This is a genomic window from Pseudomonas cichorii (assembly GCF_019719005.1).
Classification (GTDB): domain Bacteria; phylum Pseudomonadota; class Gammaproteobacteria; order Pseudomonadales; family Pseudomonadaceae; genus Aquipseudomonas; species Aquipseudomonas cichorii_E.
This window is the reverse complement of record NZ_JAIGPJ010000044.1, coordinates 1-45,479: the sequence shown is the minus strand read 5'-3', so window position 1 is coordinate 45,479 and position 45,479 is coordinate 1. Positions and strand designations below refer to the sequence as shown.

Sequence of the window (45,479 nt, the reverse complement as noted above, 5' to 3'; positions counted from 1 at the left end):
CACTTGGGCTCCAACACTCTGGAACTGGACCATAAAGGCAAACTGATCAGCCAGGAAAGTTACTACCCGTTCGGCGGCACCTTATGGTGGGCTGCGCGCAGTGCCGTAGAGGCCAAATACAAGACGGTGCGTTATTCAGGCAAGGAGCGCGATGCCAGCGGGCTGTATTACTACGGATTCAGGTATTACGTACCGTGGTTGCAGCGGTGGATCAATCCAGATCCGGCGGGCGATGTGGATGGGTTGAATCTCTTTTGCTTCTCAAGAAACTCGCCCATGGTGTGGGTAGATCCGTCGGGCTCAAGCCCTTTTCATTTTACTGATGTAGAGAATGCGCTCAGCAAAGAGGGTGATCCGGTTCAGGCAAAAGGACTTGAAGGTATCGGCCGGTGGAGCCTGACTTTTGGGTCTTCTCTGGCCGTAGGGCTGTCGTCCAGCAGAAAGGGACTGGCCTTTGCACATAAAACCATCAATCAACTGATGCTGCCTTTGGCCTCCCAGACAGATCGCGAGACACTGCTGAGTTACTACCGAACCTCGTTTGAAGCCAGTCCTCAGACCGACATTCAAATCCTCGAGATGGCAAGCCAGAGTATCGGCACCCTTTCTTCGTCCCTTCAAACCTGGGACAGCGCCAGAATGGTCGGCATGCGTGAGAACCAGGCCAGTAAAGAAGTAGCCTGGCAATATATCAATGATCCTGAACACCATTTATTCATGAGGGCCGGCCCTATCAATGAAGCGCCCCATCAGGCAGCCTGGAATATCATTCATGAGGCATCTCATATGTTCCTGGATACAGAAGACCTCTGGTACATAAACATGCCCGGTGCAACGGCTGCACAAGCCATGGGGGATGACTCATACGGCGGAAGAGTCGAGATTCTCGCTCAAGTACAAATGCTTCAAAGACGTTACGCAAACCTGATATGGGATGGACCTGACGCAGCAAGTTTTGACAGCACAGCCTTCAGCGAAGACCCGTTGCAGCGCACCCGGATAATGTTGAAAAACGCCGATTCCCTTTCTCTGGCGGTTTCGGTTATCAATCAACAATTCAATGGTCCGATGGCCAGCCTGACCGTGCTTGATGAACCATCATCCCGCATCCCGGCCTTGAATCTCGCCATCACCAAGCCCCCTGTGCGCGTTGAGCGTCGACGTTTCTCCCTATGAGAAATAGTCGACCTTTTAATGACTTGAGCTTATGGCCTATTCGAGAATGGATTCGCTCCAACATCATCGCTTAGTTACGCCGATCCAGCAGATTGACCACCAACCGGTCGATCCAGCCCCAAAGCCTCTGCTTGACCCGGCGCCACAAAGGTCGGGCTTTCCAGGCGTCCAGAGTAATTTCGGTGCTCTGGGCGAAATCCTTGTCGAAGCTGGCAACCACATCGCGGGTCAGGTCCGGGTCGATGGCTTCGAGGTTGGCCTCAAGGTTGAAGCGCAGGTTCCAGTGATCGAAATTGCAGGAACCAATGCTGACCCAGTCATCGATCAGCACCATTTTCAGGTGCAGGAATCGCGGCCGGTACTCGAAGATTTTCACTCCGGCCCTGAGCAGACGCGGGTAATAGCGATGCCCGGCGTAACGCACCGAGGGATGATCGGTACGCGGGCCGGTAAGCAGCAAGCGAACATCGACGCCCCGCAAAGCCGCCTTGCGCAGCGAGCGGCGAACTTTCCAGGTGGGCAGAAAATATGGCGTCGCCAGCCAGATACGCTTCTGGCCGCTGTTCAGCGCGCGGACCAGAGACTGCACGATATCGCGATGCTGACGCGCATCGGCGTAAGCCACGCGCCCTAGGCCGTGACCGGACTCAGGAATTCTTGGCAGGTGCCTGAGACCGAAGTCTTCTGTGGGTCGCCAGGCCGTGCGGTGCAGGTTGGCGTGGAACTGACGGTCGAACAAAGCCTGCCAGTCGATCACCAACGGGCCGGTGATTTCCACCATCACTTCATGCCATTGGCTGGCTGCACGACTCGGCTCCCAGAACTCATCGGTGACACCCGTACCGCCCACCACCGCCAATGCCTTGTCCACCACCAGAACCTTGCGATGGTCGCGGTAAAAATTGCGGATACCCCGTCGCCAGCGAATGGGATTGTAGAAACGCAGGATCACGCCAGCGTCGGTCAGTTGCTTGCGCAAACCGGTGTTGAAAGCCTGGGAGCCGAAGTCGTCAAACAGGCAACGCACGATCACACCGCGCCGTGCGGCCTCGGCCAATGCCCGAACGATGGCATCGGCGCAGGCACCCGCTTCGACCAGATACAGTTCCAGATCAACCTGCTGCTCGGCGCGGTCGATGGCGGCGATCATGCGCGGGAAAAACGTCGGGCCATCAATCAGCAGTTGAAAGTGATTGTCCGGCCGCCAGGGAAAGATCGCTCCCGCCACGTCAGCGTGCCGTGAAGTTCAAAACAGCGGTAGCGAGGGTGGCGTGGGCCAGCAGCTTGGGCATGAAAACTCCGAATGCACATTCAAGGGCAACCTTATCCGCCTGTCAGACCGCTGGCAAACAACTCGGTTCGTCTCTCAAGGTGCATCCGGCAGCAAACGACAGCCCTGACGTGTACCCTGCCATGCCGCAACACTGCTGCGCCCCAACCCGCTGGCACTGACCGACTTGTTTAGCGAGTCATCCGCCAGGGTAGCGGGAATGTATTGCTTGACGTAACTGCGGCAGTAATCGGCAGGATTGTTCATCACATAACGGCACGAACAGTATTCCTTGGCCGTGTAGGCACTGATGATCGTGGGGAACGCCTGCAAGGCGACACGGTATTGCCAGGCAAGTACGGCGATCATCAAGAGCGCCAGCAGGAACAGACTGCTGAAGGGACGACGCAAGATAAACATTCGACGTGCGCTCATTGCCCGCTCTCCTTGCCGAAAGTCGCCTGTAATAGCTTGAGCATCCGGTTGTGGTCGTAGCTGCCATCGCGGTCATCGGCATAGCGCACGATGACCAGCTTTTCGCTTGGGATCACATACAGCGCCTGCCCCCAATGCCCGAGCGCCGCGAAGGTATCGGGTGGCGCATCCGGCCATGGGCCTTGGCCACCGTCATGGGTGCGATTGAGCCACCAATGTCCGCCCGGCACTTCGGTGTTTGCTTGTACGTTCTGGGCGGCAAAAGGCGTCAGGACAAAATCCACCCAAGCGCCTGGCAGCAACTGTTTCTGCTGCCAGCGCCCGCCGCGCTGCATCAACAGACCAATGCGCGCCAGGTCGCGGGCGGTCATGTAGGTGTAGGAAGAACCGACAAAAGTACCACTGCCATCGACTTCCCATGTGGCACTGCCAATGCCCAGCGGATCGAACAGCGCGGTCCAGGGGTAATCCTTGTAAGCCTGTTCGCCCACCATGTTTTTCAAAGCGGCGGACAAAGCATTGCTATCGCCACTGGAATACCGATACGAGGTTCCGGGCGTGCTGGCGACACCATGCTCAGCCGTGAAACGGGCCATGTCGTCACGGCCTCGGGTGTAGAGCATGGCCACGACCGATGAGTTGAGGGGCGCGTATTCGTAGTCCTCCTGCCAGTCGAGACCCGACGCCCAGTGCAGAAGATCCTTGATGGTGATGTCCGGATGCGCCTTGAACGGGCTGTAAAACTTCGCGACAGGATCATTCAACTGGAAGCGCCCTTCGCCGAATGCGCCCCCCAGCACCGTGGCAAGCACGCTTTTGCTGATCGACCAGGTCAGGTGCGGCGTCTGGGCCGTGGTGACTCCGGCATAGCGTTCATAAACGATGCGACCGTCACGAATCACCAGCAGAGCATCGCTGCGCACGCCCGTGCGGGTTACGTCATCGCGAGGCGGGAAAGCGTAATCCTCAAGCGCCTTGAGAGCGGTTGTCTGCGTCGCAGACTGGACAGCCCATTGCTCACCCGGCCAGTTTTCGGCCATGGCTGAACAGACATTCAGGCTCAGTAATAACAACAGCCATAAGCGGGCAAAACGACAGGCCATAACCAGAGTCTCGGGTTCATAACCGGGCAACATTAGCAGAGGTTCATGACAAAACCGGGTAGCCGCGCCACGTCACACAACCATCACCAAAGCTTCACCTCCATGACACGACGGCTCCCTAGCCTGCACGTACAGCAACGCGCTTGGACAATTCAGTCAACCGGCCGCACTTGCATGGCTGGCTCATGGAGACTTGGTATGACCCAGATAGCCCGCATCCGTGACAACACTTCTGACCGTCGTCTTCAGGCCGAGCGCCTGATCGGAGCACACGCCCTGCAGGAAGCTCAGGCGTTGCGTTTCAGCGTGTTCAGCGAGGAGTTCAACGCCCGCCTCAAAGGCGCTGAACTGGGCCTGGACATGGATGACTACGATGTTCACTGCTCGCATATCGGGGTTCGTGACCTCAATACCGGTCGCCTGGTCGCCACCACTCGTTTGCTCGATCACAAGGCCGCAAACTCTCTGGGCCGTTTCTACAGCGAAGAAGAATTCAGCCTGCATGGCCTGCTGCATCTGCAAGGCCCGATCCTGGAGCTGGGCCGCACCTGCGTTGACCCGGCGTACCGCAACGGCGGCACCATCGCCGTGTTGTGGAGCGAACTGGCGGAAGTCCTCAACGAAGGCGGTTACAGCTACCTGATGGGCTGCGCCAGCATTCCGATGCAGGACGGCGGCATTCAGGCTCATGCGATCATGCAGCGTTTGCGCGAACGCTACCTGTGTACCGAAAACCTGCGCGCCGAACCCAGGAATCCCCTGCCGACCCTCGACATTCCAAACAACGTGATCTGCGAGATGCCGCCACTGCTCAAGGCCTACATGCGCCTGGGTGCAAAGATCTGCGGCGAACCTTGCTGGGATGAAGATTTCCAGGTCGCCGATGTATTCATTCTGCTCAAGCGCGACGAGCTGTGCCCGCGCTATGCACGCCACTTCAAGGCAGCCGTGTGATGAACCGCATGCGCAGTCATGCGCGTGTTGCACGGGTGTTGCTGGTGATTGCGCTGGGGCTGACGATTGCCAGTGCCTTTGCGGTGATGGAGCGTCTGAAAGTCGGCAGCTCTATGGAACGCCGACAACGCTGGACTCGCTGGTTCATGGCCCGCCTGACCAACGCCCTGCCCTTTCGCGTGACCGTCAGCGGCAAGCTGCCGACCCAGCCGATGCTGTGGGTCAGCAACCATGTGTCATGGACGGACATTCCACTGCTGGGCATGCTCGCGCCGCTGTCGTTTCTGTCCAAGGCCGAAGTGCGGACCTGGCCGGTGGCGGGCTGGCTGGCGCTCAAGGCAGGCACCCTGTTCATTCGTCGTGGCTCGGGCGACAGCCGCCTGATCCAGCGCCAGATTGGCAGCCATCTGCAACAAGGCACGCCATTGGTGATTTTCCCGGAAGGCACCACCACCGATGGCCGCGCCCTGCGCACTTTCCATGGTCGCCTGCTGTCCAGCGCCATCGAAACCGGCGTGGCCTTGCAGCCGGTGGCGATTGCCTATTCACGCGACGGCAAGCCGGACCCGATTGCGCCGTTCATTGGTGATGACGATCTGCTGTCGCACTTGCGCCGCCTGTTCGCCAACGATCAGGGCGATGTGCATATCCATCTGCTGGAGCCGATCCCCACTGCCGGCCAGGAACGCGCCGCACTGGCGTATCAGGCGCAACAGGCGGTTCAGGTGGCGCTGTTTGGTGAAGACGCTCAGCCGAGCGAAGCGGTGTCGCGACCTGCCAAGGCCGCTTGAGCGAAATCCTGCAGCAGCGGATAGAACTCGTCGAAATCCGCACTCAAGGGTTGGTACAGCGCCTGCAATTCCTGCATGGCACCGGCCAACCCTTCCGGCCGTGACAGACGTCTGGAAATTCCGCCCAGCACTTGTTCCAGCACCTCGAATTCCCGATACGAACCCAGCCAGTCCTGCGCAGCCATGCGCGGCGCAATCAGTGCCAGGCGCTCAGGCAATTGAGGCTCGGCGGCCAGTGCGCCATAGACCTTGCGGGTAAAGGTTTGCAGCGGGATATCGGCATAGCGATGCCAGTCGCGGGCCAGGCAATGATCGAAAAAGACATCCAGCATGATCCCCGCATAACGTCGCCGCTGGGCCGGGAAACGCGCCATCGCGTCCTTGATCAGCGGATGGTTGTCGGTGAATGAATCAATGCTGCGATGCAGGCGGATCGAGGCTTCCAGTTCCGCAGGAAAACGCCCCGGCAAAGGCCCTTTGACGAAATCGCCATACAGGCTGCCGAGCAATTGAGCGGGCCGCTGGCCGCCGAGATGAAGGTGTGCGAGGTAATTCATGGAGCAAAGCCTACGCCGTTTTCGGGGTGGCGGTCTATGTATCGTTATAACCCGATATACCGATTTGATCCTTGCTTAGCGCAATTGCATATTTGTATATCGCGAAATACAGATATAAGGTTCGCCCTATCGCGATATACCGTTAACTGAGAACGACATGACCATCGACCTCGACGAAATAATAAAAGCCCTGGCGCACCCTTTGCGCCGCGAGATCCTGACCTGGCTCAAGGACCCGCGAGCCAGCTTTCCGACTCAGGAATACTCCATCGAACACGGCGTCTGCGCCGGTCAGATCGACCAGCGTGCGGGCATGTCGCAATCCACGGTTTCAGCCCACCTCGCCACTCTGCAGCGCGCAGGCCTGATCAGCAGCAAAAAGGTCGGGCAATGGCATTTCTTCAGACGCAATGAAGAAACCATCGAAGCCTTCGTCAAAGCCCTGGTGCAAGAACTGGACAACCAGTCTTGACGCCCCAGCCCCAAAGGAAGCGCCACATGCCCTTTCCCTTACTTATTCTGGCCCTGAGCGCCTTTGCCATCGGCACCACCGAATTCGTCATCATGGGCCTGCTGCCCAATGTCGCGGCTGATCTGGGTGTTTCGATCCCCGGTGCCGGCTGGCTGGTGACCGGTTATGCACTGGGGGTCGCCATCGGTGCTCCGTTCATGGCCCTGGCCACCGCCAAGTTGCCGCGCAAGGCCGCACTGGTCACGCTGATGGGTATTTTCATCATCGGTAATCTGCTCTGCGCACTGGCCAGCGACTACGACGTGCTGATGTTCGCCCGTGTGGTCACTGCGCTGTGCCATGGCGCATTCTTCGGGATCGGTTCAGTGGTTGCCGCGGGTCTGGTGCCAGCCAACCGCCGCGCTTCTGCCGTAGCACTGATGTTCACCGGCCTGACCCTGGCCAACGTGCTGGGCGTGCCGCTGGGCACAGCGCTGGGTCAATATGCTGGCTGGCGTTCGACCTTCTGGGCCGTGACCGTTATCGGTGTCATTGCCTTCATCGGTCTGGTGCGCTTCCTGCCGGGTAACCGCGAGGAAGAAAAACTCGACATGCGCGCCGAACTGGCTGCGCTCAAGGGGGCCGGTATCTGGCTGTCGCTGAGCATGACCGCGATGTTCTCCGCATCGGTCTTCACGCTGTTCACTTACGTTGCGCCACTGCTGGGCGAAGTTACTGGCGTGTCGCCGAACGGCGTGACCTGGACCCTGCTGTTGATCGGCCTGGGCCTGACAGCGGGCAATGTCCTGGGCGGCAAGCTGGCTGACCGCAGTATTGCGACCACCCTGATCGGCGTATTCATTGCCATGGCCGTGGTTTCCACCGTCTTGAGCTGGAGCAGCGTGGCGCTGATCCCGGCTGAAATCACCCTGTTCCTCTGGGCGGTTGCTGCGTTTGCCGCAGTGCCGGCCTTGCAGGTCAATGTCGTGACCTTCGGCAAGGCCGCTCCGAATCTGGTTTCAACCTTGAATATCGGTGCCTTCAACGTCGGCAACGCACTGGGTGCCTGGGTCGGTGGCAGTGTCATCGCCCATGGCCTGGGCCTGACCAGCGTGCCACTGGCCGCAGCCGTGCTGGCCGTGCTCGCGCTGTTGATCACCCTGATTACTTTCCGCCAGACCGCCAATCCCGATCTGGCTCCTGCTACCAACTGATCATTTAAGAGGGTTCGACGCATGACAACTATCTTTGACCCGATCACCGTGGGCGATCTGCAACTGCCTAACCGCATCATCATGGCCCCACTGACGCGCTGCCGCGCCGACGAAGGCCGCATACCGAATGCGATGATGGCCGAGTACTACGTACAGCGCGCCTCGGCAGGCCTGATCATCAGCGAAGCCACTTCGGTCACGCCGCTGGGCGTGGGTTACCCGGACACACCCGGCATCTGGTCCAACGATCAGGTTCGTGGCTGGAGCAATATCACCAAGGCGGTACATGGCGCCGGTGGCCGCATTGTCATGCAACTGTGGCACGTAGGGCGTATTTCCCACCCTTCGTACCTGAACGACGAAACACCTGTAGCACCGAGCGCAATCAAGCCGGCTGGCCATGTGAGCCTGCTGCGTCCCAAGTCCGACTTCGTGACACCGCGCGCGCTGGAACTGGCGGAAATCGGTGATGTGATAGAGGCTTACCGGATCGGCGCAGAAAACGCCAAGGCTGCCGGTTTCGATGGCGTGGAGCTGCATGCCGCCAACGGTTACCTGATCGATCAGTTCCTGCAGACCAGCACCAACCAGCGCAACGACCAATACGGCGGCACTCTGGAAAACCGTGCCCGTCTGTTGCTGGAAATCACTGACGCAATCATCGAAATCTGGGGCCCGGGCCGTGTCGGTGTGCATCTGGCACCACGCGCCGACCTGCATGACATGGGCGACGACAACCTGGCCGAAACCTTCGGCTATGTAGCGACTGAACTGGGCAAGCGTGGCATCGCGTTCCTGTGCGCACGTGAAAAGGAAGCAGGCGACAGCCTTGGGCCGCAACTCAAGAAAGCCTTCGGTGGTGTGTACATCGCCAACGAACGCTTCACCAAAGCCAGCAGTAATGCCTGGCTGGCAGAAGGCAAGGCCGATGCCGTGGCCTTCGGCGTGCCTTATATCGCCAACCCGGATCTGGTAGAGCGCCTGGAAAAGGATGCTCCGCTGAATCCGGCCATTCCTGAAACCTTCTACGGCAAAGGCCCGGTTGGCTATATCGATTACCCACGCCTTTAATCGCAGGAAACACCACAAAGCCCTGACTCGAAAGAGCCAGGGCTTTTTTGCATCAGAACACGTTTACTTACTTTGTACTTTCAACAGAGCCCTGCACATTACCGTCTGCATCCGTGATCGTGCCATCGGCCAACTTCCAGCGACCATCCGGATACTTCACCGAACCATCGGCCAGTAACCAGGTGCCGTCTTTATACAGATAGCTGCCATCGGCATATTGCGTGGTGCCATCGGCATGCACGATTGTCCCGTCCACGTTTTGCACAGTACCGTCAGGGCTGGTGACCGATTGCCCCTGGGCATCGGCAACACTTCCATTGGGATAAGTAACGGTCCCGTTGGGGTTGAATACGCTGTTGAGTGGATGGACCAGTTGCAGAACGCCAGTGGCCGTATTGATCACGCTCAATGTTGTTTCCAGACGCGTTGGTCGTACGGGAGCAGGCGGCAGACTTGAAGCATTGATGCTGGGCGCAGAGCCGCTGAAAACCGGCTTGGGCGGGACCGGGCTGTCTGCAGGCTTTTGAGCTGTCGGCTTGACGGGCAGCACAGGCTTGACCGGCGGTCTGGACGGCAGTGTCGGTTTGACCGGAGGCTTGGGAGGTGCCACTGGCTTGACCGGAGGCTGCTTCGGTTTGGTCGGAAACTTCGGTGGTTTGGTGGGAGGCCCGGCTGGCTTGGGTGGTTTTACACCCACACGGGGTTTTTGCTGCAAATCCGCAAGCTTGTCGGGCCCAGCAGGAACCCCCACAACATCACTATAATCGTCAGAACTTTTAGAACTTCCCTCAGCCCTATCCGATACTTTGTTTTCGACGCCTTTCATATTCTTGATTCCATTCATTATTGAAACTCCTGTTTAAAACCGCACCTCCACAGTAATGCGTGCCACCCAACATTTCGTATATTTATTTATTGAGTCAGATATTTTTACTTAACAAACCCAAACAAAAACCCCATTAAAAATAAAAATCAATTACTTATAAAAAACCGGTTAACACCAACTAAAATGCGCACGAAAGAGTGCCTTTGCGCACTCTTCACGCGAATATCACTGTCTCAAGGCGAGAACCTGAAATCGGCCTGACCCGCGACAAAGTTGCCACGGGCCAGGCCTGAACCTTATCGACTGGCGTTGACCTGCTGCGACAACGTCTGGATCTGGCTGGTCAGGGTGTTGATGTTGCGGGTCACCTGAGCGCGGAAGGCATCGAACTCGGCAGTATTGCCAGCACTGGCCGCCGCAGGTGCCGGGCGGTTTTCCTGTTCGCTCTTGAGCACCACAAGGTCCTGTTCAAGGCGCTCGATGGCTGCTGACGGGTTGCCCTGTTTTTTCAGAGTCGCTACGTCGGCACTCAGGCTCTTGAGCTGGGCGTCCAACCTGGCCTGATCGCTCTGGGCGGCTTTGAGGTCCGGCAATGCGGTCTTGAGGGCTGTCAGTTCGATAGCGACGTTCTTGAGCTGCTCCTGTAACTGCGCATTGTCATGCTGTTGCTGCGCAGCTTGTGTGGATATCTGCTCCAGACGCTTGTCCAGGCTGGTTTGCTGCCCTTCGACACCTGCGCGTTGCTTGTCCTGATCTTCCAGTTGCGCTTCAAGCAGCTTGATGCGCTGCTTGAGGGCTTCGCCATCGCTGCTCAGGGATTCGGTAGCGACCACCTTGCCGGAAATATCCTTCAGGCGACCGGCCGCTTCCTCGCTGATGCGGGCAAAACTTTCCTGGGTCGCGACCAGTTGCTGTTCCATCAGGGAAACCTGCTGGAAGCTCCACCAGCCCAGACCACAGAACGCAATGAACAAGGCGCCCACCAAAGCCCAGAGCGGACCGGTGCTCGGCCCTTTGACCTTGACCACCGGCGTGGTGCGCGAGTGTACGGTCGTGCGTTCACGCGCACCCTTGGTCGGGACGAAATCATCGTCATCGTCGTCCTTGGCGCTGAGGTTCGGAACGTCATCGACGTCGTCGTATGGATCGTTACGCATGGGTAACCCTTTAAAAGAAACGGTTGAAACCAAAGTTGCGCAGTATAACCGGGCTCTGTTGCCGTTTCAGCGCGAACCACCCTGCTGGGCCGACCACCAGCCACAGAACTCATCCAGCGCAGTCCAGAGGCTGACTCTGGGCTGGTAATCCAGATAATGCCTGGCCCGGCTGATATCAAGCGTGAAATCCTTGTTCATGACCTGCATGCCCAACCTCGACAGCGTGGGTTCAGGTCGACCCGGCCACAACAGGCATGCACCTTCATTGATTGCCGCGGCGGTATACGCCAACCGGTATGAACGATAGCGCGTGACCTGAGGCAACTGCATCTGGCGCATCACATAGTTGATGGCATCCCACAGCGGGACCGGCGCACCATTGCTGATGTTATAGGCCTTGCCCAACGCCGACCCGGTTGCCAGCAGGCTGCTTAACATGGCCTCGTTAAGATTCTGCATGCTGGTGAAGTCCACAACGTTCAGGCCATTGCCCACAATTGCCAGACGCTTCTTGCGCTGCATGTGCAGCAGGCGCGGGAAAATGCTGGTGTCGCCCGCACCCGTTACAAAACGCGGCCGCAAGGCGATGACTTCAAGCCCGAACTCTTCGGCGCCAAACACCTTTTGCTCAGCCAGGTACTTGGTGCTGGCGTAGTGATTGTGCAAGCGCCTTGGCACTTGCTCTTCCTTGATGTCGCGGTGCGAACGTCCGTCGAAATAGATCGACGGTGACGAGAGATGGACAAGCCGTCGCACTCTTTGTTTCAGACAGGCCTCGACAATGTTTTCGGTGAGCTGCACGTTGCCCTGGACGAAATCCTGGCGAGTCCCCCATAAACCGACCGCACCGGCGCAATGCACCACGGCCTCCACGTCATGACACAAGGCCTTGACCAGTTCCGGGTCCGACAGATCACCCTGGATGAACTCGGCGCCGCGTCGTACCAGATGCTCGACACCTTCGGCCCGACGGCCATTGATGCGCACGCTCATGCCCTGCTCCAGAGCGAAGCGCGCAAAGCGTCCGCCGATGAAGCCGCTTGCGCCGGTGACCAGAATCTTCATTTACCGCTCCCACATTTCATATGTCTGCACTGACGCTCACTTGTCGTTCAGGGGCACCAGCCACTTGCTCGCCTGCTGCACCAGGTTCTCAGTGAGGCGCGTCAGCAATTGCCCGCCATTGCGCCAGTGGTGCCAATACAAGGGCACATCGATGTAGCGTTCAGGCACCAGTTCGCGCAGCGAGCCTTGCTGCAATTGCGTCTGCACCTGCAACTCGGGCACCAGCCCCCAGCCGACACCCGCCTCTATCATCCGCAAAAACCCTTCGGACGAAGGGCACAGATGATGCTCGAAACCGCCCTCGCACCCAAGCAGGGCAAGGTAGCGGTGCTGTAAAAAGTCATCGGGGCCAAACACCAGGGCCGCTGAACGCATCAGCTTTTCAGGGCTGACGCCTTCGGCGAAATACCGTTCGATGAACGCCGGGCTGGCCAGCGCACGATAGCGCATGGCACCCAGCAACTGGCTGCGGGCGCCGGCCACCGGTCGCTCGCTGCCACACAGGCAGGCGGCCACTTCACCGGCGCGCATGCGCTTGAGGCCGACGTCCTGATCCTCGACCACCAGATCCAGCAACAGACGTTGCTCGGCACAGAAGGCACCCACCGTCGGCGCCCACCAGGTTGCCAGACTGTCGGCATTGATCGCGATGCGCAGCCGTTCAGGCAGGCCATTTTCGTCCAGCGCAGGCACCAGGCCTTGCAGGTCACGTTCCAGCAGACGCACCTGCTGCACGTGGTTGAGCAGGCGTCTGCCGATATCGGTAGGCGTGGGTGGCGTGGCCCGTACCAGCACCGGCTGGCCAATGCGCGCTTCAAGCAGCTTGATGCGTTGCGAGACGGCCGACTGGGACAACCCCAATACCTGAGCGGCACGTTCAAAACCGGCTTGCTCAATGACAGCCGCCAGGGCTGACAGTAATTTGTAATCGAACATCAGTTTTCCTAATGAGGAATCAGGAATATTGGTTTTTCTTATACACCCCCAAGTCAGACAATCGCCACCTCTCCTCTGCATTCTGGAATTGATTTCATGTGGCAAAGTTACTTCAACGGCCTGCTGGTCGCGGGCGGCCTGATCATGGCCATCGGTGCACAGAATGCTTTTGTCCTGGCTCAGGGCCTGAGACGCGAACATCACGTACCGGTGGCAATGCTGTGTATTGTCTGCGATGCGCTTCTCGTGGCAGTGGGTGTTTTCGGCCTCGCCAATGTCCTGGTGCAGAACCCGACCTTGCTGGCGATCGCACGCTGGGGCGGCGTGATCTTCCTGACCTGGTACGGCGTGCAGGCCCTGCGTCGCGCCTATTCGCGCCAGAGCCTTGAGCACAGTGCAACCGCTGGCCAAAGATCGCGTCGTGCAGTGCTGCTCAGCGCTCTGGCAGTCACGCTGCTCAATCCGCACGTGTATCTCGATACGGTCCTGCTGATCGGCTCGCTGGGTGCGCAGCAAAGTGCGCCGGGCGCCTATGTCGCCGGTGCCGCCAGCGCTTCGTTTCTGTGGTTCTCGACCCTCGCCATCGGCGCGGCCTGGCTTGCCCCATGGCTGGCACGCCCGGCTACGTGGAGGCTGCTCGATCTGATGGTGGCAGTGATGATGTTCAGTGTGGCGGCACAATTGATCAGGGCTGACTGAAAGGCTTTTACTTTTACGTGATAAATGGATGCAACAGCTCTGGAACCTTTATCCCACACACTTGTTGCGTGGTTAAGCCGAAGGCCCGGTGCTATGATCCGGGGTCTGCGCCGCAAAAGAGTAAAAACTCCCGGTGCATGCTGTATACGGCCGCCCGTGATCGGCCTTGCGATTACCGCAATCGACCTGATAAGGAGATGAACCATGGCTTTTGAATTGCCACCTCTGCCCTACGCAAAAGACGCTCTGGTGCCGCACCTTACTGCTGAGACACTGGAATATCACCACGACAAGCACCACAACACCTATGTCGTGAACCTGAACAACCTGGTGCCAGGCACCGAGTTCGAAGGCAAGACTCTGGAAGAAATCATCAAGACTTCTTCGGGCGGTATCTTCAACAACGCCGCTCAGGTCTGGAACCACACGTTCTACTGGGAATGCCTGTCGCCAAATGGCGGCGGCGAACCAACCGGCGCTCTGGCCGATGCCATCACCGCTGCATTCGGCTCCTTCGAGAAATTCAAGGAAGAGTTCAGCAAAACCGCCATCGGCACTTTCGGTTCCGGCTGGGGCTGGCTGGTGAAGAAAGCTGACGGTTCCCTGGCTCTGGCCAGCACCATCGGTGCAGGCAACCCGCTGACCAGCGGCGACACCCCGCTGCTGACCTGCGACGTCTGGGAACACGCTTACTACATCGACTACCGCAACCTGCGTCCGAAGTACGTCGAAGCGTTCTGGAACCTGGTGAACTGGGACTTCGTGGCCAAGCAATACGCTGCCTGATTCCTGCTGTTTACAAAAAACCCGGCCATGCCGGGTTTTTTATTGTGTGCCATTCAGTCCTTTGATTTAAAAAGAAATCCTGCGCCCTCCAGACCGACCTTCTTCGCCCTTACGAAACCTGCCGGTAAATATCCTTCGCTTGCTATCGTTTCCATCAACGAAGACCCCGCCACTCAAGGCCTGCGTACCATTAATACGCCATTACGAGTGCAGACGTTCGCAACCAACAAGGGACTTACTCCATGTCATCGGTCAGCCGTCGTTCTTTCGTTACCCTCTCTGCCCTGGCCTGCACAAGCCTGGCACTCCCGCGAATCAGCTCAGCCGCTCTCGCAACCAAGCATCCTGCCGGCAATGACAGGATTCATCTCAACTTCAATGAAAGCCATCTAGGCCCTTCTCCCCTGGCACTTGAAAAAATGCAGGCTGGTGCAGCTTCGACAGGACGCTATCACTACGGCGCGCAATTGAAACTGATCGAGCTGTTTGCCAGACAGAATCAGATACCCAGTGATTACGTGCATGCCTACAGCGGCTCGCGTGAACCCTTGCAGTACGCCATTGCGGCCTTTACCGATGAGCACCGCAGCCTTGCTCTCGCTACACCTTCCTATGATGCGCCCATCGAAGCGGCTAACAGCCAGCAAGTCACCTTTCATGAAGTCCCCCTGCTACCTGACGGGGCACATGATCTTGAGGCCATGTTGAAAGTCGACAAGACACCCGGCCTGATTTACATCTGCAACCCCAACAATCCCACCGGGACCGTAACGCCCCAGCAGCAGATAGAAAAAGCCATACTCGCCAAACCCGAAGGTTCAGTGGTGCTGATCGATGAGGCGTACATTCACTTCTCGGATGCCGCCAGCCTTGTTTCGCTGGCAGCCAGGCGCAAGGATGTTCTGGTCCTGCGCACCTTCTCCAAGCTCTATGGCATGGCGGGAGCCAGGCTGGGTCTGGCGGTAGGACATCCCGAACTGCTGGAGAAAATAGAAGTGTGGGGCGGCAACAATTTCGTCCCGCTGCCTGCGGCCATGGGCGGCATGGCCAGTCTTGAAGACCCTGACCTGGTAAGGCAGCGCAAGCAACTCAATACCCGCGTACGCGAAGAAACCCGGGCCTTTCTCGCAAGCCATGGATTCGCCTGCACGCCTTCCCAGGCCAATTGCTTCATGATCGATACCGGCCATGAGGCTGAGCGGGTCATCGAGGGATTGGCCAAACGCAATATTCTGATTGGCAGGAAATGGGATGTCTGGCCGACCTGGGTGCGAGTCAGCATCGGTACCGAGGCCGAAATGCAGGCATTCCGCCAGGCATTCCTCGAAGTCGTACAACAATTGGCCTGAGTTTCTCGATCCAGCGCTCTGGGTCGGCTTTCTTCCCCCGCTTCGTGCCAGCGGGGGCATCCAGCCTCAACCTGACACGACTGGTTTACATGTTGCCAGAAGGCAATAGCATACTAATATTACTTCTTGTATTTACAGAGTCATACTCAAGTTCCATGCATACTCGCCCGACACAGTAGAGTTGCCTGGATCCAACGCTATGCGCAGGCAGGACAAAGGAAGCAGAAATCGGCCTGATGAGTACACGCTCGTCACAGTGCTGACACGGCTGGTTTTTCGATGGGTGCAGGGTTGCACGCTCCCGGCACGAATTAAGGAATGACCATTTGAAGCTGGAACTCAAACACAGCTTGTCGGTTAAGTTGTTGCGCGTAGTACTGCTTTCAGCGCTGCTCGTGGGCGTTGTCTTGAGTTGCGCACAAATTGTCTACGATGCCTACAAGACCCACCAGAACGTGGCCAGTGATGCCGAACGTATTCTGGACATGTTTCGTGACCCGTCGACCCAGGCGGTGTATAGCCTGGACCGGGAAATGGGCATGCAGGTCATCGAAGGTCTGTTCCAGGATGACTCCGTTCGCATGGCCTCCATCGGGCACCCGAACGAAACATTGCTCGCAGAAAAAGCGCGCCCTCTGAAAACGTCTCCCATTCGCTGGCTCACAGACATCATTCTTGGCCAGGAGCGCAGCTTCACGACCCAGCTGGTCGGCCGCAGCCCCTACAGCGAATACTACGGTGATCTGCGCATCACGCTGGATACCGCCAACTATGGCGAGAGCTTTATCATCAATGCTGTGATCATTTTCGTGTCCGGGGTATTGCGTGCCCTGGCCATGGGGCTGGTGTTGTATCTGGTCTATCACTGGCTGCTGACCAAGCCACTGTCCCGAATCATCGAGCACCTGACCAGCATCAACCCGGACCGCCCAAGCGAACACCTGCTGCCGCTGCTCAAGGGCCATGAAAAGAACGAGCTGGGTATCTGGGTCAATACCGCCAACCAGTTGCTGGCCTCCATCGAGCGCAATACCCATCTTCGCCACGAAGCGGAAAACAGCCTGCAGCGCATGGCCCAATACGACTTCCTGACCGGCCTGCCCAATCGCCTGCAATTACAGACGCAACTGGACAAGATTCTGGTGGACGCCGGACGCCTGCAGCGTCGTGTCGCGGTGCTGTGTGTCGGCCTGGATGATTTCAAAGGCATCAACGAGCAGTTCAGTTATCAGACCGGCGACCAGTTGCTTCTGGCCCTGGCAGACCGGCTGCGCGCTCATAGCGGGCGACTGGGTGCTCTGGCACGCCTGGGCGGCGACCAGTTCGCTCTGGTTCAGGCCGATATCGAGCAGCCTTATGAAGCCGCAGAGCTGGCGCAGAATGTTCTGGATGACCTTGAGGCGCCGTTCGCCCTGGATCTTCATGAAATCCGCCTGCGCGCAACTATCGGTATCACCCTGTTCCCGGAAGACGGCGACAGCACCGAGAAGCTGCTGCAAAAGGCCGAACAGACCATGACCCTGGCCAAGGCACGCTCGCGCAACCGCTATCAGTTTTATATCGCCAGTGTCGACAGCGAAATGCGCCGTCGTCGCGAGCTGGAAAAAGACCTGCGCGAAGCCCTGCCCCGAGGCCAGCTGTATCTGGTCTATCAGCCACAGATCAGCTATCGCGACCACCGGGTGATGGGCGTCGAGGCGTTAATCCGCTGGCAACATCCAGAGCACGGTCTGGTGCCGCCCGATGTCTTCATCCCTCTGGCCGAGCAGAACGGCACCATCATCGCCATTGGCGAATGGGTGCTCGATCAGGCCTGCCGCCAATTGCGGGAATGGCACGATCAGGGTTTCACCGAGCTGCGCATGGCGGTCAACCTGTCCACCGTGCAACTGCACCACTCGGAACTGCCGCGAGTGGTCAACAACCTGTTGCAGATCTACCGCCTGCCGCCTCGCAGCCTGGAGCTGGAAGTCACCGAAACCGGCCTGATGGAAGACATCGACACCGCCGCCCAGCACTTGCTCAGCCTGCGCCGCTCAGGTGCGCTGATCGCCATCGACGACTTCGGTACCGGCTATTCGTCCCTGAGTTATCTCAAGAGCCTGCCGCTGGACAAGATCAAGATCGACAAGAGCTTCGTGCAGGACCTGATCGACGACGATGACGACGCGACCATCGTGCGCGCCATTATCCAGTTGGGTAAAAGCCTCGGCATGCAGGTCATTGCCGAAGGCGTGGAGACCAGCGAACAGGAAGCCTACATCATCTCCGAAGGCTGTCATGAAGGTCAGGGCTACCTGTACAGCAAACCCCTGCCCGGCCGTGACATCCTGCCGTACCTGAAACAGGCGCAGCGCAGCCAGGTAGAGGCGTGAGCGAATTCATTCGCGAATGAATTCGCTACAACGATCAGTTTCGGGTTGTCTCGAAACCGACAGTTACAAGTCGTCGAATGCTCGTTCACGACTTTAAGGGCGTTATGCCTTTACACCGAATGCAAATCTTTCGCATTATGTCGCAGTTTTTCTGGGCGCCCGGCGCCATAAATCCCCTAGACGCAGGAATTCGTCATGATTCGTATGCCTCTGGCAACAGCTAGTCTGCTGGCCATAGCTATCTCCCTCGCCGGTTGTGGCGAAGGCAAGGACAAGGCAGCAGCCCCCGCTCCTGCTGCGGCTCCTGTGACTCCGGCAGCAGCGCCTGCCGCACCTGCTTCATCAGCTGCAACCCAGACCGATGACGCCGCTGCCAAGGCCGTGGTCGCCAATTACACCAACATTGTCTTCGCCGTGTTCAGCGATGCCGAAACCGGCGCCAAAAAGCTGCAGACCGCTGTCGATGCTTTCCTTGCCGCACCAAACGACCAGACCCTCAAGGCTGCTCGTGATGCCTGGGTTGCCGCACGCGTGCCTTACATGCAGAGCGAAGTCTTCCGCTTCGGCAACACCATCATCGACGACTGGGAAGGTCAGGTTAACGCCTGGCCCCTGGACGAAGGCCTGATCGACTACGTAGCCAAGGATTACCAGCACGCGCTGGGCAACCCAGGCGCGACTGCCAACATCATTGCCAACACTGAAATCCAGGTCGGCGAAGACAAGGTCGACGTCAAGGACATCACCGCCGAGAAACTCGCCAGCCTCAATGAGCTGGGCGGTTCCGAGGCGAACGTCGCCACCGGCTACCACGCCATCGAATTCCTGCTGTGGGGCCAGGACCTGAACGGCACCGGCCCTGGCGCCGGCGCACGTCCTGCCAGCGACTACCTGGAAGGTGCCGGTGCAACCGGTGGCCACAACGACCGTCGCCGTGCCTACCTCAAGGCCGTGACCGAACTGCTGGTCACCGACCTGGAAGAAATGTCGCTCAACTGGAAACCCGGTGTAGCCGACAACTATCGCGCGTCCCTGGAAGCAGAAACCGGCGAAAGCGGCCTGCGCAAAATGCTGTTCGGCATGGGCAGCCTGTCACTGGGCGAACTGGCCGGCGAGCGCATGAAAGTGGCACTGGAAGCCAACTCCAGCGAAGACGAGCACGACTGCTTCAGCGACAACACGCACAACTCGCACTTCTACAACGGCAAAGGTATCCGCAACGTCTACCTGGGTGAGTACACCCGTACCGACGGCAGCAAGATCACCGGCCCAAGCATCTCCTCCCTGGTCGCCAAGGTTGACCCGGCCACCGACGCCACCCTGCGCGCAGACCTGGACGACACCCAGGCCAAACTGCAAGTGATCGTCGACCACGCCAACAAGGGCGAGCACTTCGACCAGTTGATCGCAGCAGGCAACACTGCTGGCAATCAAGTGGTGCGTGACGCCATTGGAGCACTGGTCAAACAGACCGGCGCCATCGAGCAAGCCGCTGGCAAACTGGGCATCACCGACCTGAACCCGGACAACGCCGATCACGAGTTCTGATCAGCGATGTAACCGAAGCTTCAGGCCTGCAATACCTAATGCCAGTCAGGTTTACTGACTGGTATTTTTTAGGCTTTGTACGAAAAGTCGGCGAGCAAAGGTCAGACAAGGCAAAAACAGGCGAGGAAGCGGAGTTTACGTGTTGTAAATGAGCATTCCGAGCCTGTTTTTAACGCAGCATCACCGAGCGCAGCCACTTTTCGTACAAAGCCTAAAGAGACCTGCCTCTCCAGACGCATCAGCAGACTCAATCAGGAAGGAATCTGATATGGCAAAACCTGCCGCTCGTGTAACTGACCCTACTGCCTGCTCTTCCCCAGGGCACGCTATAAATCCGATCGTTTCCGGTTCCCCCGACGTTTTCTTTGATGGATTAGCCGCCGCGAGAGTAACCGATAAAAGTGCGTGCGGTAGCCAATTGGTGGATGGTGTTTCTAAAACTGTTTTTATTAACGGATTGAATGCAGCAACGGTTGGAAGTACCGGCACTCATGGAAATACCGTAACAGCAGGATCTGGAACAGTAATCATTGGAGACATCCATACTCCTGCACCCTTTACTCCCCCGCTGCCACTGTCGTTTCAAAAGGTATTCGGACAGTCGTTCAACATAAGCGATAGCGAAACAGGCAAGCCACTGGCCCTTAGAGAGTTTATCGCCACGGTTGATGGCGCTCAGGTTTCAGGCGTGACCGATGCCAAGGGTGTTGCGCATATAAAAAGCGCTTCACCAAATTCAAAGATATCACTTCACATCAAATTCAATGCTCCCGCCAGAACCCTCAATGAATTTTCGGAGGCGTTTTAAATGGCATCCAGATTTACAACAGAGGCCACTGCCCAGGAAATAAAGCCTGGCGAATTAATGTGTCCTATCCCCATTAAGGTAAACGACCGTGCCGCCACTCGCGAGGCAATCATAAAAAAGGTTAATTCCTTGGGCAGCACTTTTACCGAACGCTCAGCATGGGGCGCAATGGAAGGCAAGCCGAATATGGAAAAAGACTGGGACTACACCATGATCGCCTTGCATCACGCCGGTCGATCATACGAATGCAGTCCTGGCGGCACCCAGCAGATGCAGGACATTCAACACTTCCAAATGAACAATAAATTTGATGACATCGGCTACCACTATGGAATCTCCTGTGATGGTACCGTTTTGGAGGGACGTGATATTCGGCTTCAAGCATCAAGCGTAAAGCTATTCAATACAGGCGTTATTGGAATAGTGCTTCTGGAAAATTTGACAACAGCAGAAGAAGGTGGCGACATTATTGCCAAAGGACGCGAAGCACTGGAGCGTTTAGGATATAGCACGACTAACGTGATACCTGCAGCGCAAATCGACGCCCTGATGCATTTGATCGAAGCACTTAAAAGTGTATTTTTTATTGAGCGATTCGGCGGCCATAAAGAATTTCCCGGACAGGATCGAGAAGGCAAGATTTGCCCCGGCAATATAGGAATGGAGTTAGTAAGAAACATCCGAACAAAAACACACTTACTACCACCGCCTCGGTCAGGTGCTGAATGAAGTATCTCGTATTAATAAGCTTTCTCGCCTTGCTGGTCATCCTGAATACCGGCTACTACAACGAAGTTTCTGAGGGCGAAGCCAATACGATTTTTTTCATTAAAAAATCTCCTACACTGCGCATGAAGTTTTATAACATCCACGCCAATGACGGAGATTATCGTAGGGTAGAAAAGCTCAGCGATGAGTTGCGACAGGACATCATTGATTACTGCAAATACAGATGGGGCATTGAGACAGAGGTCAAAACGCAAGCTGACGTAGAGATGTGCGCAAAAATGTAGGGCGCGCATCCACCCCGCCACAGGCGATCAGGCACGGGGCTCAAGACCTCCACAACCCGCAAATTAGTAACAATACGTTGCCTCAGCCCGAGTAAACGGTAACTTTTCCTATTCCAGCCCCATCAGGCTGATAAGCTTGCTCGCCCTGATTTTCAGCTCGTTGCAGAATTCGTATGAGTATGCCGCTGCGCCTGTCCCTCGTTTTTTTATCGGCTCTGGTCCTGACCGCGTGCGATGACGCGCCGCAGTTCACTCAGGCCGAACCGGGGGAAGCTCTTTCCGGTGGATCTGCCACGGTAAGGAAAAGCGATCAGAACGCTTTCTCCATGCCATCGGCCAATCTCTCGCCGGTGCGCAGGCTGGACTTCAGTGTCGGCAACAGTTTCTTCCGCAACCCGTGGGTCATTGCCCCGTCGACCACCACCGCCCGTGACGGGCTGGGTCCGTTGTTCAATACCAACGCCTGCCAGAACTGCCATATCAAGGACGGGCGCGGCCATCCGCCAGAGCCCGGCGACAGCAGCGCCGTGTCGATGCTGGTAAGGCTCTCGATTCCCGACAGTGCCACATACGCCGAGGTCATCAGGCGCAACGGCGTGGTGCCAGAGCCGACGTATGGCGGGCAATTACAGGATATGGCGGTCCCGGGTGTTGCGCCTGAAGGCAAGGTGCGAGTCGAGTACGATCCGCTGACAATCCGCTTTCGTGACGGCATGACCGTCGAATTGCGCCAGCCGACCCTGCGCATCACTCAACTGGGTTACGGCCCCATGCACCCTTACACCCACGCTTCGGCGCGTATTGCTCCGCCCATGATCGGACTGGGCCTGCTTGAAGCGATTCCCGAAGCAGCGATCCTGGCCAATGCCGACCCTGACGACAAAAATGACAACGGTATTTCCGGCCGCGCCAACTGGGTCTGGGACGATGTGCAGCAAAAGGTCGTCATGGGACGCTTCGGCTGGAAAGCCGGGCAACCCACACTCAATCAACAGAATGTCCACGCTTTTTCGGGCGATATGGGCCTGACCACCAGCCTGAAAACCGTCGACGACTGCACCCCGGCGCAAGCGGATTGCCGCAACGCACCGAACGGCAATGGCCCCAACGGCGAACCCGAGGTGAGCGACAACATTCTGCGACTGGTAGAGTTCTACACCCGCAACCTGGCTGTTCCAGCGCGTCGCAATGTGGATGATCCGCAAGTGCTGGCGGGCAAGAGCCTGTTCTTCAAGGCCGGCTGCCAGCAATGCCACACACCGCAATTCACCACCCGCGCCGATGCCGCAGAACCGGAGCTGGCCAATCAGGTGATACGTCCCTACAGCGACCTGTTGCTCCACGATATGGGCGAAGGTCTGGCCGATAACAGGACCGAGTTCCAGGCCACCGGCCGCGAATGGCGTACACCGCCGCTCTGGGGCCTGGGCCTGACCGGTGCCGTCAGCGGGCACACACAATTTCTACATGATGGTCGCGCTCGCAACGTGATGGAGGCGATACTGTGGCACGGCGGCGAAGCCCAGGCAGCACAACGACAGGTCCTGGCCTTCGACGCCAACCAGCGTGCGGCGCTGTTGGCGTTCCTGAATTCGTTATAAGCATTCCCCTTTAAAAGAAGGAGCCGGACACATGTTCCGACCCAAGTTGTTGTTCACCAGCCTCGCGGCCCTGGCTCTGGGCGCCTGCGCACCATCGGACCCGCAAGCCGTCACCTCTGCCGCCATCGCCAAACAGGTGATCCTGCCGACCTACAGCCGCTGGGTCGAAGCTGATCGCCAACTGGCAAGCAGTGCAATTGCTTTCTGTCAGGGCAAGACCGATCTGGAAAGCGCACGCGCCGACTTCCTGAAAGCACAGAAAACCTGGGCCGAGCTGCAGCCCTTGCTGATCGGGCCGCTGGCAGAAGGCAATCGTGCCTGGCAGGTGCAGTTCTGGCCGGACAAGAAGAATCTGGTCGGACGTCAGGTCGAACAACTGGTCAGCGCACAACCGCAGATCACTGCCGAAGAACTGTCCAAGGCCAGCGTCGTGGTTCAAGGCCTGTCGGCTTATGAATACATCCTGTTCGATGCCGAGATCGACATGGCCAACGCCGAGCAGAAAGCCCGTTACTGCCCGTTGCTGATGGCCATCGGTGAGCGCCAGAAGATTCTGGCCGAGGAAATCCTCAGCCGCTGGAACAGCAACGACGGCATGCTCGCGCAACTGAGCAAGTTCCCGAACCCGCGCTACGCCGACTCCCACGAAGCTATCGCCGAAGTGCTGCGCGTGCAGGTCACGGCACTGGACAGCCTGAAGAAAAAGCTGGGCACGCCGCTGGGTCGCCAGACCAAAGGCACACCACAACCGTTCCAGGCCGACTCGTGGCGCAGCAAGTCTTCGCTCAGCAGCCTGGAAGCCAGCCTGATCAGCGCTCAGACCGTCTGGGCCGGCGTGGATAACAAGGGCCTGCGTGGTCTGTTGCCCGCCGAGCAGAAACCGCTGGCCGACAAGATCGACGCAGCCTACGCTGCCAGCCGCAAACTGCTGTCGGAACTCAAGCCGCCACTGGCCGATTTGCTGGCCAGCGAAGCCGGTCGTCAGCAGCTCAACAGTTTTTACGACAGCCTGAACGTGGTTCACCGTCTGCATGAAGGCGAACTGGCCAAGGCCTTGGGTATTCAGTTGGGTTTCAACGCCAACGACGGCGATTGATCGAGAGGTTGTAGATGATGTTGCGACGCCAGGCTCTGGCACTTGGCAGTCTGTTGCTCAGCGCTTGTACGCTGGGCGGCTGGACGCTGTTTCGGCAAAAAGGCAAAAGCCCGCTGCTGCTTTCCGCTCGCGACGATGGCGACGCAAGGCATTACGCAGTGGGTTACCGGCTCGACGGCACGCAGGTGTTCGCGACCCAGGTCGCCCAGCGTTGCCATGACATCATCAATCACCCGTCCTTGCCGCTGGCGGTGTTCATCGCCCGCAGGCCCGGAACCGAAAGCTACCTGATCGACCTGCGCAATGGCCGCCTGCTGCAAACCATCACGTCACAGCCCAACCGGCACTTCTACGGCCATGCCGTGATTCATGGCGATGGCGAATGGCTGTACGCCACGGAAAACGACACCAGCGATCCGGGTCGGGGCCTGCTGGGGGTTTATCGTTTTGTCGATGAGCGACTGGTGCATTCGGCAGAGATTTCCACTCATGGGATCGGCCCGCATCAGGTGTCGTGGATGCCGGACGGCGAAACCCTGGTGGTCGCCAATGGAGGCATTCGCACCGAGGCAGAAAGCCGGGTCGAGATGAACCTGCATGCCATGGAGCCCAGCCTGGTACTGATGCAACGCGACGGTACACTGCTGAGCAAGGAAACCCTCAGGCAACAGATGAACAGCGTGCGCCACATGGGCATTGCCAGCGACGGCACGATTGTCGCCGGGCAGCAGTTCATGGGCGATGCTCATGAGTCCTCCGAACTGTTGGCGATAAAACGTCCAGGCCAGCCCTTCCAGGCCTTTCCGGTTGCAGAAGAACAACTGCGGGCGATGGGTCACTACACCGCCAGCGTCGCGGTACACAGCGACCTGCGACTGGTTGCCCTGACCGCCCCGCGTGGCAACCGGTTCTTTATCTGGGATCTGGACAGCGGCGCAGTGAAACTCGATGCACCACTGCCTGACTGTGCCGGCGTGGGTGCAGTTGCCGATGGTTTTGTCGTGACCTCGGGTCAGGGCCGCTGCCGCTTCTACGACTGCCGCCAGCCCGAACTGGTGGCCAGGCCTCTGGATCTGCCGTCCGGGCTCTGGGACAACCATCTGCATCTGGTGTAATTGTCTGTAGGACCGGATTCATCCGGGAAGGCGTTTTGAGAATGTACTGGCCTCTTCCCGGATAAATCCGGTCCTACGGTCATACATTCCTAAATAAAGAAATGTCCTACGCCCTGCCGGTTTGCAATATCCGGCGCTGGAGCTAGCCTGCTTCTCAGGTTAAATATCTCCAAAGGAAGTGCAGTATGGTGCGTCGGCGCATGCTGATCATGCTGGGCTTTGTTCTGCTTGTAGTGCTTTTGCTCGCGGGCTACAAGGCGTTCTCCATCTATCGGCAAATCCAGCAGTTCAGCGCCCCGAAACCAGCGGTCAGTGTGGCTGTGGCCACTGCCAGCGAACAACCGTGGCAAAACCTTCTGCCCGCCATTGGCACCCTCAAGGCTCTGCAGGGTGTCGACCTGAGCCTGGAAACCGCAGGCACGGTGAAGGCCGTGCAATTCGAGTCTGGGCAAAAGGTTCGTCTGGGGCAGCCGCTGCTGCAACTGGACAGCGATGTCGAAAAGGGTCTGCTGGGCACTGCCGAAGCAGACTTGGGGCTCGCTCAGGTTGAACACGGTCGCGGCAGCAGGCTGGTGGGCGATCAGGCGATTTCCAGAGGGGATTTCGACAAGCTCGCCGCCCAACTGAAAAAAGCCGGTGCGACCGTCGCCCAGCTCAAGGCCTCTCTGGCCAAGAAACAGATCCTCGCGCCGTTCAGCGGCACCATCGGCATTCGTCAGGTGGATGTGGGCGACTATCTGGCCAGCGGAACGGTCATCGCCACCCTGCAGGACCTGAGCAGTCTTTATGTCGACTTCTATGTGCCGGAGCAGGCGCTACCGAAGATCGCCATCGACCAGATTGTCCGGCTCAGTGTCGCGGCCTATCCGGACCAGTCATTTGAAGCCCGGGTCAGCGCCATCAACCCCAAGGTCGATGACACCACCCGCAATGTGCTGATTCGCGCCACCCTGCCCAACCCTGAAAGCAGACTGCTGCCCGGGATGTTCGCCAACCTGCAGGTTGTGCTGCCCAGCGCCCCAAGCCAGATCGTGGTGCCGGAAAGTGCGATTACCTACACCCTTTACGGCAACTCGGTATTTGTCGTCGTGCCGAAGAAAGACGATAAGGGCGAGCCGGAAAAAGACGCCAAAGGCCAACAACAACTGGCGGTGGAACGGCATTTCGTCGAAACGGGTGAGCGCCGTGCCGGGAAAGTCATCATCACCAAGGGGCTCAAGGCGGGCGAGCAGGTTGTCAGTGGCGGACAGCTCAAGCTCGATAACGGAACCCATGTGGCCATCAGCGCTGACAAGACCCTGTCCGCCGATCCGACCAGCCAGCCACGCGCTGACTGATCAAGGAATTTTTCATGGCATTTACCGATCCGTTCATCCGCCGCCCGGTACTGGCGACTGTGGTCAGCCTGCTGATCGTGCTGCTGGGCTTCCAGGCGTTCAGCAAACTGACCATCCGCCAGTATCCGCAGATGGAAAACGCCATGATCACCGTGACCACGGCCTATCCAGGCGCCAATGCCGAAACCATTCAGGGCTATATCACCCAGCCACTGCAACAGAGTCTGGCCAGCGCCGAAGGCATCGATTACATGACCTCGGTCAGCCGCCAGAACTTCTCGGTGATCACGATCTATGCCCGTATCGGCGCCGACAGCGATCGCCTGTTCACCGAGCTGCTTGCCAAGGCCAACGAGGTCAAGAACAAGCTGCCCCAGGATGCAGAAGACCCGGTATTGAGCAAGGAAGCCGCCAACGCCTCGGCGCTGATGTACATCAGCTTCTACAGCTCCGAGTTGAGCAACCCGCAGATCACCGATTACCTGTCACGGGTCATCCAGCCCAAGCTGGCCACCTTGCCCGGCATGGCCGAAGCGGAAATCCTCGGCAATCAGGTCTTCGCCATGCGTCTGTGGCTTGACCCGGTAAAACTGGCCGGTTTCGGCCTGACCGCAGCCGATGTCACCAATGCTGTGCGCCGCTATAACTTCCTGTCGGCAGCCGGTGAGGTCAAGGGCGAATACGTGGTCACCAGTATCAACGCCACCACCGACCTCAAGTCCGCCGAAGCCTTTGCCGCGATCCCGCTCAAGACCGATGGCGACAGTCGGGTGCTGCTGGGGGATGTGGCGCGGGTGGAGATGGGCGCAGAGAGCTACAACGCGGTCAGTTCGTTCGATGGCATACCTTCGGTCTATATCGGTATCAAGGGCACCCCAAGCTCCAACCCGCTGGATGTGATCAAGGAAGTGCGCCGCATCATGCCGGAGCTGGAAAGCCAGTTGCCACCCAGCCTGAAGGTGTCCATCGCCTATGACGCGACGCTGTTCATCCAGGCCTCGATTCACGAAGTCGTGAAAACCCTGATCGAAGCGGTCCTGATCGTCGTGGTGATCGTGTTCCTGTTCCTGGGCGCCCTGCGTTCGGTACTGATTCCGGTCATCACCATTCCGCTGTCGATGATCGGCGTGTTGTTCTTCATGCAACTGATGGGCTACTCGATCAACCTGCTGACCTTGCTGGCAATGGTGCTGGCAATCGGGCTGGTGGTGGACGATGCGATTGTGGTGGTGGAAAACATTCATCGCCATATCGAAGAAGGCAAGACGCCGTTCGACGCGGCCATTGAAGGTGCCCGGGAAATCGCCATGCCGGTAGTATCGATGACCATCACGCTGGCTGCCGTGTATGCGCCTATCGGTTTTCTGGAAGGCCTGACCGGAGCACTGTTCAAGGAATTTGCCCTGACGCTTGCCGGAGCGGTGGTCATTTCGGGCATCGTGGCCCTGACCCTGTCGCCCATGATGTGCGCCTTGCTGCTGCGCCACGATGAAAACGCCAGCGGGCTGGCCCACAGGCTCGACCAGCTTTTCGAGCGTCTGAAAGTACGCTATCGGCGTCTGTTGCACGGCACCCTCGACACTCGCCCGGTGGTGCTGGTATTCGCCTTGATTGTGCTGTGCCTGATTCCGGTGCTGCTCAAGTTCACCCAATCGAACCTGGCTCCGGATGAAGATCAGGGCATCATTTTCATGATGGCGACCTCACCCCAGCCCACCAACCTGGATTACATCAACGCCTATACCGATGAGTTCGTGCAGATATTCCGGGAGTTTCCCGAGTATTACTCGTCGTTCCAGATCAACGGCTTCAATGGCGTGCAGACCGGCGTCGGTGGTTTCCTGCTAAAGCCCTGGGACGAGCGCAGCCGTACCCAGATGGAAATCCTGCCGGATGTTCAGGCACGACTTGCGCAGATTCCGGGTCTGCAGATCTTCGGTTTCAATCTGCCATCGCTGCCGGGAACCGGTGAAGGTCTGCCGTTCCAGTTCGTCATCAACACCCCGAACGATTATGCCGCGCTGCTGGAGGTCGCCGAGCGGGTAAAGAAACGCGCCGTGGAGTCCGGAAAGTTCGCGTTCATGGATATCGATCTGGCGTTCGACAAGCCTGAGGTGGTGGTCGATATCGACCGGGCCAAGGCGGCCCAGATGGGGGTTTCCATGCAGGACTTGGGTAGCACGCTGGCGACCTTGCTGGCCGAGGCGGAAATCAACCGTTTCACCATCGAAGGCCGAAGCTACAAGGTCATAGCCCAGGTCGAGCGAGCCTATCGGGATAATCCGGGCTGGCTGAACAACTATTACGTAAAAAACAGCGAAGGCAAGCTGCTGGCACTGTCCACGCTGATCACCATCAGCGACCGGGCCAGACCTCGCCAGCTCAACCAGTTCCAGCAGCTCAACTCGGCAATCATTCAGGGTTTTCCCATCGTCAGCATGGGCGAGGCCATCGAGACAGTTCGCCAGATCGCCAACGAGGAAGCACCTGTCGGGTTCGCTTATGACTATGCGGGCGCTTCACGCCAATACGTTCAGGAAGGCAGCGCCCTGTGGATAACCTTTGCACTGGCACTGGCGATCATCTTCCTGGTGCTGGCAGCGCAGTTCGAGAGCTTCCGTGACCCTCTGGTGATTCTGGTCACGGTGCCGCTGTCGATCTGCGGGGCGCTGATCCCGCTGTTTCTCGGGCTGTCGAGCATGAATATCTACACTCAGGTCGGGCTGGTGACGCTGATAGGCCTGATCAGCAAGCACGGCATCCTGATCGTCGAGTTCGCCAATCAGCTACGCCACGATAAAGGACTGTCGGCACGAGAAGCGGTGGAGGAAGCAGCAGCGATTCGTCTGCGCCCGGTGCTGATGACCACGGCAGCCATGGTATTCGGCATGGTGCCACTGATATTCGCGACAGGTGCCGGAGCCGTCAGCCGTTTCGATATAGGGATAGTGATTGCGACAGGCATGTCGGTGGGAACCCTGTTTACCCTGTTCGTGCTGCCCTGCGTGTATACGGTGCTGGCGGCCAAGGACAAACCGGTTGGCGCTGCACGCTCACTGCCTGCCAATTAAAGACTGAAACGCGGAAAGCCCCGTAAAGGGGCTCTGGAGAGTTGAAGTTCATTTCAACCTTTTGGACCGGCCCCCTGGGCCAGGCTGTACATCAATAGCAATAAATCATGATCCGGCTTTACGGCTGCCACGCTTTTCAATGCACGCGGCAACGGGCAGTGCCCTTCACCGTTCTGGACACTGAGAATCTTGGTCGAAGGCTGCTCCCAGGCTGCCACGGCGACAGTTGCCGTTGCCAGCGCACCTACGACAAACAAACCTCTAGCCATTTCAAGTTTCATCACTCCAAACCCTTGATAGTGCTGCCAAACACCGAATGGTAAAAATAGACGAGCTTTTGCCAGTCTGCTGTCTCAAATGACGAATGGCGTCGAAACTGTTTCATATCATGCCGGGCAGCACCATGGGCGGTGAAGCGACGGCGGGCTTTTTCCAGGTCCAGCAGTGCAACTTCCACTTCGGCCTGCGAGCCCTCGCCGCTCACACGCACGAATACATGCTTGCTGTAGAGGCAACTGTGTTGCCAGCGCGCCCTGTGCATCCGGGCCAGGGTCGTGCCTATTTCCTTGAGCAGTCGCTCATGCAGCAGCTCGCCGCAACGCTCGCGACCACCATTGGCATACCACTGGTCGAGATCCTCGAAACCGTCCAGCGCAGCCGTGACCAGCAAGGCACGCCACTCATTGTTCTGATCACGCTCTGCGCCGCAGAACACTATTTCCGGTACGCCAACGTTGACCTGCCGCAGGCCTTCGATTGCATCACGCTCACGCAGGACTGTCGGACGACCCAACGGATACAGCAAACTGCGATAGGTATGGCCTGTCTGGCGTTTGCTGTAAAGCATCGGGCCTTCGCCAGCATAAATCCGCTGAACACCGCTTTCACCACCACGACGAACATTGGGCTCTTCGACCCATTCACCGCGCAGGTTCCAGAAGTGGCCGAAGCGGCTCTCTTTTTTGGAGACTCGCATCGCTTTACCTAAAGTCTGAACATTCATCCCGGACTACCTTTTACGCAGTAAATAGACTCGCCACATGGCGTAAAACGGTAAGAAATCCATGCGTTCCTGAATCCGGAAACCCGCCATCTCGAACTCGGCTTCGACAGTTTCAACCGGTAACACGAAACGATTCTGGTAACTTTCAGCCCCACTTTTGCGCTGTCGATGCAGCTCAAGGCGCTTGCGTTTCCAGGCTTTAAAATTGCCATCAACCCACAAGGAAACAATCACACTGTCACGAGTGACACGCTGAAACTCCCGCAATAGAGACATTCTATGCTCGGCCTGCCCAACATGGTGCAGCAGCCGCATGCAGAAGATGCTGTCCACGGCGTTTTCGGGCAGATCGATTGCAAAGGCAGAGGTCTGCAAAGGTTGTACCCTTTTCACGACATTCTCAGGCTGAGACTCCAGAGCGGTATTGAGCATGTCGGCAGAATTGTCGGCACCGATGATCGAGCGGTTGGTCTTTTCGGCCAGCAAAGGCCAGAAACGACCGGCGCCACAAGGCAGGTCAAGTACAAGCCCAGGGTCTCCCGCCCGATGCAGGGCCTTTCTGGCCAGTTGCTCATCGCGATAATGAGACAGCCTGCGTGACAGTCCGTGCTGATGTTTTTCCAGATACTCCCGTGCATGATCCTTGTTGTACTTGCGCGAGAACTTGAGCTCGATGCGCTTGTTCATGGGGAGGCATCTCATGATTCTTGTTGAGGCCAGCCTAATGGGTAGCCTGTCATCATCAAGTCATGCAGATGTGAAAAAAATGTTCTCTGGGAGCAGAGAACATTTCAAAATATTACAACCAGCATTTATCCATCAGGATTTGGTCACCAGGCTCACCTTGAACCGGCAGCCATTGGGCTCCATGGGCGTAAGCCCCACACTCCAGCCCTGATTCGCACAGATCCGCTGCACCAGGGAAAGCCCCAGGCCAAGGCCTTCGCCGCGCTGTTCATTGCCCCTCACAAAAGGCTCGAACATGGCTTCGCGTTTTTCTTCGGGGATACCGACACCGCTGTCCTCCACGATGAAACCGTCTGCCAGCAGGGTCAGGGTAATAAAGCCCTGATCGGTGTAATGCAGCGCATTGCGCAGCAGATTGCCCATCACCGCATGCAGGAAGGTGGCGTTGTAGCGCACATCGGTGGTCTGGTCGGTTTCTGGCGGGTTGTAGATCAATTGCAGGCCTTTGCCTTCGATCGGTCCACGCCACAAGGCGACCAGTTGCTCGGCAACAGCACCAAGAGTGGCACGTGGCGTCATGGCCGGGTCTTCGCGCTGGGTGCGAGCCAGCATCAGGAAGGTCTGCACCAGGTCGCGCATTTCTTCACAGGCTCTGGCAATACGCTCCACCTGTTTTCTGGCCCGCTGGTCGAGGGCCGGGTTTTCCAGCAGCAGTTCACAGGAGCTGGCAAGCACCATCAAGGGCGTGCGCAGTTCATGGCTGACATCGCTGGTAAACATACGCTCCCGTATCAGCGCCTGCCTGAGACGACCGAGGGTCGCATCGAAAGCCACGGCCAGCTCACCGACTTCGTCGGCGGCATAGTCGGGAGCCAATGGCGGTGCCAGACCCAATAGCTGGTCACGATGGCGAACCTGACGGGCCAGACGCACCACAGGGGCCATGACGCGACGGGCCAGCACCCAGCCCAGAAATACGGCCAGCGCCAGAGCCATGACGAACCCCACCAGCACGACGGCAAACAGGATACGCTCGCGCTCTTCAAAGTCGCTCTGGTCCTGCAGCAAGGCGTAATGCCTGCCATCTACCACTTCGATCATGGCGTGGTAGGACAAAGGACCGCGAAACACCTCATGAAAACCCGGCTCGAGATGGCGCAGGTCCTTGGGCAGGTCGAAATCCCCAGGGCCATTGCTGAAGTAGAACAGTTGGTCCGGCTTGGGGCGATGGCTCCAGTCGCTGACGCTGTCCATCAGCATCAGACGATTGAGATCCCCTCCAAGACCTGCGGAAATCAGTTTTTCCTCAACCAGGTGAACCGTGGAAATGATCCCCACGGCGAAGGATCCGGCGACCAGCGCACTCATCAGGGCAAATGCGATGATGATCCGCTGGGCAAGGCTCTGTTTAAACTCCATCCTTGCCCTCGGCCAGACGATAGCCGACACCATGTACGGTTTGCAGCAGCGGTTTGGGGAAAGGTTTGTCGATCACCTGACGCAACTGATGCACATGGCTGCGCAAGCTGTCGCTGTCCGGGCAATCGTCTCCCCACAGGGCTTCTTCAAGTACCTCGCGACGCAGCACATGAGGGCTCTTCTGCATCAGGACGGCCAGAAGTTTCAGGCCTACCGGGTTGAGCTTGAGCATGCGGCCATCACGGGTGACTTCCAGCGTATCGAGGTCATAGACCAGGTCCGCGACCTGCAGGGTACGCCGCCCTCCTCCCTGGGCACGGCGCAGCACCGCTTCGATACGCGCCGCCAGTTCGGAAAGCGCGAAAGGTTTGAGCAGGTAGTCGTCGGCGCCGGAGCGGAAGCCCTGCAAGCGGTCATCCAGCTGATCCCGCGCAGTAAGCATGATCACCGGTGTGTCACGTCGCGCATCTTCGCGCAGGCGTTTGCACAGGGTATAGCCATCGATGCCGGGCAGCATGATGTCGAGCACGATCAGGTCATAGTGCTCGGTCGCGGCCAGATGCAATCCAGAGAGGCCATCCTGCGCGCAGTCGACGGTATAGCCTTTCATACCCAGATAATCGGCAAGGTTCGCCAGGATGTCGCGGTTATCTTCGACCAGAAGAATTCGCATGGTAGGCACTCTCATATGCAATTTGGGCTGGCGCAGCTTAAGGCGAAGTCAGCCTCAGGGCCAGTACCACATGGCTTTACGTTTTTTTCACTTTATGTGGCAGAAACTGCCGCGTCCCCCGTTACAGCCGTCGGGGCCTTTGCAATTGAACTGGATTCGCCATGTCGACACCCGCAACCCTGCCACACTCTCGCCCGCTCAATCTCTGGATCTATCTGGGCATTCCCTTTGCAACTGCCCTGGTTCTCATGCTGCTGGAACTGACCACACTGGACATGAGCCTCGCTCGTCTGGTTTATGACCCGCAGGCGGGCGACTTCATCGGCAGGCACAGCTATTTTCTCGAAGACATTCTGCACGACCGCGCCAAGCAGGTGGTCATTGGCATGGCGGTCGTCTCGATGCTTCTTTTCGCGGCCTCGTTCAAGGTCGGACGCTTGATGCCATGGCGCCGAGAGCTGGGTTGCCTGGTGCTTTCCATGGCGCTTTCGACCGGCTTCGTGACACCGGTAAAAGTCATCACTTCAGTGCAATGCCCCTGGAGCCTCACCGAGTTCGGTGGCAAGGAAACTTACAGCGAACTGCTCGCTTCACGCCCTGAAACGGACAAGCCGGGCCGCTGCTGGCCGGGCGGTCATGCAGCGACAGGATTTACGCTGTTCGCTCTGTTCTTCATATTCCGTGATCGCAAGCCACGCCTGGCGAAAGCCGGACTAGTCCTGGCTTTGAGCCTGGGATCGATCTTTTCCATCGGCCGCATGCTGCAAGGCGCGCACTTCTTCTCGCACAACGTCTGGACGGCGGTGTTCTGCTGGCTGATCTGCCTGGGCGCGTATTACTTCATTCTGTACAGACCGGATAAAAGCGTGCAGACAGAGCACAGCCTGCTCGTGAAGCCTTAAGTCATGCATGGGTTGTGTGCCTGGACTCGAACATGACGTCGAAGCGATCAAGAAAAAGGGTCACATATTCGTTGGTCCAGCGACTCCACATCATGCGGATCATGTCGGCGTGATACTCGAATTCGGCCAGGCTGTTCTCGACCACTTCCGGCATGTCGGACCCCAGCACACAATATTGGCCCGGGTGCATGGACAACCGGATGCCGGCAGCACGCGCCTCAGCGCCAATGGCAGCAAAGCCTTTGATCAGGGTCGACTGAATGTCCGGCTGGCGTTAGAACGCACAGACTTTCGGGTGACTGTAGAACGGCAGCAGATCACTGCTCAGGCGTAACATTTTCAGGGCGTCAGGCAAGGTCGCCACATAAGCCAGCAAGCGCAACTGGGCTTCGAGGTTGTGGTCGATGATTTCTATCAGCTTGGCGTGAGCAACCTCGGTGGAAACGCTCTCCATCCAGCGCAACGTGGTAGTGCGCGGGTTCCGATTCAATGGTTTTCCGCTCACCAGCCGACAGGTTGCGTTGAGGGTGGCGATACTGGCATGCAAAACCGAATGAATGGTGCTCAGACTATCTTCGCTCTTCATACTGGCTTTTAGCTGTATGCGTGCCCCCCCTGACTTGTACCCAGCCCCGTAAGCGATCATTGCTCGAATAGTGAGCATAAAGCTGGCGATGAAAGGCACTGCCAGCAGAAGAATTCCTCTTCTACCGCCGCATGGGGTGATGACTTCCACGGCTGCGTTTTAGTCGGGCAGCGATTCAGGTGGCACAGCTATTTTTGCGGTTGGACGGCGAAGATCCCTAGGCGAGAGCGTTTCTCCAAGCACAAAGAAAATACCGACGCAGCCCGCAAGTGCAGTGGGGCCTTTGGCGGCAAGTGCCAAGTCCAGCAGAGCGGGACTGAATACGGACACTGCCAAAACGAAGAATGGAACCATGGTGGCTCCGTTCAGGAATGAAACGACACACTCGTCTTTACGGATACTCCGTCCTTGCATGAACCACCGGAGTACAACACAAAACAATCCAACGACAACCGTCCATGCATCAATGGTCCACTCCGTGACCAAGGCAACAACATCCATAAAAAACTGCTCAAATAATTGCGAAGGACTTTAGCGCCACAAAAGCGGATCCTGCACCCGCGACTGAAGCAAAACCCATGACTTCCATTGAGGTGGTATCAACACCGAACATGCCAGCTACAGATATGCCGACAATCGCGCCCGAAAAAATCAAGCGTAAAGTTCTAAAATCCAGTGTCATGGTCCTCTCCTTGAGGTAATTGGGTCTCAAAAGCGCGCGCATTCTGCGTTACGCAACTACGTTATGCAACGATTCAGACCTTAAATCCATATGTGAATTCGACGATTTTGGATCCTTTTTACAGCTAATTAACCGAAGTTACTGCATTGCCACATCATGTTCATTCAAGAATGAATCATTTTTGGCGACGATGCATGCAAAATAACGATTATTTTTTATGCCTCGCCGTAAAAAAATCTTTCAATTACAACCAACCTTTTTCAAAAAACCGACGACTTGCACGCAAAAAAAACGGCAGTCATCGTGCGCCTATGGCAATGAACAGCTTACGGAATGCCCAAAAACAAAGAACCCTGCACTAGGCAGGGTTCTTCGTAGTGTCGCTTGGGGTGAGGCTGGCTTACATCATGCCGCCCATGCCACCCATACCGCCCATGTCCGGCATGCCGCCAGCCGCTGGCTTGTCTTCAGGCACGTCAGCGATCATCGCTTCGGTGGTGATCATCAAGCTGGCGATGGAGGACGCTGCCTGCAGAGCAGAGCGAGTCACTTTGGCCGGGTCCAGAATACCCAGGTCGATCATGTCGCCGTATTCGCCGGTAGCAGCGTTGTAACCGAAGTTACCCGAACCCTGCTTGACCTTGTCGACAACAACGCTTGGCTCGTCGCCGGAGTTGGCAACGATCTGGCGCAGTGGAGCTTCTACAGCGCGACGCAGCAGAGCGATACCGACGTTCTGATCGGCGTTGTCGCCTTTCAGTTCGGAGATGGCCTGCAGGGAGCGAACCAGAGCAACGCCACCGCCAGGTACCACGCCTTCTTCAACGGCGGCACGGGTAGCGTGCAGGGCGTCTTCAACGCGGGCTTTCTTCTCTTTCATTTCGACTTCGGAACCGGCACCGACCTTGATCACTGCAACGCCGCCAGACAGCTTGGCCAGACGCTCTTGCAGTTTTTCCTTGTCGTAGTCGGAGCTGGTGTCACCGATCTGCTGGCGAATCTGAGCGATGCGCGAGTCGATTTCGGTCTTGACGCCGGAGCCGTCGATGATGGTGGTGTTTTCTTTGTTCAGCACAACGCGCTTGGCATTACCCAGGTGCTCCAGGGTAGTGCTTTCCAGGCTCAGGCCGATCTCTTCGGAGATAACGGTACCGCCAGTCAGGACAGCGATGTCCTGCAGCATTGCCTTGCGACGGTCGCCGAAACCTGGAGCCTTGACGGCTGCAACTTTCACGATACCGCGCATGTTGTTCACAACCAGAGTCGCCAGGGCTTCGCCTTCAACGTCTTCGGCAACGATCAGCAGAGGACGGCCAGCTTTTGCGACTGCTTCCAGAACCGGCAGCATTTCGCGAATGTTGGAGATCTTCTTGTCGACCAGCAGGATCAGCGGGCTGTCCAGCTCGGCAACCATGGTGTCCGGCTTGTTGATGAAGTACGGGGACAGGTAACCACGGTCGAACTGCATGCCTTCTACGACAGACAGTTCGTTTTCCAGACCCGAACCTTCTTCAACGGTGATAACGCCGTCTTTGGTCACTTTTTCCATGGCTTCGGCAATGATGTCGCCGATGGAGTTATCGGAGTTGGCGGAGATGGTACCCACCTGAGCGATAGCCTTGGTGTCGGTGCAAGGCTTGGACAGTTTCTTCAGCTCGGCAACGATGGCGATGGTCGCCTTGTCGATACCGCGCTTGAGGTCCATCGGGTTCATGCCGGCAGCGACGGCTTTCAGGCCTTCGTTGACGATAGCCTGAGCCAGAACGGTAGCGGTGGTAGTACCGTCACCAGCGTCGTCGTTGGCACGGGAAGCAACGTCTTTGACGAGTTGCGCGCCCATGTTCTCGAAACGGTCCTTGAGTTCGATTTCCTTGGCAACCGAAACACCGTCTTTGGTGATCAGAGGAGCACCGAAGCTCTTCTCGATGATGACGTTACGGCCTTTTGGACCCAGGGTCGCTTTTACTGCATCAGCCAGGACGTTCACACCAGCGAGCATTTTTTTGCGACCGGCGTCGCCGAATTTAACTTCTTTAGCAGCCATGATCTTTATTCCTTGAATACTTTGTCGTGACGGAAATCAGCGGGGTTCTCAGCCTTCGATGACAGCGAGAATTTCGTTCTCGCTCATCACCAGCAGGTCTTCGCCGTCTACTTTCACAGTGTTGCTACCGGAGTAAGGGCCAAACACTACTTTGTCACCCACTTTCACGGCCAGCGCACGTACTTCACCGTTATCCAGCACACGGCCGGTACCTACAGCGACGATCTCGCCACGGTTAGGCTTTTCAGCAGCCGAACCTGGCAGCACGATACCGCCGGCAGTTTTCGTTTCTTCTTCGCTGCGACGGATTACGACGCGGTCATGCAGAGGACGAAGCTTCATTGTCGATCTCCTGATTATGGTTTTAGAGCGCTCGGTGAATACACCGGCGGGGTTTAAAAAATCCGGTCTTGCCGGTCACGGTTCGACGAGCGAACCGCAGAATACGGTCTGGCATAAAGGCCAGAAACCTTGCGGTGACCCATACATAAGGGCGAGCAAGGTGATTACAAGTCTCGCCCAGGATTTTTTTTCGTATAACAGGCACTTGAAAACGAACACGGCACCCGAAGGTGCCGTGCAGACAGCTTGCGACGGTTACTTGTCGCGATGCTCGAATTCGCCTTCGATGACATCGGGCTCACGAGCCGTCTGATGAATCGCGCCGGGACGGCTGTTTGCCGGACCCTGGCTGGCCTGATGCATGTCCTCGGCGAATGCTCGCTGACGCATGGCCTGATTCTCGGCACGCTGGCGCAATTTGTCGGCCAGCATGCGGCGAGTGAACGGCAACAGGCAGATAACACCCAGAATGTCACTGATGAAGCCTGGCAGCAGAAGCAGACCGCCACCTACGGCGATCATAAGGCCTTCAAGCATCTGCTGGGCAGGAAGCTCGCCACGGGCCAGGCTTTCACGGGCACGCAACGCTGTGGCAAACCCTGCCACGCGCATCACGAACAACCCGAGCACCGAAGTGCCGAGCACCAGCAGGAAGGTCCAAAGGAAGCCGATGGACATGCCGACTCGTACCAGAATAAACAGCTCCAGCACCGGGAAAAGCAGAAAGAGCAGCAAAAAAACACGCATCAAATCAGTTCCTCTACGGAAGAATGCCTTCCAAGTAGACCGTATGTGATGTCAGAAGATCGTTAATTCAAGCTTTTTGCTCTTCAGATGACGGCCATTTTTGCACGCGAGCCAAATGAACCAAGGCTTCGCGCACTTGTGTCGGCGTATTGCAGGGCTCGCCAAATGCCAGCCAGTGGATGCCGCGCCCGATCCGCAGATGCATGCCCTCAGTGTCGAGACCGACCATTTGTGCAGGCTCGGTCTGCGGCAGACCGGACAGCGCCACGTAATGGGCGATTGCATTGGCGTGGTCGTCATTCATGTGCTCGACCATGCGGGTTTCGACTTCCCCGGCGAACGGGTTGGCCAGGGCAACGTCATCAAGCCAGTGGATGGCGCCAAAGCCGCCAATGTAGCGATAGCGCACCGGAGTCAGTACCCAGAAATCGAAATCATGAGCCGTGTGGTAGCTCTGCGACTCGGGGAAATAGCGGTAATAACGCAGGGCAGCCGCTTCAATGGCTTGTGAATCGGTCAGCTTGCGGGCCTCGGCCAGCACCGTGATACGCCCCACTGCCTGAACATCATCGGCTTCGCGCTCGCCCACCAGCAAGGAACACTTCGGGTCCTGAGTCAGGTTGTGGGTGTGCTGGGCAATACGGCTTATCAGAATCAGCGGCCTGCCCTGCTCATCCAGGCAGTAAGGCACTGCCGAGCCGAACGGAAAGCCCGGCATGGACTTGGAATGTGTGGACAACACAGAGCGGTACTCTTTGAGCAACAACTCCCGGGCATTTTTAGAGGCTTTCGCGCTCATCCTGTGACTCCTTATAACGTTTTCGTCAGAATAAAGACGAACGCGCTGAAACAGCTTATAAAGTGTTGTGAATGGCATCCATGATGAATGATGCCACGGCATTGGCTTAGAGATTGGGCACGCACATGGAATTGAAAAACAAGTTAATTATTATTACGGGTGGCGGTCAGGGGCTAGGCCGTGCAATGGCCGAGTATCTGGCAACCAAGGGCGTCAACCTGGCGCTGGTGGACCTTAACCAGGAAAAACTCGACCAGACCGTCACAGCCTGCAAGGCACTGGGAGTGGAAGCCCGCGCCTATCTGGCCAACGTCGCCAATGAAGAACAGGTGACGGATACGGTTGCCAGGATAGCCGAGGACTTCGGCCCGATTCATGGCCTGATCAATAATGCCGGAATCCTGCGCGACGGTTTGTTGCTCAAGGTCAAGGACGGTGAAATCACCAAGCTGAGCCTGGCGCAATGGCAGGCCGTCATTGACGTCAACCTGACCGGCGTCTTCCTCTGCACTCGGGAAGTGGCGGCAAAAATGGTCGAGCAGAAGAGCCAGGGCGCGATCATCAACATTTCATCGATATCCCGCGCCGGCAACATCGGGCAGACCAACTATTCGGCCGCCAAGGCCGGGGTGGCTGCGGCAACCGTGACCTGGGCCAAGGAGCTGGCGCGTTATGGCATCCGGGTCGCAGGCATTGCACCAGGCTTTATCGAAACCGAAATGACCGGCAGCATGAAACCCGAAGCCCTGGAAAAGATGACGTCGGCCATCCCGCTCAAGCGCATGGGCACGCCAGCCGAAATCGCGCATTCGGCGGCTTATATTCTGGAGAACGATTACTACAGCGGCAGGATTCTGGAGCTTGATGGGGCAATGAGGATCTAGGTTGAGCCCCCACGGCATCGCTACGATTGCGGGATGCCGTGGGGAACGTGCCGTTTTTTACCAGCTCACACCGAAGCCAGCGGTGTAGCGAGTCTTGTCGACGTCGCCATTATCCGAACCGCTGATGATGTTTCTCTCGGCCTTGAGGTTGAGGGATGCCCAGTCCGTGACCTTGTAACGCAGCCCCGCTTCGACATCCATCGAGTAGTCGGCCACGCCGCTCAGAGGCTTGCCCACTTCGCCGTTAGTGAAGAACTCGAACTTCTTGCCGACCAGATAGCGGTTGTAGTCCCAGGTGCCGGCGACCGCATAGAAGTTCTCCTTGTCACCGTTGGCGAACTCGAAGTCGGTGCGGTTGAGCAGCGCGCCCACCTTGAATGCACCCAGTTCGTCATCCCAGAACTGATAACCGGGACCGGTACCGACGGTGCGCTGACGGGAGAGGTCTTCGATCTTGTCACGCTTGTAGGTGATACGCGCATCCCAGAACAGCTTTTCGGTCAGGAAGCGGTCCAGGGAGTATTCAGCGCTCCAGTTATCGGTGCTGACCGCCTCGTCAGTCGTCTCGCGGTTGTAGTCGCCCTTGGCGTTATGCCGCCACTGACCATGGCGTGCCGAGGTCTTGAAGGCCACGTTGTAGTCGTTGGTATCGTTCTCGGCTCGCTGGAAATCCAGGGCGGCATCGATATTGCCCTTCCAGACTAGGTCGGTGATGACCGGCTTGGGCTTGATGATTTGCTGGATACTGGCCAGTTCCACGGTTTTCGGCGCTTCACCGTTGACCAGCACGACCTTGCCGTCATCGCCAGCCTTCAACGACTTGGCGACTTCGCCTGTGTACTGATCCTGTTTGATCAGCAATGGCTGATCACTTTCAAGGGTCTTGACCTGCTTCCAGTCCAGAGGCACGGAACCGCCATAAGGCGTCTCGATGAGCAGCTTGCCGCCATCGAAAACTTTGATCGTGCCGCTCAACCGGTCACCGTTCTTCAACCAGACGGTATCGGCAAGCAGTGGAGTGGAAATCGTGGTTATTGCGAGGCACAACAGGGTTCTGGACAACATAAGCGACTACTAGGCTCTGTTAAGCGGAGAATCGGGCATTATCCTGCAGGCCAGCAGGACGACGTCAGGTATCAATGACAGTAAGATATTTCCGTAGTTCCCGTGCCAAAGCTTTTAAACAGGAATAAAAACGTGATCCCTGCCGCCCCAGAACATGAAGATCCTGCCGGGCTTTCTCCCGCAGAGGCCCGCCGTACGGCGCTCTATCTCACACTTGAGCAGGTACCGGAAGGCAAGGTCGTCAGTTATGGGCAATTGGCCGAACTGGCCGGGCTGGGAAAAGCTGCACGCTGGGTCGGACGCACTTTGAGCCAGTTGCCCCAAGGCACTTCACTGCCCTGGCATCGGGTATTGGGGGCTGGCGGCAGGCTCAGCCTGCCACTGGGCAGCATTTCAGGTGACGAACAGCGTGCCCGCTTGCGTGCAGAAGGCCTTACCATCCGTAACAATCGGGTCGATATGCAGCGCCATGGCTGGCGTCCCACGTAGCACAGCGGTTAGAGTGCGCCCTTTGTTTTCGCAACCTGAGGCAGTTTCCAGCCCATGCCCCGTAAAACCTGGCGCGCCGCGCTCGCCGCCTATGCCAGCCCCTCGACATTAGTATTGCTGTTGCTTGGTTTCGCAGCGGGCATGCCTTACATGCTGGTCTTCTCAACGCTGTCGGTCTGGTTGCGCGAAGCCGGTGTCGCCCGCGAAACCATCGGTTATGCCAGCCTCATCGGTCTGGCCTACGCCTTCAAATGGGTCTGGTCGCCATTACTCGACCAATGGCGCCTGCCTCTGCTCGGGAAACTGGGCCGCAGACGCTCATGGCTGGTCCTTTCACAGGCGCTGGTGATGCTGGGCCTGATCGGCATGGGCTTTTGCGATCCGCAGCAGCATCTTTCCTGGTTGATCGCCATTGCCGTGGTGGTGGCCTTTGCTTCTGCGACCCAGGATATCGCCATCGATGCCTATCGCCTGGAAATCGCTCAGGACACCCAGCAGGCAGCCCTGGCCGCCAGCTACATGTCCGGCTACCGGGTCGCGGCGCTGCTCTCTACTGCCGGCGCACTGTATTTCGCCGAAGGTTTCGGCTCGACGGGGTTCTCTTACAAGCACTCGGCCTGGACCGGGACCTATGTGCTGTTCGGCCTGCTCATGCTGCCCGCTCTGGTGACCACCTTCATCATGCGTGAACCGCCAGTGCCGCTGCGCACCCAGTTGTCAGCAGCGCGCTACGGTTTTGTGCATCAACTGGCATCGGTATTCGTGCTGATCGTGCTGCTGGTTTCCGTGCCGGCCATGTTCACCCAGCTCTACAACACCGACTTCGCCAGCGTATTGTTCGAGGGCAGCAGCTGGATGGACCTGCTGATGGAAGACCGGGCCTTCCTGCGTTCCATCCTTTATATCCTGCTCACCATCGCCTGCCTGTCCTCCATGGGACGACGCGGCCTCGCGCCCGTGCTGACCCCCGTCAACGACTTCATCATGCGCTACCGCTGGCAGGCCTTCATCCTGCTGGGCCTGATCGCGACCTATCGCATGTCCGACACGGTAATGGGCGTCATGGCCAACGTGTTCTACATCGATCAGGGCTTTACCAAGGACCAGATTGCCAGCGTCAGCAAGATCTTCGGTCTGATCATGACCCTGCTGGGCGCGGGCGTCGGTGGTCTGCTGATCGTGCGCTTCGGCATCATGCCGATCCTGTTCATCGGCGGTCTGAGCTCAGCGGCGACCAATATCCTGTTCCTGCTCCTGGCCGACATGGGCCCGAACCTGAAGATGCTGGTGCTGACCATTTCCCTGGACAACCTGAGTTCAGGGCTGGCCACATCCGCCTTCGTGGCCTACCTGTCGAGCCTGACCAACCTCAAGTTCTCCGCTACCCAATACGCCCTGCTCAGCTCGATCATGCTGCTGTTGCCACGCCTGATCGGCGGTTATTCAGGAGTCATGGTGGAGAAGTTCGGCTACCACAACTTCTTCCTCATTACTGCACTGCTGGGCGTGCCGACCTTGCTGATGATCATCCTGCAGTGGAGCAAGGAAATCCGTACGGCAGCCAGTCAAGACCAGCCTGAAAAGACCGTAGCTGACCAACCGCAATGATCCAAAGCCCGGTGCATCAGACACCGGGCTTTTTTACCACTCCCATGATTTCTCCATGTACTCGACCGTGGGTGGCAGGACCGAGTGCAGGAATTGCAGGTATTGCTCGAATAACGCCTTGTTGGGGAAGTGGGCCACAAAGCCTGTGGTGATATCAGTGCAATGGATAACAATGATTGAGCGCTTACGATCAATCGTGACGAAGTTATGCATATCCCATGGACGAGTCTCTCGATGATGGATCGGGTTCTTCCAATTCAGCAAAGTACGCGCTGCTCCGATTGAAATGGCGGCTGGGCCGAGCAGGAAGAGCAGCGAGCCGGTGGCGAGCGCGACGCCGAGAAAGAGCAGGATGGTGAAAATGGCGATGCCTTTGAAGAGCGGGCCTGCGAAGTCTGGGTAGTGAAGGAAGTGCTCGACAGAGCCTGATTGGGTTGTTAGTTGGTAGTTGAATATGGTTTTCTGCCTGACCGCAAACACAATCAAGTAAGTTGCGAATAGTGCGCACGCACAGCCCGCACCAATAAGCAGGTTCAGTTCCTCAGGCAAACTATCCCACATTAGCCACAAGCAATAGAAAAAAGGGAGCGCACCTGATACAAGTACCGCAATATAAGCCTTTGCCAGCTCCCTTGGTGGACAATCAATTATTTTGGTGCTCCACATCATGACAGAGGTATCGGTGCAGGAAGTTGGGTTCTGCTCTGTACGGCAGGTTGTCACATAAGTCATACGATTTCTTATTCCGGAAGCGCAAGGGTCAGCGCGTGGGCACGACTGTATTTATTGATTTCAAGGTCCGTAACAGTTGAGCCGTCGACCGTCATGTTTCCTTCCGGGCTTAGCTCTATCTGATACAGATAGCTTTGAGCTTGTTCACCCGAGACACCGACCGCCTTCGGGTACCAGATTTGCAGCTCGATATAGGAAACCTCTTGCCTGAGCGGAACCCAGGTTTTCCAGACGACATCCTCACCCGCAGGGAAATTCGGAAAATACAGATCCGATGGATGATAAGGCTTTTGTTCATTGCCGAGCCTGCCGAACTCCTTTAGCGGAGTAAACTTGCCAAGCTCTTCAAATTTATCTGCAATGGGTGTATTGGTTTCCTCCGTAGGCAGAAAACCGAAAGGTCGTGTACTGCTGATTACGTTAAGCTGAACCCATTGCCCGCGTATGGTTTCAGGCAAACGTATTTGTATCCAGGCACCGTTTTGCACTGGCATATTTACATACCCGGCTGCACCTATGTATTGCTGCCTATACTCAACCGTGCTTTTAATGAGAATTTGCGGGCTCAACTGGATTTCCAGCAAAGAACGCTTTTCTTCAGTTTTTCCTTCCAGATTATCCGCATACCGATATTCAGACGAACGCGACCAGCAGCACTTTTTCAACCACCAACCGACACTATCCTGCTTGAAATAGTTCAGGACCATGGTGGCAATTAAATAAATAGATCCGACGACTAGAAGAGCAACAGCAAACCATGGACTCATTACAATAGCTACGAGTGTCTTGGACAGACTCAACCCAGCAATCAATTGCAGAGAACCGCCGATACTCATCAAAACAACAGCAACCCCTTTTACAGAAAGCGCGATTTTTTCCTCTGAAGTCTTGGCATTGCTGTGATCATCCCAGATGTCCCAAATCTCCAACACCGCCGCCACTACTGCAAAAGCTCCCAACGCCACCATCGTGACCCTGAACCCGCGAATCGCATCCCCCCAGACCTTATTCCC

The 45,479-nt window shown here is 57.4% G+C and carries 44 protein-coding genes and 2 pseudogenes; 23 read left to right on the top strand and 23 right to left on the bottom strand.

What is annotated here, in order from left to right:
* On the top strand, positions 1 to 1,176 hold a 1,176-nt coding region (locus K5D32_RS26060; protein WP_260407511.1), incomplete at its 5' end, for an RHS repeat-associated core domain-containing protein.
* Positions 1,177 to 1,246: 70 nt separating this feature from the next.
* Here the strand turns inward: K5D32_RS26060 and K5D32_RS23240 are convergent.
* From K5D32_RS23240 to K5D32_RS23230, 3 genes are all read right to left on the bottom strand, one after another.
* Positions 1,247 to 2,404 (bottom strand): phosphatidylserine/phosphatidylglycerophosphate/cardiolipin synthase family protein, encoded by a 1,158-nt coding sequence (locus tag K5D32_RS23240; protein WP_221578592.1) that lies wholly within the window; start codon positions 2,402 to 2,404, stop codon positions 1,247 to 1,249.
* 138 nt (positions 2,405 to 2,542) lie between these two features.
* Positions 2,543 to 2,881, bottom strand: coding sequence for an amidase (locus K5D32_RS23235; RefSeq protein WP_221594662.1), 339 nt, complete (start codon positions 2,879 to 2,881; stop codon positions 2,543 to 2,545).
* Entirely contained in the window at positions 2,878 to 3,984 is a 1,107-nt protein-coding gene (locus K5D32_RS23230; protein ID WP_221601954.1) for a serine hydrolase, read from the bottom strand. Before K5D32_RS23230 ends, K5D32_RS23235 begins: the two co-directional genes overlap by 4 nt.
* Positions 3,985 to 4,182: 198 nt before the next feature.
* Between K5D32_RS23230 and olsB the strand changes: the two genes are divergently transcribed.
* Both olsB and K5D32_RS23220 read left to right on the top strand, forming a co-directional pair.
* Positions 4,183 to 4,938: an L-ornithine N(alpha)-acyltransferase gene (olsB, locus tag K5D32_RS23225; RefSeq protein ID WP_221540890.1), complete on the top strand. Its 756-nt coding sequence runs from the start codon at positions 4,183 to 4,185 to the stop codon at positions 4,936 to 4,938.
* The gene (locus K5D32_RS23220) at positions 4,938 to 5,729 is read left to right on the top strand and encodes a 1-acyl-sn-glycerol-3-phosphate acyltransferase (RefSeq protein ID WP_221601949.1); all 792 of its coding nucleotides are present in this window, start codon (positions 4,938 to 4,940) and stop codon (positions 5,727 to 5,729) included. Before olsB ends, K5D32_RS23220 begins: the two co-directional genes overlap by 1 nt.
* Here the strand turns inward: K5D32_RS23220 and K5D32_RS23215 are convergent.
* Positions 5,687 to 6,286 (bottom strand): ACP phosphodiesterase, encoded by a 600-nt coding sequence (locus K5D32_RS23215; protein ID WP_221601947.1) that lies wholly within the window; start codon positions 6,284 to 6,286, stop codon positions 5,687 to 5,689. The two genes, K5D32_RS23220 and K5D32_RS23215, sit on opposite strands and share 43 nt — an antisense overlap.
* A gap of 157 nt (positions 6,287 to 6,443) precedes the next feature.
* On the opposite strand from K5D32_RS23215, the gene K5D32_RS23210 reads away from it, so the two are divergent.
* The 3 genes from K5D32_RS23210 to K5D32_RS23200 are packed head-to-tail and all read left to right on the top strand — an operon-like array spanning position 6,444 to position 9,022.
* Complete coding sequence (locus tag K5D32_RS23210) at positions 6,444 to 6,758, top strand: helix-turn-helix transcriptional regulator (RefSeq protein ID WP_025261664.1); 315 nt, start codon at positions 6,444 to 6,446, stop codon at positions 6,756 to 6,758.
* 26 nt (positions 6,759 to 6,784) lie between these two features.
* Positions 6,785 to 7,951, top strand: coding sequence for an MFS transporter (locus K5D32_RS23205; RefSeq protein ID WP_221540896.1), 1,167 nt, complete (start codon positions 6,785 to 6,787; stop codon positions 7,949 to 7,951).
* Between the two features lie 21 nt (positions 7,952 to 7,972).
* Complete coding sequence (locus K5D32_RS23200; protein ID WP_221578599.1) at positions 7,973 to 9,022, top strand: alkene reductase; 1,050 nt, start codon at positions 7,973 to 7,975, stop codon at positions 9,020 to 9,022.
* 67 nt (positions 9,023 to 9,089) lie between these two features.
* Here K5D32_RS23200 and K5D32_RS23195 read toward each other — a convergent pair whose 3' ends face one another.
* From K5D32_RS23195 to K5D32_RS23180, 4 genes are all read right to left on the bottom strand, one after another.
* Entirely contained in the window at positions 9,090 to 9,737 is a 648-nt protein-coding gene (locus K5D32_RS23195) for a hypothetical protein (RefSeq protein ID WP_221601945.1), read from the bottom strand.
* A 407-nt stretch (positions 9,738 to 10,144) separates the two neighbouring features.
* Entirely contained in the window at positions 10,145 to 11,005 is an 861-nt protein-coding gene (locus K5D32_RS23190) for an ATPase (RefSeq protein WP_221578600.1), read from the bottom strand.
* Between the two features lie 66 nt (positions 11,006 to 11,071).
* Complete coding sequence (locus K5D32_RS23185) at positions 11,072 to 12,070, bottom strand: NAD(P)-dependent oxidoreductase (RefSeq protein WP_221578601.1); 999 nt, start codon at positions 12,068 to 12,070, stop codon at positions 11,072 to 11,074.
* Between the two features lie 36 nt (positions 12,071 to 12,106).
* The gene (locus K5D32_RS23180; RefSeq protein WP_221578602.1) at positions 12,107 to 13,006 is read right to left on the bottom strand and encodes a LysR family transcriptional regulator ArgP; all 900 of its coding nucleotides are present in this window, start codon (positions 13,004 to 13,006) and stop codon (positions 12,107 to 12,109) included.
* Between the two features lie 96 nt (positions 13,007 to 13,102).
* Here K5D32_RS23180 and K5D32_RS23175 point away from each other — a divergent pair, with 96 nt between their 5' ends.
* The 13 genes from K5D32_RS23175 to K5D32_RS23115 all read left to right on the top strand — a co-directional run bounded on the left by K5D32_RS23175 (position 13,103) and on the right by K5D32_RS23115 (position 29,804).
* Positions 13,103 to 13,705, top strand: coding sequence for a LysE/ArgO family amino acid transporter (locus K5D32_RS23175; RefSeq protein ID WP_221601943.1), 603 nt, complete (start codon positions 13,103 to 13,105; stop codon positions 13,703 to 13,705).
* Between the two features lie 204 nt (positions 13,706 to 13,909).
* Complete coding sequence (locus tag K5D32_RS23170) at positions 13,910 to 14,491, top strand: superoxide dismutase (RefSeq protein ID WP_025261672.1); 582 nt, start codon at positions 13,910 to 13,912, stop codon at positions 14,489 to 14,491.
* Positions 14,492 to 14,733: 242 nt separating this feature from the next.
* The gene (locus tag K5D32_RS23165; protein ID WP_221601941.1) at positions 14,734 to 15,840 is read left to right on the top strand and encodes a pyridoxal phosphate-dependent aminotransferase; all 1,107 of its coding nucleotides are present in this window, start codon (positions 14,734 to 14,736) and stop codon (positions 15,838 to 15,840) included.
* A 326-nt stretch (positions 15,841 to 16,166) separates the two neighbouring features.
* Positions 16,167 to 18,215 carry a bifunctional diguanylate cyclase/phosphodiesterase gene (locus tag K5D32_RS23160; RefSeq protein WP_221601939.1) on the top strand — a complete coding sequence of 683 codons (2,049 nt, stop codon included), beginning with the start codon at positions 16,167 to 16,169 and terminating at the stop codon, positions 18,213 to 18,215.
* A gap of 195 nt (positions 18,216 to 18,410) precedes the next feature.
* The gene (locus tag K5D32_RS23155; RefSeq protein WP_025261675.1) at positions 18,411 to 19,763 is read left to right on the top strand and encodes an imelysin family protein; all 1,353 of its coding nucleotides are present in this window, start codon (positions 18,411 to 18,413) and stop codon (positions 19,761 to 19,763) included.
* A gap of 268 nt (positions 19,764 to 20,031) precedes the next feature.
* Positions 20,032 to 20,571, top strand: coding sequence for a PAAR domain-containing protein (locus K5D32_RS23150; RefSeq protein WP_221578606.1), 540 nt, complete (start codon positions 20,032 to 20,034; stop codon positions 20,569 to 20,571).
* A complete protein-coding gene (locus K5D32_RS23145) occupies positions 20,572 to 21,300 on the top strand; it encodes an N-acetylmuramoyl-L-alanine amidase (protein WP_221578607.1) in 729 nt (242 codons plus the stop codon).
* Positions 21,297 to 21,584, top strand: coding sequence for a hypothetical protein (locus K5D32_RS23140; RefSeq protein WP_221578608.1), 288 nt, complete (start codon positions 21,297 to 21,299; stop codon positions 21,582 to 21,584). The genes K5D32_RS23145 and K5D32_RS23140 overlap by 4 nt, the downstream gene beginning before the upstream one ends.
* A 173-nt stretch (positions 21,585 to 21,757) precedes the next feature.
* A complete protein-coding gene (locus K5D32_RS23135) occupies positions 21,758 to 23,185 on the top strand; it encodes a di-heme oxidoredictase family protein (protein WP_221601937.1) in 1,428 nt (475 codons plus the stop codon).
* Between the two features lie 31 nt (positions 23,186 to 23,216).
* Entirely contained in the window at positions 23,217 to 24,281 is a 1,065-nt protein-coding gene (locus K5D32_RS23130; protein WP_221578610.1) for an imelysin family protein, read from the top strand.
* Between the two features lie 17 nt (positions 24,282 to 24,298).
* Positions 24,299 to 25,396: a DUF1513 domain-containing protein gene (locus tag K5D32_RS23125; RefSeq protein WP_221601951.1), complete on the top strand. Its 1,098-nt coding sequence runs from the start codon at positions 24,299 to 24,301 to the stop codon at positions 25,394 to 25,396.
* Positions 25,397 to 25,581: 185 nt separating this feature from the next.
* Positions 25,582 to 26,733 carry an efflux RND transporter periplasmic adaptor subunit gene (locus tag K5D32_RS23120; RefSeq protein ID WP_221601935.1) on the top strand — a complete coding sequence of 384 codons (1,152 nt, stop codon included), beginning with the start codon at positions 25,582 to 25,584 and terminating at the stop codon, positions 26,731 to 26,733.
* A 14-nt stretch (positions 26,734 to 26,747) separates the two neighbouring features.
* Positions 26,748 to 29,804: a multidrug efflux RND transporter permease subunit gene (locus tag K5D32_RS23115; RefSeq protein WP_221601934.1), complete on the top strand. Its 3,057-nt coding sequence runs from the start codon at positions 26,748 to 26,750 to the stop codon at positions 29,802 to 29,804.
* Positions 29,805 to 29,857: 53 nt separating this feature from the next.
* Here K5D32_RS23115 and K5D32_RS23110 read toward each other — a convergent pair whose 3' ends face one another.
* From K5D32_RS23110 to colR, 5 genes are all read right to left on the bottom strand, one after another.
* Entirely contained in the window at positions 29,858 to 30,085 is a 228-nt protein-coding gene (locus K5D32_RS23110; protein WP_200986486.1) for a hypothetical protein, read from the bottom strand.
* Positions 30,085 to 30,807 (bottom strand): lipopolysaccharide kinase InaA family protein, encoded by a 723-nt coding sequence (locus K5D32_RS23105; RefSeq protein WP_221578613.1) that lies wholly within the window; start codon positions 30,805 to 30,807, stop codon positions 30,085 to 30,087. The genes K5D32_RS23110 and K5D32_RS23105 overlap by 1 nt, the downstream gene beginning before the upstream one ends.
* A gap of 6 nt (positions 30,808 to 30,813) precedes the next feature.
* A complete protein-coding gene (locus K5D32_RS23100) occupies positions 30,814 to 31,494 on the bottom strand; it encodes a class I SAM-dependent methyltransferase (RefSeq protein ID WP_221601933.1) in 681 nt (226 codons plus the stop codon).
* A gap of 132 nt (positions 31,495 to 31,626) precedes the next feature.
* Positions 31,627 to 32,913 (bottom strand): HAMP domain-containing sensor histidine kinase, encoded by a 1,287-nt coding sequence (locus tag K5D32_RS23095; protein WP_221601932.1) that lies wholly within the window; start codon positions 32,911 to 32,913, stop codon positions 31,627 to 31,629.
* A complete protein-coding gene (colR, locus tag K5D32_RS23090) occupies positions 32,903 to 33,586 on the bottom strand; it encodes a two-component system response regulator ColR (protein WP_025261685.1) in 684 nt (227 codons plus the stop codon). Before colR ends, K5D32_RS23095 begins: the two co-directional genes overlap by 11 nt.
* Before the next feature lie 161 nt (positions 33,587 to 33,747).
* Here colR and K5D32_RS23085 point away from each other — a divergent pair, with 161 nt between their 5' ends.
* Positions 33,748 to 34,488 (top strand): phosphatase PAP2 family protein, encoded by a 741-nt coding sequence (locus K5D32_RS23085; RefSeq protein ID WP_221601931.1) that lies wholly within the window; start codon positions 33,748 to 33,750, stop codon positions 34,486 to 34,488.
* Positions 34,489 to 34,576: 88 nt separating this feature from the next.
* On the opposite strand, the pseudogene K5D32_RS23080 reads toward K5D32_RS23085, so the two are convergent.
* The 7 genes and pseudogenes from K5D32_RS23080 to K5D32_RS23050 form a co-directional block, all read right to left on the bottom strand.
* Positions 34,577 to 35,003 (bottom strand): annotated as a pseudogene (locus K5D32_RS23080) (UV damage endonuclease UvsE); the annotation flags it as partial.
* 230 nt (positions 35,004 to 35,233) lie between these two features.
* Positions 35,234 to 35,575, bottom strand: coding sequence for a hypothetical protein (locus K5D32_RS23075; RefSeq protein WP_200995574.1), 342 nt, complete (start codon positions 35,573 to 35,575; stop codon positions 35,234 to 35,236).
* A 10-nt stretch (positions 35,576 to 35,585) separates the two neighbouring features.
* Complete coding sequence (locus K5D32_RS23070; RefSeq protein ID WP_200995572.1) at positions 35,586 to 35,756, bottom strand: hypothetical protein; 171 nt, start codon at positions 35,754 to 35,756, stop codon at positions 35,586 to 35,588.
* 400 nt (positions 35,757 to 36,156) lie between these two features.
* Positions 36,157 to 37,800: a chaperonin GroEL gene (groL, locus tag K5D32_RS23065; RefSeq protein WP_221578617.1), complete on the bottom strand. Its 1,644-nt coding sequence runs from the start codon at positions 37,798 to 37,800 to the stop codon at positions 36,157 to 36,159.
* 48 nt (positions 37,801 to 37,848) lie between these two features.
* Positions 37,849 to 38,142, bottom strand: coding sequence for a co-chaperone GroES (locus K5D32_RS23060; protein ID WP_004881479.1), 294 nt, complete (start codon positions 38,140 to 38,142; stop codon positions 37,849 to 37,851).
* Between the two features lie 255 nt (positions 38,143 to 38,397).
* Positions 38,398 to 38,889, bottom strand: a complete 492-nt coding sequence (locus K5D32_RS23055) for an FxsA family protein (RefSeq protein ID WP_095068212.1) — start codon at positions 38,887 to 38,889, stop codon at positions 38,398 to 38,400.
* A 67-nt stretch (positions 38,890 to 38,956) separates the two neighbouring features.
* Positions 38,957 to 39,688, bottom strand: a complete 732-nt coding sequence (locus tag K5D32_RS23050) for a HugZ family protein (protein ID WP_095068213.1) — start codon at positions 39,686 to 39,688, stop codon at positions 38,957 to 38,959.
* A 125-nt stretch (positions 39,689 to 39,813) separates the two neighbouring features.
* Here K5D32_RS23050 and K5D32_RS23045 point away from each other — a divergent pair, with 125 nt between their 5' ends.
* Positions 39,814 to 40,572 (top strand): SDR family oxidoreductase, encoded by a 759-nt coding sequence (locus K5D32_RS23045; RefSeq protein WP_095068214.1) that lies wholly within the window; start codon positions 39,814 to 39,816, stop codon positions 40,570 to 40,572.
* A gap of 57 nt (positions 40,573 to 40,629) precedes the next feature.
* On the opposite strand, the gene K5D32_RS23040 is transcribed toward K5D32_RS23045, so the two are convergent.
* The gene (locus tag K5D32_RS23040) at positions 40,630 to 41,637 is read right to left on the bottom strand and encodes a DUF481 domain-containing protein (RefSeq protein ID WP_095068215.1); all 1,008 of its coding nucleotides are present in this window, start codon (positions 41,635 to 41,637) and stop codon (positions 40,630 to 40,632) included.
* 132 nt (positions 41,638 to 41,769) lie between these two features.
* Between K5D32_RS23040 and K5D32_RS23035 the strand changes: the two genes are divergently transcribed.
* Together K5D32_RS23035 and K5D32_RS23030 are read left to right on the top strand one after the other, a co-directional pair.
* Positions 41,770 to 42,126, top strand: a complete 357-nt coding sequence (locus K5D32_RS23035; protein WP_095068216.1) for an MGMT family protein — start codon at positions 41,770 to 41,772, stop codon at positions 42,124 to 42,126.
* A gap of 54 nt (positions 42,127 to 42,180) precedes the next feature.
* Positions 42,181 to 43,734 carry an AmpG family muropeptide MFS transporter gene (locus K5D32_RS23030; protein ID WP_221601930.1) on the top strand — a complete coding sequence of 518 codons (1,554 nt, stop codon included), beginning with the start codon at positions 42,181 to 42,183 and terminating at the stop codon, positions 43,732 to 43,734.
* Between the two features lie 33 nt (positions 43,735 to 43,767).
* On the opposite strand, the gene K5D32_RS23025 is transcribed toward K5D32_RS23030, so the two are convergent.
* Together K5D32_RS23025 and K5D32_RS23020 are read right to left on the bottom strand one after the other, a co-directional pair.
* The gene (locus K5D32_RS23025; protein ID WP_221601929.1) at positions 43,768 to 44,466 is read right to left on the bottom strand and encodes a permease; all 699 of its coding nucleotides are present in this window, start codon (positions 44,464 to 44,466) and stop codon (positions 43,768 to 43,770) included.
* An 8-nt stretch (positions 44,467 to 44,474) separates the two neighbouring features.
* Positions 44,475 to 45,479: pseudogene (locus K5D32_RS23020) on the bottom strand (hypothetical protein); the annotation flags it as partial.

Bases quoted from the DNA above. Each gene is read 5' to 3' on its own strand.
- K5D32_RS23140 (WP_221578608.1), top strand. From the start codon at position 21,297: ATGAAGTATCTCGTATTAATAAGCTTTCTCGCCTTGCTGGTCATCCTG.
- colR (WP_025261685.1), bottom strand. From the start codon at position 33,586: ATGCGAATTCTTCTGGTCGAAGATAACCGCGACATCCTGGCGAACCTT.
- K5D32_RS23170 (WP_025261672.1), top strand. From the start codon at position 13,910: ATGGCTTTTGAATTGCCACCTCTGCCCTACGCAAAAGACGCTCTGGTG.
- K5D32_RS23050 (WP_095068213.1), bottom strand. From the start codon at position 39,688: ATGAGCGCGAAAGCCTCTAAAAATGCCCGGGAGTTGTTGCTCAAAGAG.
- K5D32_RS23200 (WP_221578599.1), top strand. From the start codon at position 7,973: ATGACAACTATCTTTGACCCGATCACCGTGGGCGATCTGCAACTGCCT.
- K5D32_RS23100 (WP_221601933.1), bottom strand. From the start codon at position 31,494: ATGAACAAGCGCATCGAGCTCAAGTTCTCGCGCAAGTACAACAAGGAT.
- K5D32_RS23235 (WP_221594662.1), bottom strand. From the start codon at position 2,881: ATGAGCGCACGTCGAATGTTTATCTTGCGTCGTCCCTTCAGCAGTCTG.
- K5D32_RS23145 (WP_221578607.1), top strand. From the start codon at position 20,572: ATGGCATCCAGATTTACAACAGAGGCCACTGCCCAGGAAATAAAGCCT.
- K5D32_RS23150 (WP_221578606.1), top strand. From the start codon at position 20,032: ATGGCAAAACCTGCCGCTCGTGTAACTGACCCTACTGCCTGCTCTTCC.
- K5D32_RS23120 (WP_221601935.1), top strand. From the start codon at position 25,582: ATGGTGCGTCGGCGCATGCTGATCATGCTGGGCTTTGTTCTGCTTGTA.
- K5D32_RS23220 (WP_221601949.1), top strand. From the start codon at position 4,938: ATGAACCGCATGCGCAGTCATGCGCGTGTTGCACGGGTGTTGCTGGTG.
- K5D32_RS23070 (WP_200995572.1), bottom strand. From the start codon at position 35,756: ATGACACTGGATTTTAGAACTTTACGCTTGATTTTTTCGGGCGCGATT.
- K5D32_RS23125 (WP_221601951.1), top strand. From the start codon at position 24,299: ATGTTGCGACGCCAGGCTCTGGCACTTGGCAGTCTGTTGCTCAGCGCT.
- K5D32_RS23165 (WP_221601941.1), top strand. From the start codon at position 14,734: ATGTCATCGGTCAGCCGTCGTTCTTTCGTTACCCTCTCTGCCCTGGCC.
- K5D32_RS23030 (WP_221601930.1), top strand. From the start codon at position 42,181: ATGCCCCGTAAAACCTGGCGCGCCGCGCTCGCCGCCTATGCCAGCCCC.
- K5D32_RS23175 (WP_221601943.1), top strand. From the start codon at position 13,103: ATGTGGCAAAGTTACTTCAACGGCCTGCTGGTCGCGGGCGGCCTGATC.
- K5D32_RS23190 (WP_221578600.1), bottom strand. From the start codon at position 11,005: ATGCGTAACGATCCATACGACGACGTCGATGACGTTCCGAACCTCAGC.
- K5D32_RS23135 (WP_221601937.1), top strand. From the start codon at position 21,758: ATGAGTATGCCGCTGCGCCTGTCCCTCGTTTTTTTATCGGCTCTGGTC.
- K5D32_RS23205 (WP_221540896.1), top strand. From the start codon at position 6,785: ATGCCCTTTCCCTTACTTATTCTGGCCCTGAGCGCCTTTGCCATCGGC.
- K5D32_RS23215 (WP_221601947.1), bottom strand. From the start codon at position 6,286: ATGAATTACCTCGCACACCTTCATCTCGGCGGCCAGCGGCCCGCTCAA.
- K5D32_RS23155 (WP_025261675.1), top strand. From the start codon at position 18,411: ATGATTCGTATGCCTCTGGCAACAGCTAGTCTGCTGGCCATAGCTATC.
- K5D32_RS23130 (WP_221578610.1), top strand. From the start codon at position 23,217: ATGTTCCGACCCAAGTTGTTGTTCACCAGCCTCGCGGCCCTGGCTCTG.
- K5D32_RS23185 (WP_221578601.1), bottom strand. From the start codon at position 12,070: ATGAAGATTCTGGTCACCGGCGCAAGCGGCTTCATCGGCGGACGCTTT.
- K5D32_RS23040 (WP_095068215.1), bottom strand. From the start codon at position 41,637: ATGTTGTCCAGAACCCTGTTGTGCCTCGCAATAACCACGATTTCCACT.
- K5D32_RS23045 (WP_095068214.1), top strand. From the start codon at position 39,814: ATGGAATTGAAAAACAAGTTAATTATTATTACGGGTGGCGGTCAGGGG.
- K5D32_RS23230 (WP_221601954.1), bottom strand. From the start codon at position 3,984: ATGGCCTGTCGTTTTGCCCGCTTATGGCTGTTGTTATTACTGAGCCTG.
- K5D32_RS23060 (WP_004881479.1), bottom strand. From the start codon at position 38,142: ATGAAGCTTCGTCCTCTGCATGACCGCGTCGTAATCCGTCGCAGCGAA.
- K5D32_RS23095 (WP_221601932.1), bottom strand. From the start codon at position 32,913: ATGGAGTTTAAACAGAGCCTTGCCCAGCGGATCATCATCGCATTTGCC.
- K5D32_RS23110 (WP_200986486.1), bottom strand. From the start codon at position 30,085: ATGAAACTTGAAATGGCTAGAGGTTTGTTTGTCGTAGGTGCGCTGGCA.
- K5D32_RS23180 (WP_221578602.1), bottom strand. From the start codon at position 13,006: ATGTTCGATTACAAATTACTGTCAGCCCTGGCGGCTGTCATTGAGCAA.
- K5D32_RS23210 (WP_025261664.1), top strand. From the start codon at position 6,444: ATGACCATCGACCTCGACGAAATAATAAAAGCCCTGGCGCACCCTTTG.
- groL (WP_221578617.1), bottom strand. From the start codon at position 37,800: ATGGCTGCTAAAGAAGTTAAATTCGGCGACGCCGGTCGCAAAAAAATG.
- K5D32_RS23105 (WP_221578613.1), bottom strand. From the start codon at position 30,807: ATGAATGTTCAGACTTTAGGTAAAGCGATGCGAGTCTCCAAAAAAGAG.
- K5D32_RS23055 (WP_095068212.1), bottom strand. From the start codon at position 38,889: ATGCGTGTTTTTTTGCTGCTCTTTCTGCTTTTCCCGGTGCTGGAGCTG.
- K5D32_RS23025 (WP_221601929.1), bottom strand. From the start codon at position 44,466: ATGACTTATGTGACAACCTGCCGTACAGAGCAGAACCCAACTTCCTGC.
- K5D32_RS23085 (WP_221601931.1), top strand. From the start codon at position 33,748: ATGTCGACACCCGCAACCCTGCCACACTCTCGCCCGCTCAATCTCTGG.
- K5D32_RS23115 (WP_221601934.1), top strand. From the start codon at position 26,748: ATGGCATTTACCGATCCGTTCATCCGCCGCCCGGTACTGGCGACTGTG.
- K5D32_RS23075 (WP_200995574.1), bottom strand. From the start codon at position 35,575: ATGGATGTTGTTGCCTTGGTCACGGAGTGGACCATTGATGCATGGACG.
- olsB (WP_221540890.1), top strand. From the start codon at position 4,183: ATGACCCAGATAGCCCGCATCCGTGACAACACTTCTGACCGTCGTCTT.